Origin of the sequence: Actinoplanes sp. NBRC 103695 (genome assembly GCF_030269485.1) — a bacterium.
Classification (GTDB): domain Bacteria; phylum Actinomycetota; class Actinomycetes; order Mycobacteriales; family Micromonosporaceae; genus Actinoplanes.
On record NZ_BSTL01000021.1, the window covers coordinates 1 to 55991 of the forward strand.

The following is a 55991-nucleotide window of genomic DNA, read 5'->3' on the forward strand; positions in this document are numbered from 1 at the left end:
CACCATCCGCCGCCACTCCCACCTCGGACAGCAATCCCCGATCAACTACGAAAACAACATTCAAACCACGCCAGCTACGCTGGCGACAGCCGCATAAACCCGTGTCCAAGAACAGGGGTCAAGGCCCGGGTTCGGGCCCCGGATACCGCTCCTCGCTACCACGGTCCGCGGGAGTGGTAGACCCGGACGGTGTCCAGGCCCCGGATTCCGCTTCTGACTACCACTGCCGGCGAGCTCGGTCCGTCCGATGCCCCCGCTTCCGGCTACCACTCGCGTGCGCGGCCACCACCCACGAGCGCGGCCACCACCCACGAGCGCGGCCACCACCCACGAGCGCGGCCACCACCGTGAGTGGGCACCTCGGCCGCATGGCAACGCGGCTCGACCCCACGCTGGGGCACGAGCGGCGGCAACACAGTGGGGGCACCACGGGCGCCTGGCAGCCCGGCGAAAGTGGCGGCAGCGCGGCAGGCACCGAAAGCTCGGCAACGCGAACCCTCACCAGACCTCCACCGCGAACGAATCTCTATCCGCGTTGCTGGCTGATCCGTCGTTCCGGGTTGGGCGCGGCTTCGGCGAGGGTCTTGGTGTACTCGTGCCGCGGGTAGAGGATGACCTCGTCGGCCGGGCCTCGTTCGACCACCTGCCCGCGGTACATCACCAGGATCTCGTCGGAGAAGTGCCGGGCGGTGGCCAGGTCGTGGGTGATGTAGAGGACGCCCAGCCGCTCCTCGCGCTGCAGGCCGGCCAGCAGGTTCAGCACACCGAGGCGGATGGAGACGTCGAGCATCGACACCGGCTCGTCGGCGACCAGGATGCCCGGCTCGGGCGCGAGCGCGCGGGCGATGGCGACCCGCTGGCGCTGACCGCCGGACAGCTCGTGCGGACGGCGGCGGGCGATGGTCTCCGCGGGTGTCAGCCGGACCCGTTCGAGCAGCCCCAGCACCCGCCGGTGGATCTCGGCGTCGGTCAGGCCACGATGGTGCAGCCGCAGGGGGCGTTCGAGGTGGTGCTCGACCGTGTGGAAGGGATTGAGCGAGGCGAAAGGATCCTGGAAGACCATCTGGACGGTACGCCGACAGCGCGCCAGCCCGGCCCCACGCCGTTCCACCGGCCGCCCGTCCAGCAGGATCCGGCCCGAGGTGGGCCGTTCCAGTTGCATGAGCAGCTTGGCGATCGTCGACTTGCCGCTGCCGCTCTGCCCCACCAGCGCGACGGTGCGCCCGGGGTCGAGCGTGAAGCTCACCCGATCGACCGCCCGGAGTGTCTCCGACCGGAAGCCGTTGCGCAGGCGGTATTTCTTGACGAGGTCTTCGACCTCCAATGTGGTCACAGCGCACTCCCCCGCACGAACGAACCACGCTCGCCGGTGAGGTTGGGAAAGGAGGCGAGCAGCTGCCGGGTGTATGCATGCCGAGGCTCGGTGTAGAGGTGCAGCGCGTCGGACAGCTCCACGATCTCGCCCTCGCGCATGACCGCGATGCGATCGCTGATCTCCAGCAGCAGCGGCAGGTCGTGGGTGATGAAGATGACCGCGAAACCGAGCTCCTCGCGCAGCCGGGTGATCTCCCCCAGGATCTCCCGCTGCACCACCACATCGAGGGCGGTGGTCGGCTCGTCCATGATCATGACCTGCGGTTCCAGCGCCATGGCCATCGCGATCATCACCCGCTGCCGCATGCCGCCGGACAGCTCGTGCGGATAGGCCCGCAGCCGGCCGGCGTCCACGCCGACGCGTTCGAGCAGCTGAGCGCAGCGCTCCCGGCGTTCCCGCCGGCTCATCTCCGGGCGGTGGGTGGTGAAGACGTCCTCCAGCTGGGCGCGGATCGAGAGGACCGGGTTGAGCGAGTTCATCGCGCCCTGGAACACCATGGAGATCTTGTCCCAGCGGACCGCCCGCAGGTCCTCGGCGCCGAGCTCGTTCCAGTCGATGTCGAAACCCTCGCGGGAGTGGAACACCGCCCGGCCCGACGTGACCGCGGCCGGCGGTTTCAGGAGCCGGACGATGCCGTACGCCAGGGTGCTCTTGCCGCACCCGCTCTCGCCGGCCAGACCGAGCACCTCGCCGCGGCGCAGGCTGAACGAGACGTCCCGCACGGCGTGCACGACCGGCTCGACGAGGTAGTCGATGCTCAGGTTCTCGACGGTCAGCACCGGGGCGGTCATCGCGTGGCCTCCCGCGCCTTGTCGAGCTGCTGCCGCGACATCCGCCAGCCTCGGCGGGCGGCGCGGGTCTGGTTGCGCAGCTTCGGGTTGATGATCTCGTCGATCGAAAAGTTGATCATCGAGAGGGCCGCGCCGAAGAGGGCCAGCAGCAGGCCCGGCGGCACGAACCACCACCACGCGCCGAGCCGCAGGGCGAGCCCGTTCTGGGCGTAGTAGAGCATGGTCCCCCAGGTGAACGAGCCGGTGGCGCCGAGGCCGAGATAGGACAGCCCGGCCTCACCGAGGATCGCGAAGATGACCGCGAAGACCACCTGCGAGGCGAGCAGCGGGATCAGGTTGGGCAGGATCTCGACGGCCAGCACCCGCCAGCGTTTCTCGCCGGCCACCCGGGACGCCAGGACATAGTCGCGGTTGCGCAGGCTGAGCATGTAGCCGCGCAGCACCAGGGCGGACGCAGCCCACCCGGTGAGCGACAGCACCAGGGAGACCAGCCAGATGCTCTTGTCCGGCACGTAGCTGGAGATCACGATGACCAGCGGCAGGCCGGGGATCACCAGCCACACGTTGGTGAACACCGAGAACACCTCGTCGACCCATCCCCCCGCGTACGCGCCGACCACCCCGAAGAACGCCGACAGCAGCAGCGTGAGAACCCCGACCACCGCGCCCACCAGCAACGAGCCGCGGGTGGCGTGGGCGAGCTGGGCCAGCACGTCCTGACCGGTCTGCGTGGTGCCCAGCCAGTGCGCGCCGCTCGGCCCGGCCAGGCCGATGTCGTCGACCTCCGACGGATCCGTCACCAGGAGCGGGCCGAGCAGCCCGAACAGCAGGATCGCCCCGGCCAGGCCCAGCCCGACGACGAGCTTGCCGGTCAGCGGCACGCCCCTCATGCCCGCGCCCGGGTGCGAGTGCGGGGGTCGATCACCGAGTAGAGCAGGTCCATCAGCAGGTTGGCGCCCAGCACGGACAGCGTGATGACCAGGAAGATGCCCTGCATCAGCGCGTAGTCGTTGGACCCGACGGCCTGCAGCAGCGCCGATCCGATGCCCGGGTAGGAGAACACCGCCTCGGTCACGATCGACCCGGCCACCACGAAGCCCAGCGAGATGGCGAACCCGGAGACCGACGGCAGGATCGCGTTGCGCGCCGCGTACGCACGCATCATCCGCCCGGTCCGCAGACCCTTCGCCTCGGCGGTGAGCAGGTAGTCCTCGGACATCGTGGACACCATCATGTTGCGCATGCCGAGCATCCAGCCGCCCACCGAGGACAGGATGATGGTCAGCGCCGGCAGCGTCCCGTACCAGAGCACCGAGGTGATGAACCCCGCGGTGAACCCGGGGCTCACCGTGTAGACGTCGTAGCCGCCGTTGAGCGGGAAGACCGGCACCACACTGCCGAGCAGGAAGAGCAGGACCAGGGCGAGCCAGAAGTACGGCACCGACTGGAACATCGTGGTGACCGGGATCAGGGTGTCCAGCCGCGAGCCGCGTTTCCAGCCGGCCAGCGTGCCGAGCAGGATCCCGACGGCGAACGAGATGACCGTGGCCAGCCCGATCAGCCCGATCGTCCACGGCAGCGTCTGGCCGATGATTGAGCTGACCGTCGCCGGGAAGTAGGTGACTGACACACCGAGGTCACCGGTCGCCAGGTTGCCCAGGTAGTCGGCGTACTGACCGATGACGGGCTGATCGCCGCCGGTGCCGAGCAGCGCCTCGATCGACCGGCGGGTCTCCGGGCTGACCGGGCCGCGCTGACCCAGCTTGGCGATCAGCAGGTCCACCGGGTCGCCCGGCATCAGCCTCGGGATCACGAAGTTCACGGTGAGCGCGGCCCACAACGCGATCGCGTAGAACCCGAGCTTCCGCAGCAGATACCGCACGCGTGCCTTACCCGGCCGGCTTGAGGTTGGCCAGCACGACGCCGTTGTCCCAGCTCTTCCAGGTCGCCGGGAACGCGTACTTGTTGTCGTTGGTGGGCCAGCCGGTGGCGCGGCTGGTGTTGAACTCGGTCAGCGTGGAGTTCACGTAGATCGGGATGTACGGCAGGTCCTTGACGATCTGTTCCTGGATCAGCGCGTACTGCTGCTTCTGGACGTTCTCGTCGTTGGTCTCGGCCGCCTTGGCCAGCGCGGCGTCCACCGCCGGATTCGCGTACCGGGCGTAGTTGCCCGAGTTGGCGGCGGCCGTGCCCACCTTCTTGGTGAGCCTGGACGAGTAGCGCGGGTTGTAGGTGAAGTACGGGTTGGCCGACGGGCCCAGCCCGATCGAGTCCAGCGAGAGCTGGAACTTGCCCTGCACCTGGTTGTTGTTCCACTCGTTGTAGGACAGCTGGCCCGGCTTCAGCTCGATGCCGACGGCCTTGAGCTGCTGGGTCATCGAGTCGTTCAGCGAGATGTAGTCGCTCCAGCCGGTCACCGTCTGGATCGTCATCGACAGCCGCCGGCCGCCCTTGGCCCGGATGCCGTCCGCGCCCTTCGCCCAGCCGGCCGCGTCGAGGATCTGATTGGCCTTGTCCACGTCCGGTGTGCCCGGGATCGTCTTCAGCGCCGGATCGGCGATCCACTTCTGGTCGCGGTCGGGCAGCAGCAGGGTCGGCGACCCGGGCGCGGCGAACCCGCCGCCGGCCAGCTTGTTCAGCTGATCGCGGTTGAGTGCCTCGAAGACGGCCTGGCGCACCGCCACGTCGGTCTGCGGTCCCGAGCAGCCGAGCGCCACGTTGCTACAGGTGAAGATCGAGGTGGTGAGCACCGGCGTGTTCACGTACGTGAGGTTCTCCTGGTTCTTCAGCAGCTGGTCGAGGCCGGGCAGGAAGGAGCTCATCCAGTCCACCTGGCCGGCGGTGAGCGCGGCGCTGGCGGCGTCCGCGGTGGCCAGCGCGATGTAGCGCAGCGTCTGGATCTGCGGCTTGCCCGGCTGCCAGTACGCCGGGTTCTTCTCCAGCACGTAGCTCTGCGCGGAGAACTCCTTGAGCTTGTACGGCCCGGTGCCGACCGGCTTCGGGTTGGTGGTCTTCGCCGGGTCGGGGATCTTGCTCCAGACGTGCTCGGCCACGATGGCGGTGTTGCCGAGGATGCTGGGCTCGGCGGTGAACGAGGTGACCGGGAAGGTCAGCACCACGGTCTTGTCGTCGGTCGCCTTCGCCGAGGTGAACGCCAGTCCGGCGCTGTTGATCGCCTCGTTCTTGCGGATCAGCTCGAAGGTGAAGGCGACGTCCTTGGCGGAGAACGGCTGCCCGTCGGTCCACTTCACCCCCTCGCGGGTGGTGATGGTGAGCTGCTTGCCGGACGCGTCCCACTTGAAGGCGGTGGCCAGCATCGGGGCGGGCGGGACGTCGCTGGCGAGGTTCAGGTAGAAGAGCGGCTCGTAGATGACCCCGGCGGTGGGCTGCAGGAACGCTGGGATGAACGGGTTCCAGTTCTCGGTGATCGTCCCGGTGGAGCCGTTGAAGATCGTGATCGAGCTGTTCGCGGCGCCGGCGGTCTTGCCGGGCGACGAGCTGTCGGAGCAGCCGCCGGCGGCGAGCGCGACAGTGGCCACGACCGCGACGACGGGCACGAAACGCACATGCATCGGCGGACCCCTAACTTGGATCGCCGCGGTGGCGCGGCGATGCTGCTGCGCGCCATTATTAAGCCGCTTAAGTTTGGGTTGTCAAGCCCCAGGTCAATCACAACGCTCGATCAAGATCGCGCTTGACCTGCCTACTTAAGCGAATTCAGATTCTTGACGCCGCAGCCGTCGGCGTAACCGCGTGGCGCCTGGCCGACGGCGTGGCGATACTGCCCCGATGACTTCCGGCGTACCGCCTCAGCTGTTGCGACCGCGCGCCCTGAAACCCGGGGACCTCGTCGTCATCGCCTCGCTGTCGGGGCCGGTCCACGCCGTCTGGGAGCACCACCTCGATCAGGCGGCCACCGTGCTCGAACGGATGGGATTCCGGGTACGCCGGGGGCCGCTGCTCGAAGCCGGACGACAGCACTGGTGGAGCGCGGCCACGCCGGCCGAGATCGCCGAGGAGTTCAACGCCCTGCTACGCGATCCCGAGGTGCGCGCCATCGTCGCGCATGACGGCGGCCAGACAGCGTTCGGCTACCTCGACCTGATCGACGTCGAGGCGATCAGGGCCGACCCCAAGCCGATCCTCGGCTACAGCGACATCTCGCTGCTGCATCTGGTGCTCTACCGGCAGACGGGTCTCGTCGGATTCCATACCGACCTCGCCACGCCCGGGCTCGGCGGGGCGTGGCAGACCGCGCCCGCGGCTCGCAGGGCGGAGCTGGAGAGGCTCTACGCGACACTGCTGACCGGTACGGAGCCGCTCGGCGCGCTGCCCACCACCCCGTCGTGGGAATGCTGGCGCCCCGGTCGTGCCGAGGGCCGCCTGATCGGCGGGGTGATCAATCGCATCGTGCTGAACCAGGCGACGCCGTACGCGCTGCCGCTCGAGTGGTTCGACGGCGCCGTCCTGTTCTGGGAGGAGAAAGGCGGCCTGGCGGCGTACGTGTGGAGCTATCTGCAGGTCATGCGGCACGCCGGCATCCTCGACCGGATCGCCGGCATGGTCGTGGGCGTCCCGCACGAGATCGACGGACTCGATGGACCCGGCGCGTCACCGACCCTGGCCGAGATCGTGCTCGACGTCCTCGGCGACCGCGACATCCCGGTGCTGGGCAACGTCGAGTTCGGACACGCCGGCCCGAACCTGCCGATGCCGGTCGGCCTGCGCGTCACCCTCGACGCGGAGCAGAGGAGCTTGTCGCTGCTCGAACCGGCGGTACGCCCGCTTCCGTGAACCGAGGCGGCGACCGGCCACTGAGACACCGAACGCGGGACCGTCGACGCATCCGTACGCTGAAGGCTTGTGAAGCTGAAGGTGAACAACCGCATCCTCGCCGTCGTGGCCGTCATCGCCCTGATCGCCGTAGCACTGCTGGTCAGAGGCTCGATGGCCGGCAACGGCGACGGCGAGGCCCCGCCGAAGGCGCCGCTGGACGCCGCCGCGGTCAAGGCCTGTGACGACTTCGCCTCGGGCTACCCGAAAGCAAAGTCGCAGGCCGCCCGGCTGCGGCTGGCCGACGTGGTCCTGCAGTCGACGATGGACACCGAGAACGACCCCGTCGCCGATCGGGCGTCGGAGCTCGGCCAGAACGCCGACGACGACAAGCAGTGGCGGGCCCACGCGTCCGCCCTCACCGAGGCCTGCAAATCCAGCGGGTGGACCAGGTAACCCCTGGTCAGCTGACGGAGGTTAGGCAGCCTAACCTAACTTGCCCGTCTCCTCGGGGAGAGGCTCAGATACGCCCCTTACGCCCGGCCCTGGCCGCCGCGACCCTGGCACTCGCTGTCGCCGCCGCCGGTTGCGAAACGGAGGCCGGCGGGGCCACCGACCTCGTCGACGACCAGTGACGAATCCGAACAGACGTTGATCCGTTTCGGCTTGTGCCTCGTATCACCGGGAGGTTGGGCGTGTCGATGCGCCGCGACACCGGGAGGTTGGTATGCGTGGCGAAGGCCAGGCAGTCTGGTGGGGTCGTCTATGGGGTCCGGCGCTCGCCGCCGTAGCGCTGATCCTGCTCGAACCTGGGCGCGCCGCCCTGGCAGCCGAACCGGGCGTGCCGGTGCCGCCCGGTGAGCTGCAGGACGACCGCAACCGGGGCACGGTGTCCCCCGCCGACATCGACCTCGTCGTCAAGGTGCGGCTCGCCGGGCTGTGGGAGATCCCGGCCGGCGAGATGGCCGAGGAGAAATCCGACAACCCGCGCATCCAGCAGATCGGCCGCTCCATCGCCGACCAGCACATCCAGCTGGACAAGTTCGCTCGCGACGCGGCCAAGAAGCTGAAGATCAAGCTGCCCAGCAAGCCCAACGCGGACCAGCAGGGCTGGCTCTCCGAGATGCGCGAGGCCCCCGAGGGCGAGGAGTTCGACCAGATCTACGTCGACCGCCTGCGCGCCGCCCACGGCAAGATCTTCCCGGCGATCGCCACCATCCGTACGAGCACCCGCAACGACACCGTCCGCAAGCTGGCCCAGCAGGCGAACCAGTTCGTCATGACCCACCTGACCCTGCTGGAGAGCAGCGGCCTGGTCGACTACACCGGCCTGCCCGCCGCACCCAACCCGTCGGCCACGTCCAGCGCCCCCGCGACAGCGCTCAATCCCGTCTCGCAGAACCAGAAATCGGTGGGCCTCCCCTGGATCGTCGGCGGGCTGGCCGCGATCCTGCTGCTGGCGGGCTTCTTCCTGATCCGCCGGGACCTGATGAACCGCCGCCCGTCCTACCGATCACGTCGCCCCAGCTACCGCTACGACTATTGACCCGAGCCCGCCGCCGCTTTCGCCGGGCGTCGGGTCGGGCCGGGTTTGCCAGGCGGGCCGGGATGCCCGCTCGCGGTGATCGCCGCCGCACTCGCCGGGCGTCGGGTCGGGCCGAGTTTGCCAGGCGGGCCGGGAGTCTGCTCGCGGTGATCGCCGCCGTTTTTGCCGGGCGTCGGATCGGGCCGAGTTTGCCAGGCGGGCCGGGAGTCTGCTCGCGGTGATCGCCGCCGTTTTTGCCGGGCGTCGGATCGGGCCGAGTTTGCCAGGCGGGCCGGGAGTCTGCTCGCGGTGATCGCCGCCGCTTTCGCCGGGCGTCGGATCGGGCCGGGGTTGCCATGCGCCCGGGTGCCCACTCGCCGTCGCTGCCGCCGCTCGCGGCTCGGGCCGGGCGCGCGCTTGAGACCCAACGCAAGTGGTAGGACCACGCGCGAGCGGTAGAACCAAGCGCAAGTGGTAGGACCACGCGCGAGCGGTAGAACCAAGCGCAAGTGGTAGGACCGGGCGGTATCCGGCCGCGAATGCCGTCCTGAGCCACCACGGTCTGCAGAAGTGGTAGCCGAGGGCGGTGCGCCGCCCACGGATAGCGCCCGGTCCTACCACCGGCCGTGCCGTGGCCGGCCAGGACGAGTCAGGGTGGCCGGGCGCTCGGCCACCGGGCGCCCCGTGGCCGGGGGCCGGGGGCCGGGGGCCGAAGGGCCGGGAGCCGGAGCCGGCGATGCCGCCCTGGGCTACCACTTGCGTGCCCGGCTACCACCGGGAGCGGCGGCAGCGACGGCGACACGACGCGCCTGCCGCCTGGCGACCCGACCCGACCCCACGCCCAGCAAAAACGGCGGCAACCACCGCGAGCAGACACCCAGCCCGCCTGGCAACCCGACCCGACCCCACTCGACCACGCCGTCGCGAAAGCAAGGGCACGCACCCCACAAAACCTGCGGCGCAGGGCAATGCATTGATATCCGACAAGGGGCTCGGCTTGTCAAGCGGCGTAGACCTCCAGGGCGGAGAGCTGTCCGGCCGGCCAGCCGGTGTTGGCGGTGACGCTGACGCGTACGAAACGGGTCTGGGCCGGGGTGAAGGTCAGCGTGACCGTGTTGCCCGAGGCCGGGTCGAAGGTGCGGCCCGTCGACGCGCTGAGGGTCGTGAACGCCGTACCGTTGGTGCTGCCCGTGATCGCCAGCGTCTGCGTGCGGGCACCCCACGACGGCGGCAGTTTGAGCACCAGGCGGCCGACCGTCGCGGCCGTGCCCAGGTCGACCTGGATCCACTGCGGGAACGCGTTGTTGACGCTCTCCAAGTAGCTCCCGCCGTCGCCGTCGACCGCGTTGCCCGCCACATAATTCTGCACGTGGCCACTCGCTGAGGTTGCGCGTCCGCGCGCCAGATCCAGGACCGGCGGCGGCTGGGTGCCGTTGTTCGGCTGGGTCGGGCGTACGGGACTGAGCGGGATCTGGCCCTTGAGCATGCGGCCACCGTCCGTGGTGATCCGCAGGTAGTAGTCGGCGGAGCAGAACGTGCCGTCCTCGTCCAGCGCACGGATGCCCGTTCCGGCCGGCACCGAGGCGGCCGTCTCCGCGGTCTTGGCGATCTGGTTGCCCTCGTTGTATTCGTCGAACATGGACACGTAGAGGCCCTGCGCGCCGAGCCGGACCATGTTGTAGATGCTGCGCCAGTAGAAGTCGCCGTGCCGGCGGTGGCCGCTGGACAGGTCGCCGGGCAGCACGCAGGGCTGGTAGTCGATGCCGCGCGCGTTGCAGTCGGCCTGGTCGGCGGTGTTCACGTTGGCGTAGAACCAGTCGAGCCCGTCGAGGTCGCCGGTGCGTCCGACCATCCACGGCGAGATCATTTGGAAGGCGTGGTAGACGTCGAGGAAGCCGGCCCGGCTGTCGTTCCTGCCTTCACGCCAGTAGGTGGGCACGCCGCCGATCACGTAGAGGCCCTGCGCCTTGAGCCGGTTGATGACGTCGAGGCAGGCGGCGGGGGCGAACGGGCGGCCGTCGTCGTTGAAGCCGAAGCCCCACACGCAGACGACCGGTTTGCCGTTCTGCCGGGCGTACGCCGGGGACGAGGCGTGCGCCGACATCTTGGTCACCCAGTCGTTGACGAGCTCGGACTGCATGTTGGTCCAGCCGGTCACGTCGTACATCACATAGAACTTGCGACCGGTGGCCTCGGCCGCCGCACGCACCTTGAGTGTCATGGCGTCGCGCGTCGGGCCCTCATCACCGACCGGGTTGAACCGCTGCAGCGCGGCCGTGTCGATGCCGTAGGTCTGCATCCAGCGGAAGTGGGTGTCGACGGTCTGCTGGTCGTAGGAGGAGAACAGGGTCGCGGGCCGGCCGTCGCCGAGATTCGGGTACGCCGTGGGGTAGACGTGCGCGTAGTCGCGGTTGTCCGGCCAGGACACGATCGTGGTGTTGCTCGGTGAGGGCGGCTGGAAGCGGTCGCGGCTCCAGTGCCACCAGCCGCCGATCGGCGCGTTGTCGCCGGGGCAGGAGAACCAGCCCTGGTAGCCGACGGAGATCTTGCCCACGACATCGCCGGGCGGGGAGGCGGCGTGCGCGGGGGTGAGATCGGTGAGGAGGGTCGCGGCGGGTGCGAGGGCGGCAGCGGTGAGGACAGTACGTCGGGGGACGGCCATGGCGCCATATTGACAGGCGTCGTCATCTGCTCGCAATAGTTGGACCGTTCCTTGTAACAATCCGCGTCTTGCCCTGGAAAAATGCGGATACCGCGTCGTGGCCCGAGACTGGGATCATGCGATGTGCGATCTGGGGTGCCCTGGCCGCCGCTGTCGCCGTGGCGGCCGTACCGCGCGCGGCACCACCCGAGGTCGCGCTCGTCCACCAGCTCCAGACGCCCGCCGCCGTGTTCCTCCGGCACGGGCCGGACGCCCCCGTCATGGTCGCCGCGCACCGCGGGGACTGGCGCGACGCGCCGGAGAACTCGCTCGCGGCGATCACCCAGGCCGTCGCGCGGGGCGCCGACGTCGTCGAGATCGACGTCAAGCGGACCCGCGACGGCGAGCTGGTCCTGATGCACGACCGGACCGTCGACCGGACCACGAACGGCGCCGGCCGGGTAGATGAGCTGACCTTCACCCAGGTCGAGGCCCTTCGGCTGCGGTCGGGCCCGGGCGGCGAGGCGGCGGCCGTCACCGACGCGACCGTCCCCACGCTTCGCGAGGCCATGCGGGCCGTCGGCGGTACCGGCACGGTGATCAACCTGGACAAGGCGTGGGACTACCGGGATCAGGTCTACGACCTGCTGGCCGAGCTGGGCCAGCTGGAGCAGGGCCTGTTCAAGAGCGACGCCCCGGTCGCGGAGGTGGCCACGTTCCTCGGCCGCGACCCGCGGATCCGCTACAGCCACATCGTCGACGACGCCAACGCGGGCGACATCGGCGCCTTCCCCGAGCGGCAGCCCCACGCGTATGAGCTGCTCTTCGACCGTCCCACCGACCCGCAGATCCAGCCCGACGTGGTGGCCCGGGCCCGCGCCACCAGCCGCATCTGGATCAACACCCTGCAGCGCGACGAGGCCTTCACCTGGGCCACGGCCATCGAGCGGCACGGCGCCGACGTGATCCAGACCGACGACCACAGCGGCCTCAGCGCATGGCTGGGTGACCGGCCCGGCGAGGAGCCGGAGGACCGCCGGCAGCCGTCGTCAGACGCGGAATGAGGTGACCAGGGCGCGGAGCTGCTCGGCGGTGCGGGCGACCTCGGTGCTGGTCTGGTTCGTCTGGTTGACGCCGTCGCTGCTGGCGCTGCTGGCCCGGGCGACGTCGGCGATGCTGGCCGCGATGCGGTCGGCGCCGGAGGCCACCTCGGCGATGCTGCGGGACATCTCCGAGGTCGTGGCGCTCTGCTCCTCGACCGCGCTGGCGATGGTCGTCTGGTACTCGTTGATCTTGCCGATGACGTGGCCGATCCGGGTGATGACCTCGACCGCGCCGCCGGTGTCGGCCTGGATGGCGGCGACGCGACGGCTGATGTCCTCGGTGGCCCGGGCGGTCTCCTGGGCCAGATCCTTGACCTCGGAGGCGACCACGGCGAATCCCTTGCCCGCGTCGCCGGCCCGGGCGGCCTCGATGGTGGCGTTCAGGGCCAGCAGGTTGGTCTGCGCGGCGATCGAGGTGATCAGCTTGATCACGTTGCCGATCTCGGCGGACGACTCGCCGAGGCGTTCGATGCGCTCGTTGGCCAGCGCGGCCTCGGCAACGGCCTGACCGGCGACCTCGACGGCCCGGCTGGTGTTCTCGGCGATCTCCCGGATCGACGCGCCCATCTCCTCGCCACCGGCGGCCACGGTCTGCACGCTGCGCGAGATGTTCTGGGCGTCCTGCGACGCCGAGGAGGTCTCGGTGCTGGTCCGGCCGGTCGCCCCGGCGATCTCCGCGCTGGTGGCGGCCAGTTCGGTGGCGGCGCCGGCGAGCGAGTCGGCGTTCGCCGCGATGTCGTACATGGTCTGGCGCATGTTGTCCATCGCGCGGTCCAGCGAGGCGGCCATCACGCCGATCTCGTCGCGGGACGCGATGCCGGTGCGCTCGGTGAGGTCGCCGTCGGCCAGCGCGGAGGCGACCAGGCCGACGCGCCGGACCGGTCGCAGGATGGACAGCGCCAGCGGCACCGACAGGCTCAGCAGGAGCAGCAGGCCGAGGCCGGAGACCAGCACCATCCACAGCCGGGCGCCGCTGGTCACGTCGGCCATGACCGTCTGCTGATCGGCGACGGCGGCGTCCAGTTCCTCGTGCACGGCGCTGATCTTGTCGTCGACCGCGTGGTTCTTCTCCTGGACGCTGTCGTACCGGCCCTTGATGCTCGCCGGGTCCGCCTTGGCGTCGGCTACGAAGAGGGTGATGAAGGCACTGAACGCCTGTACGTCGGTGGCGAGCGCGTCGATCTGGGTGTCGATGTTCCCCGGCAGCACGTACGCGGAGGCAGCGTCCAGGGCCTCCTTGGCCGAGGTGACGTCGTCGGCGGCGTCGGAGGTGGTGTCCTCGCCGCTGACGGCCCGGTAGGCGTCGACCTTGAGTTCGCTCTCGCGGGTGTCCAGGTGGTTGAGGGCGCCCTTGGTCGCCGTGTACGCCCGCAGCGTCTCCGCGTGGCTGGACAACTGCGCCTGTGACCAGGCTCCGATGCCGGTCACCGCGCCGGCGACCAGCACACCGGTCACCACGATGGCGGACAGCCGCTTGGCGACACTGATGTCGGCGAAACGGGGCACGGAGTCCTCCCGGGGACATTGGGGGCGCGGCGGTCCGTCGCGCTTCTCGCCCCCAATGTCGTCCCGGTCACACCATTTCTGAGGAATCCGCCCCTACGAAGGAGCAAAGTCGTGTTTCAACACCCGGCCTAGTGACGGGCGGCCACGATCGCCGGCCACGAGCGCGGCCGGACCGGCGCGGTCAGCGTGCTGACGCCCAGGTCGGGGCGCTCGGGGGTGTAGAGCCAGGTCTGGAAGAAGCCGTCCAGCTCCTGGCCGGAGATCCGCTCCGCCAGCGCCACGAACTCGGGCGTGGTGCCGTCGCCGTACCGCTGGGTCTCGGCCCAGGTGCGCAAGATCGCGAAGAAGGTCTCGTCACCGACGCGTTCCCGCAGGTAGTGCAGGGTGAGAGCACCACGGTCGTAGACCGCGCCGTCGAACAGCCGGGTGGCGCCGGGGTCGCCGGGCAGCACCTGCCAGAACGGGTCGTCGGCCGGATAGACCTCGGAGTAGACGTACGCGGCGATCTCGGCGGCCGTCCCCTCCCCCTGCTCCTCCGACCAGAGCCACTGCGCGTACGACGCGAAGCCCTCGTTGAGCCAGATGTCCTTCCACTGCCCGACCGACACCGAGTCGCCGAACCACTGGTGGGCCAGCTCGTGCACGATCAGCGAGTTGTTCGAGCCGCGGGCGAAACTCTGCCCGTCGTACACCGGCCGGGTCTGGTTCTCCAGGGCGAAGCCCTGATCGCCGGCGCCGGTGACCACACCACCGCGGGCGCCGAACGGGTACGGCCCGAACAGCCCGGCCTCCCAGTCGAGGATCTCGTCGGTGCGCTCCACGCTGCTCCGCGCGGCCGCGGCGGTGGCCGGGGCCAGACGCCTGCTGTACGCGGAGACGATCGGGCTGCCGTCCGCCGAGGTGTCCTGGTAGGTGTCGAAGTCACCGATGGCCAGGAACGCCAGATAGGGGGCCTGCGGCTTGTCCTGCCGCCACGACCAGCGGTCCCACCCGCCGATCACCGGCTGCGCCCAGCGCGTCGGCACGCCGTTGGAGATCGCCTCCACGCCGTCCGGCACGAGCACCGACACGTCGAAGCCGGCCTTGTCCGTCGGGTGGTCGTTGCTCGGGTACCACCACCAGGCGATCTCCGGCTCGTTGACGGCGAGCGCGCCGTCCGGCGTCCGGTTCCACGAGGTGAAGCCGGAGGCGACCACTTCGGAGGGCACGTCGTCGTACTGCACCACGATGGTCAGCTGCTCACCCTTCGCGACCGGGCGGGCAGGCGTCACGACGAGCTCGTGGTCGCCGCGGCGCGCGTACCCGGCGGGTCGGTTGTTGACCCTGACGGACTGGGTGGCGAGCACGAAGTCGAGGTTGAACGCCGAGAGGTCCTGGGTGGCGGTCGCCAGGATCGTGGTGGTGCCGGTCAGCCGGTCGGTGTCCGGGTAGTAGCGCAGGCGGATGTCGTAGTTCGCGACGTCGTATCCCCCGTTGCCGTACTTCGGGTAGTAGACGTCGCCGGCGCCCGCGCTGCCAGGCGCCGGAGCGGCCTGGGCGCCGGTCTGGACGCCGAGGACGGCGGCGAGAACGGCCGCCGTCACGATGACGGATCTGCGGAGCACTGATGTCCCCCTTCGTCGCGGCCCGGTGGTCAGGCCGACCCGGAGGAACGTATCAATGCATTTAAAAGGATCAGTGAAGTTTTCCGCCACAATCCGCCATACGCACGGCGTAGGCGACCGCGTGCGCGCGGTTGCGGAGCTTGAGGCGGCCGACGACCTGCCGCTCGATCGTGCTGATCCGGCCGGGGCGCAACCCGAGCTCACGGCCCACATCGGCGACGGTCAGCCCGTCCGCGAACAGGCGGAGCACCGCCGCCTCCTGCGCGCTCAGAACCCTGGTCCCCTGGTCCTCCCGGAACCGGCTGACCAGGGTGGAGACGACCGAGCCGGGCAGCACCGGCCGCACCGACCGGCTCACCTCGATGAGGTCGCGGACCTGCCTGGCGTCGGCGGTGGACCGGTGCAGCAGGCCGATCAGGCCGAGCCGGGCGGCCGCCGCCACCTGCTGCTCGGTGATCTCGTCCGCGATCACGATGCAGCTGATCTCCCCGCCGCCGGCCCGATGAGCGCCGCGCATCACCTCGAGCATCGCGTCGTCGAGGGTGTCGCCGAGCAGGACCAGCACGTCGCAGCGGTCCGCGTCGGTCAACGTCAGCCAGGGCGTCCGCGTGAGCATCGAGGCGAGCCCGAAGCCGCGTACCGGGTCGGTCGACTCGACGCGCACGGTCACATCCACGGTCATCACATCCTCCCCGGGTCAACGACGGCCCGGAGGTCCCCAGGTTCAGCCGGGGAATCATTAGTCTTCGGGTATGGCACAAAGACTCGTCAGTGTGTGGCAGCCGTTCTTCCTCCGGGAGGACAACGCGGTCCTCGACGCCGCGGTCCAACTCGAGGAGCTCGGCTACTCCCGGATCTGGTTCTCGGCCGGATTCGGGCACGGCGTTCCGGCCCGCTTCCGCGAGATCCTGGACGGGACCGAGCGCATCGGGGTCGCCCCGGGGATCGTGTCCATCTGGCACTCGACGCCGGCCGAGGCGGCGGCGTTCACCGAGGACGCCGAGCGGGCCCACCCGGGCCGGTTCCTGCTCGGTCTCGGCGCCAGCCACGCCCCGGTGGTCGAGAAGGACGGCGCCGCCTACCGGAAGCCGTACTCGAAGATGGTGGAGTACCTGGACGGCCTGGACGCGGCCGGGCTCGCCCCCGAGCGGCGGATCCTGGCCGCGCTCGGGCCCAAGATGCTGGAGCTGTCCCGGGACCGGTCGGCCGGCGCGCACCCGTACTTCACCACCGCCGAGCACACCGCCGAGGCGCGGACCGCCCTCGGACCCGGCAGGCTGCTGGCGCCCGAGGTCGCGGTGGTCGTCGAGGCGGACCCGACGACCGCGCGGGCGATCGCCCGGCAGTACACGGCCGGGTACCTGCAGCTGCCCAACTACACCAACAACCTGCGCCGGTTCGGCTGGACCGACGAGGATCTCGCCGGCGGCGGCAGCGACCGCCTCGTCGACGCGGTCATCCCGTGGGGCACGGCCGAGCAGGTCGCGGCCGGCATCGAGAAGCACTACCGGGCGGGTGCGGACGAGGTCGCGATCCAGGTGCTCAACGGCGGCGACACCGCGTCGTTCCCGGCCGAGGCGTTCCACGCGCTGGCCAAGATCCTGATCTGATCCGGCGCGGCAGGCGGTTCATCTCCTGGACTCCGCCTCCTCCGCGGCGAAGTAGCGGACCGTACCTGTCCTCTACTCCTGCGATCGTTCCCTCCGTCGGCAACCAAGGAGGAAACATCATGAGCATCACCACCGTCGCCCACCTCAACCTGCGCGGCAACGCCCGGGAGGCCCTCGAGTTCTACCGTTCCGCGTTCGGCGGTGACCTGGTCGCGATCAGCTACCGCGACGCCGGCGCCGTCACGGACGAGGCCGAGGCCGACCAGCTCACCTGGGGCCAGGTCACGTCGCCCGAGGGCTTCCAGATCATGGCGTACGACGTGCCGTCGGCGCGGCCGTGGAGCCAGGGCGAGAACCCGTTCTTCGTCTCGGTCCGCGGCTCCGGCACGGAGGAGATCGCCGGGTACTGGAAGCGGCTCAGCGAAGGCTCCACCGTCGTGCAGGATCTGGCGCCGGCGCAGTGGGCGCCCCTCTACGGGATGCTCACCGACCGCTTCGGCATCACCTGGGTCCTCGACGTCGCGGCCGCCTGGTAAATCGCAAGATATCGACACCCGGGTGCGGGTCAACCCCGCGCCCGGGCGGGAACGAGCCGCCGTCGCCCTCGCCGAGGAGCAGGCCGCCGACCGGATCGCCGCCACCGAGGCCGAAGCCGCACGGATCGTGGCGGAGGCCCGGCGGCGGTCCGAATAGCACCTACTCCCCGTCCGGCTCCCCGTCGAGGACCACCGGGGTCAAGGTTTCACCGGCGCTCACTGCCGCGGCCAACCGCTGCTTCCCGCGTACGGCGACCAAGTCCCGCACCACGATCTCGCCGTCGTCTTCGGTCGCCGCGCTCACCCGCACCCGCTTCGGATCGAGGTAGCACGCCGTCGAGCCGGCCGGACGATCGAGCATCTCCACGATCCGGGCGGCCACCTGCTCCGGCGCGGCACTCGTGGTGTCGCAGACCAGGTCGTAGTTGCGCAGCCGGGTCTTGTCCACGCCGTACCGGGCCAGGAACCGCTGCCGCTCGCTCTCGCTCCGATCGGCCAGCTGCCGCCCGGCTTCTTCCACGCTGCGGTAGTTCTCCACCGAATCACCGGGCCGCCCGAGCACCCGCCGGGCCGCGACCAGCGGGTCGGTGACGAGGTGCACCTTCAGCGCGTCGGTGAAGAAGTGCCAGGCGAGCCGGCTGTCGACCACCAGGCGCTCGCCGGAGGCCGCGATGTCATGTTGCAGCTGGTCGATGTGGTGGTCGACCTTGTCGTCCAGCTCCGAGTGCAGGTTGAACTGCAGCGCGGTCATGCCGTGCTCGGCGGCCATCCGCCGGTAGAGATCGCCGATGCTGACCCGGCGCACCCCCAGCCGCTGCGCCAGCAGCACGGACACGGTCGTCTTCCCGCTCCCGAGATCCCCGTTGAACACAACCGTCCGAGCCTGCGTCATCGGCCAACGATAGTCGGCTCACCAGCGGAGATCGAGGGCGAGTGGTCCAGAGGCTAGACCGCAGACGCCGTCGACTGTCGAGATTGGAGGTCGTGGGCGACGGCGGTGCAGATTGGCCGGACCAGGGCGAACTCGGCGTGGATCGCGGCCATCGCCGGCTCGGGGTCGGGCAGCCGGCCGGCGCGCGCCTCGTCCTCGACGGTCGCGAACAGCCGGGACAGGGCCGTGACGCCGAGGTTGGTGGCGGAGCCCTTCAGGGCGTGCGCCAGCTGGCGCACGCCGGTGACGTCGCCGTCGTGGATCAGCGCCTCCAGTTGCTCGATGCCCACCGGGGTTTTCGAGGTGTACGAGACGAGCAGCCGCCCGAGCAGGTCACGCTCCGGGCCGGCGGGTGGTTCGCCGCCGGTGATCTCGGTCAGCCGTGCTCGGATGTCGCTCTCGCGGTCGCCGGAAGTCACGCCACCCCCATCGGCCCGCCGGGCCACGGCATGAGGTGCATGACGGTTGCGTCTTTCCGCTCTGCCCGAATCTCGGCAGTCCGGGGCGCTCGCTGCCAAAATGGAGAACGTCACCGGCGCACGCCACCCGCGCTCCGGCCGATAACAGCGATAACGGGGGATGACCCATGAACCAGCCGATGATCCTGGTCGTCGACGACGACCACGACGTCCTGCAGACCACCGCGCTGATGCTGCGGGCACGCGACTTCGAGGTGCTCACCGCGCTCAGCGGCGCCGAGGCGGTGGAGATCTGCAACCGGTACCCGGACCAGATCGACGCCGTCGTCGCGGACCTCTCCATCCCCGGGGACACCAGTAACTACACCCAGGCGATCGCCGAGGCCTTCCCGGACATCAAGCTGATCTACGCGACCGGCATCCCCCGGCACATCGCGCTGTCGACCGGCCTGGTCCAGCCCGGCGTGCCGTACCTGGAGAAGCCGGTCAGCCCCGACATGCTGGAGAGCCTGATCCGCGGCGGGGTCAGGCGGTTCGTGAAGGCTCGCGACCTCTGGTAGAGAAAATGTCCGATATGCGAGCATTTTGGGCATGCCTCTGACTCGCCGGTCCCTGCTGAAAGCCACCGGGGCCCTGAGTGTTCCGGCCCTGATCAAGGACGACTGGGCCGCGCTCGACGCCTCCCTGGACGGCACGGTGGAACGGCCCGGCACCGGCGGGTACGACGCCGCGCGCCGGCTGTACGACCCGCGGTTCGACGTGGTACGCCCGCCCGCGGTGGCCCGATGCGCGCACGCGGGGGACGTCGCCGAGGCGATCCGGTTCGCCCGGCGCTCCGGCGTGCCGGTGGTGACGCGCGGCGGCGGGCACTCCTACGTCGGGGCCTCGACCAGCGGGTCGGCGCTGGTGCTGGACGTGCGGCGACTCGCCGGCGTGGGCTACGACGCCGCTTCGCGGACCGCCACGGTGGGTGGTGGGGCACGGCTTCTCGACGTGTACGAACGGCTGGGCGCGCGCGGCGTCTCCATCCCGTCCGGGTCCTGCGGCACCGTCGGCATCAGTGGCATCACCTCGGGCGGCGGGATCGGCATGGCGGCCTCCGCGTACGGGCTCACCTGCGACGCCGTCACCGCGGCCCGGCTGGTCACCGCGGACGGGCGGGAACGCACGGTGGACGCCGCCCGCGAGCCGGACCTGTTCTGGGCGTTGCGCGGCGGCGGGGGCGGCCAGTTCGGCGTGGTCACCCAGTGGCGGATGCGCACGTTCCCGGCCGCGGCGACGGGACAGTTCACCCTCGCCTACCGGTGGGCGGACGCGGTCGCGGCGGCGGCCGGCTGGCAGGCCGCGATCACGGGACGGGACGGCTCCTGGTCGACCTGCCAGTTCGTGGCCGAGGCGGACGGCGCTCTGGGCGTACGCATCAACGGTTTTGTGATCGGGGCCGCGCCCGACGCCGAAGCCCGCGCGATCGAACGGGCCGTGGGCCGCACGCCGTTGTCCGTCAAGCTGAGCCGGCGGCCCTATCTGGACGTCGTGCACGACCGGACGAACTCCGACGCCGGCCGCACGGAGATCGTCGGCAGTGACGTCTTCCGCGGCCGGCTGCCGGACCGGGCGATCGCCGCGATCCTGGCCGCGGTGCAGGACCGGGCCCGCGCGAAACGGCCCGGCGTGGCCAAGCTCAAGCAGCTCACGGGTGCCCCGGCCCGCGTACGGACCGAGACGACGGCGTTCCCGTGGCGCGGGGCGCACACGATGATGCAGTGGCTGATCATGCCGGCGGCCGGCGACGCGGCGACGGTCCGCGACGCGTACGCCTGGATCGATCGTGGTCATCGCGCCGTAGCCACCTGGTCGTCCGGGCGCTACGTCAACTACCTGGAGCCGGACCCGGCGCTGCTGTCGCGGTGCCACGGCCCGCATCTGGCCCGCCTGCGTCAGGTCCGGGCGAAGGCCGATCCGCGGCGGCTGTTCCGCACGCCCTACGTGCTGTGAGAAAGGTTGTAACCTGACGCCGCTACCACGAGTCGTACGGGTGACACCTACCTGGCAGGGAGCGCCTGAGTGGACCCCGACATCGATCTCCGCGACCTGTACGCCGCCTCGGCGGGCCGGCTGGTCGCCCAGCTCTACGGCATGATCGGCGACTTCGCGGAAGCGCAGGACGCCGTGCAGGAGGCCTTCGCCCGCGCCCTGGCCCGGCCGCACGGCGTACGCGGCGTGGCCAACCCGGAAGCCTGGCTGGTCCGCGTCGCGATGAACGTCGCCCGGTCCCGGCACCGCCGCCACATGCTGTTCGACAGGATCGTCCGATCCGGCAGGCTCCGCGCCGCCGAATCCACCCCCGGCCTCTCCCCCGACCACGTCGCCCTGGTCGCCGCGCTGCAGAAACTGCCGCGGGCGATCCGGGAGACGATAGTTCTGCACCACATCGCCGACCTGCCGATCGCCGAGGTCGCGGCGATCGTGGGCTGCACCGAGGTGGCCGCTCGGACCCGCCTGCACCGCGGGCGCCGCACCCTGGCCGAGATCCTCGGGGCGGACATGGAGGACAGCAATGCCTGAGCCGACGATCGACTTCCGTGGCCTGGCCGCCGCCGCGGCCGCCGCCGCCAAGCCCGACTACGCCGATGTCCTCGCCCGCGCCGAGCGCCGCCGGCACCGCAGGGGCTGGTTCGGCACCACCTTCGTCGTCCTGGCCGTGGCGATCGGTGGCGGGACGACGTTCGCGCTGACCGCCGACCGTGTGCCCAGGCCGGCGCCGGTCGCCGAGGTGCGGCCGTGGAAGACGGTGGTCCCGCCCGGCGCGACCGCCCCGAAACCGCAGATCAGCTACATCGAGATCAAGCCCGGTCTCTGGGATCCCAAGTATCCGGACAAGCCGCTGACCGGCATCTTCCCCGAGATCAAGGCCGGCGACCTCAACCACCTCTACATGAACTACCAGGACTGCCGCGCCAAGCCCTGCAAGGCGATGCTGGCTGCCAGCTCGGACCGGGGACGTACGTGGCGCAAGCTGCCGCTGCCTCGGCAGGACCGCCCGCAGTTCGCGCAGCCGGGTGTCATGCAGGCTTCCGGAAGCACGCTCGTGGCGGCGTCGGGCTTCGCACCGAGAAGTAGTGAGGGCATCGACAGCACCGAGCGGTTCGAAACGGAGTACTGGGTGAGCGCCGATGCCGGGGTCACCTGGCGAAAGGCGAAGGCGCGCGACGCCGACGCCCTGCCGATCGGCCAGCCGGTGCACCAGCGCATCGACGGCGACACCGCCTTCGATCCGGCCACCGGGGATGTCGTGCGGGTGAGGCGCGACCGCCTCGCCCACCTGGACTACGTCGAAACCCTTACCGGCAACGAGCTCTGGGCGCTCGTCCCCGCGGATCGCAGTCACATGGCTGCCTCGATCAGCGTGGACGGAGGGCGCACCTGGGAGAAGCGGCTCCTGCCGGCGTTGCCCCCGGTCGCCCATGGCGCGCCGATGAGGTCCAGTCTGTTCACGACCGACGGCCGGACGGTGTATTTCGCGGAGCGGCTCCGGGACAGCATCAAGCTGTACGCGAGCGGCGACGGCGCCCGCACCTGGTCCGAGCCTGTGCCGATCGACCTGAACGGCCCGCTGCTGGGCGTGCTTCCGGTCGGCGACCGCACCGTGATCGTGCAGAGCGCGCACGACGTCCTCCGGAGCACCGACGGGGGCCGCACCTTCACCCGGGTGGGTCCGTCGATCGGCGGCTTCCCCCGCCCGATCCCGGGCGGCGGCTACATCATCAATACCAACAACAACGAGTACAGCGCCTGGATCTCCGAGGACGGCGCGGAGTGGACGTACGTCAACCATCCGCCGGTCCCCTGAAGCACCGGGGAGGCGCTCCACATCAGATGTAACCTCACGCCTCCCCGGTGAGTCGTACGGGTGACACCTACGTGGCAGGAGTGCCTTGTGGACCCCGACATCGATCTCCGCGACCTGTACGCCGCCTCGGCGGGCCGGCTGGTCGCCCAGCTCTACGGCATGATCGGCGACTTCGCGGAAGCGCAGGACGCCGTGCAGGAGGCCTTCGCGCGCGCCCTGGCCCGGCCCCAGGGCGTGCGCGGCGTGGCCAACCCGGAAGCCTGGCTGGTCCGGGTCGCCATGAACGTCGCCCGGTCCCGGCACCGCCGCCACATGCTGTTCGACAGGATCGTCCGATCCGGCAGGCTCCGTGCCGCCGAGTCCGCCCCGGCGCTTTCCCCCGACCACGTCGCCCTGGTCGCCGCGCTGCAGAAACTGCCGCGAGCCGTCCGGGAGACGATAGTTCTGCACCACATCGCCGACCTCCCGATCGCCGAGGTCGCGGCGATCGTCGGCGCCAGCGAGGTGGCTGTGCGTACCCGCCTGCATCGGGGGCGCCGCACCCTGGCCGAGATCCTCGGGGCGGACAAGGAGGACAGCAATGCCTGAGCCGACGATCGACTTCCGCGGCTTCGCCCATGCTGCCGCGGCCGCCGCCAAGCCCGACTACGCCGATGTCCTCGCCCGCGCCGAGCGCCGCCGTCGCCGCCGGGGCTGGTTCGGCGCGTCGTTCGTCGCCCTCGCGGTGGCGATCGGTGGCGGTACGTTCGCGCTGACCGCAGACCGTGCGCCGAAGCCGGTCAGGCCCGCGCCCATCGCCGAGGTGCAGCCGTGGCGGACCGTGGTCCCGCCCGGCGCGACCGCCCCGAAACCGCAGCCCGAGTACATCGAGATCAAGCCCGGTTTCTGGGATGTCAGCGAGCGGGACGTGCCGCTGACCGGGATGTACCCCGAGATCAAGGCCGGCGACCTCGACCACCTTTACATGAACTACCAGGACTGCCGCGCCAAGCCCTGCAAGCCGATGCTGGCCGCCAGCTCCGACCGGGGACGCACCTGGCGCAAGCTGTCGCTGCCGGAACAGGACCGCCCCCGGTTCCGGCAGCCGAGCGTGGTGCAGATCTTCGGAACCATGGTTCTGGCGATGTCGGGCTGGGAGCCGAAGGACGGCGAGACCTACAACCCGGACCTGATCCCCGACCCGGACTACTGGGTCAGCACCGACACCGGCGCCACCTGGCGGCAGGCGAAGGTCCGCGAGGCCGACGCCCTGCCGCTCGGCCGCCCGGTCTTCCAGGGCTACTACGGCGACGCGGCCGTCGATCCGGCCACCGGCGACGTCGTGCATCTGAAGGGCGACAACCGCGGCCAGCCGATGTTCATCGACACCCTGCCGAGCAACGGGCTCTGGCGGATCGTCGCCGCGGACCGTCGCCGCGTCGCCGCCTCGGTCAGCATGGACGGCGGGCGGACCTGGGAGAATCGGCTGCTGCCCGAACTGCCCCCGGCCGCGAAGGACGCGCCGTCCGACCGGTACGAGCTGTACACCACCGACGGCCGGGCGGTGTATTTCGTGGAGAGACTCCGGGCCGGCATCCGCCTGTACGCCAGCGGCGACAGCGCCCGTACCTGGTCCGGGCCGGTCGAGATCGGTCTGAAGGGCAGGGTGCTGTCCGTACTGCCGATCGACGACCGCACGGTGATCGTCGAGGGCGTGATGGACACCTTCCGCAGCACCGACCGGGGCCGCACCTTCACCCGGGTGGGTCCGTCGCTCGGCGCCCGCGGTCACGCGATCCCGGGCGGCGGCTTCATCATCCCCACCAACAACAACGAGTACAGCGCCTGGATCTCGGAGGACGGCGCGGAGTGGACGTACGTCAACCACCCGGAGGTCCCCTGATAGGCTGACCTAAGCGGAAAGCTTTTCCGCTTAGGGAGGCGAGCAGATGGTCCGCGCCGACGCGCAGCGCAACATCGACGCCCTCCTCGATGCGGCGATGACGGTGTTCACCACCTCGGGGGTCGACGCCCCGGCCAAACAGATCGCCGATCTGGCCGGCCTGGGCGTCGGCACGGTGTACCGGCACTTCCCGCAGCGGTCGGACCTGATCGTGGCGGTTCTCCGCCACGAGATCGACGCCTGCGCCGAGTCGGCGCAGGCGTCGACGCTCGACGAGTGGTTCCGCGGCTACGTCGCCCTGCTCCGGACCAAGCCGGGGTTCGCGTCCGCGCTGCACTCCGGCGATCCGGCGTTCGCGGCCCTGCCCGGCTACTTCATGCAGACCCTCGGGCCGGCCCTCGCGTCGCTGCTCGACGCCGCCGCGGCGGCCGGTGAGATCCGGGCCGGCACCGACCCCGAGGATCTCCTGTACGCCGTCGCCCTGCTGTGCCAGGGCAAGCACCCCGAGCGCATGGTCGCGCTGCTGCTCGACGGCCTGCGCTACCGGGCCGGCACACCGTGACCGCCAGCCTCGGCGAGCGGATCCGCAAGCTGCGCCACCGCTCCTTCGTCGGCCGCGACGCCGAGATCGCGCGGTTCCGGGCCCTCCTGTCCGGCCCCGGCGTGTTCTTCGTCCACGGCCCGGGCGGGGTCGGCAAGACCGCCCTGCTGGACGTGCTGGCCGACATCGCCTCCGACCGTGTCCTCTTCCTCGACGACTACGAGCAACCGGCGGAGATCGACGATTGGGTACGCGACGAGTACCTGCCCTCGCTGCCCGACGACGCTTTCGTGGTGATCGCCGGACGCCACCCGCCCGGGCCGCGGTGGCGGGCCGACCCCGCGTGGCGCGAACTGCTGCACGTGGTCCCGCTGGGCAACCTGCCACCCGCCGACGCCCGGGAATACCTCGCGATCCAGCAGGTGCCGCCCGAGCGGCACGACCGCCTCCTGGCGATCAGCCGCGGCCACCCGCTGACGCTGTCGATGCTGGTCGACGCGGTCCGCCGGGGCGCCGACCCGCATTCGCTCGCCGACGTCCCGGACGTCGTCGGCGCCCTGCTCGCCCAGATCCTCGACGAGGCGCCCAGCCCCCGGCACCGCCACGCCCTCGACCTGTGCGCGCACGCCCCCGTGACCACCGAGGACCTGGTCGGCGAGGACCTGTTCGCCTGGCTACGCACGCTCCCGATCATCGTCGAGGGCCCGCACGGCCTCTTCCCGCACGACGTGGTCCGCGACGCCCTCGACGCGGACCTGCGCTGGCGTGACCCGGCGCGCTGGGCCGACCTGCATCGCCGCCTGCACGCCGGGCTGGTGTCGCGGATCCACGCGGCGCCGGGCGAGCAGGAGCGGCTGCGAATCCTGGCCGGCTCGATCGTCGTGGCCGGCCCCCGCCTGGGACTCCTGACCTATCCGGCGCCGCCACCGGACACCGTCGTCGACCGGCTCCGGGACGCCGACCGGCCCGCGATCGTGGCGATGACGGCCGCCTGGCAGGGCGAGGAGCAGGCCGCGCTGGTCGCGCACTGGCTGGACGCGCAGCCCACGGCCTTCCGGATCTTTCGCTCCGCCTCCGGCGATCCGGACGGCTACGCCGCGTGTCTCGATCTGAGCGAGCCGGTCGCGGCCGCCGACCCCGAGGCGAGGGCGATGCTCCGGTACGCCGATCAGCACGGCGCGCCGAGGCCCGGTGAACGGGTGCGGGCGTGGCGCTTCTTCCTCGACCGCCACCACGGGCAGCGGCCGTCGCCGTCGATGACGCTGGCCACCGCCTGCCAGATGCTCGACATCCTCACCCACGACGACACGGCCTGGACGTTCCTGGCGGCCTACGCCGACGCCGACATGTGGGGTCCGACAATGGCGTTCCTGGACTTCTGGCGCGCCACCGACACCGGCGGCACGACCTTCCCGGTGTACGCGCACGACTGGCGCCGCACCGGCGTCGCCGAGTGGCTGGAACTGGTCGCGGCCCGTGGGGCGGGCGTGCCGGCGCGGCCCGCCGAGGAGCCGTCGGGTGATCCGGTCCTGTCGCGGCCGGAGTTCGCCGAGGCCGTCCGCTCCGCCCTGCGCGACCTGCACGATCCGCGGAAGCTGCGGGAGAGTCCACTGATGCGCTCCCGCGCGGTCGGAACCGCCGCGTTGAAGGGCCTTCTGACGGAGGCGGCCGGGACGCTGCCGCCCGCCCTCCGCGCCGTCACCGACCGCACATTCCTGCGCCCGGCAACCACCCAGGAGCGGGTGGCCGAGGAGTTGCACCTGTCGTTCAGCACCTACCGCCGGCACCGGGACCGGGCGGTCGCCCAGATCACCGCGTGGCTGTGGGACCGCGAGATTGGACACCGGACGACCAGCCGATGACCTGTCCGGGGCGCCCCTCCCGCCCGACGATCGAGTGGAGAACTCATTCAGGAGGGCACATGGAATACCGCACGCTCGGCCGCACCGGCATCCGGGTCAGCCCGTACGCGCTCGGGGCGATGATGTTCGGCAGCGCCCTCGGCGTCGGCAACCCCGACCACGACGACGCGATCCGGATCATCCGCCGGGCCCTGGACGCCGGCATCAACCTCATCGACACCGCCGACGTCTACTCGTACGGCGAATCGGAGGAGATCGTCGGCAAGGCGATCAAGGGCCGCCGCGACAGCGTCGTCATCGCCACCAAGTTCGGCCGGCCGATGAGCACCGAGGACCCCAACCAGCAGGGCACGTCGCGGCGCTGGATCACGGCCGCGGTCGAGGGCTCGCTGCGCCGGCTGGGCACCGACCACATCGACCTCTACCAGATCCACCGCCTGGATCCCGGCACCGACATCGAGGAGACCCTGTCCGCGCTCACCGACCTGGTCCGCAGCGGCAAAGTCCGGGCGATCGGCTCCTCCGGCACGCCCGCCTCCGAGATCGTCGAGGCCCAGTGGCTCGCCGAACGCCGCGGCCTGGAACGGTTCCGCTGCGAGCAGCCGCCGTACTCGATCCTCAACCGCGGCATCGAGGGCGAGGTCCTGCCGCTCGCCCAGCGCTACGGCATGGGCGCCATCGTCTGGGGCCCGCTCGCCCAGGGCACGCTCACCGGCCGCATCCGCAAGGACCAGCAGTCCGACCTGCGCCGGCAGAAGTTCTTCAAGCACATCTCGGACGAACGCCGGGTCGCCGCCGTCGAGAAGCTCGTCCCGCTCGCCGCCGAGGCGGGCCTGCCGCTGACCCACCTCGCCGTCGCGTTCGCGGTCGCCCACCCCGGCGTGACCAGCGCCCTGCTCGGCGCACGCACCATGGAGCAGCTCGACGACCTGCTGGCCGCCGCCGAGGTGACGCTGACCGGCGATGTCCTCGACCGGATCGACGAGATCGTCCCGCCCGGCTCCGACGTGGGCGCGCTCGACCAGGCGTACGTGCCCCCGGCGCTGACGGATCCGCGGCTGCGCCGGCGCGGGTAGGGTCGAGTCCGAAGGGGGCCCAGATGACTGAGCTGACCGCCGAGGACCTCGAGTTCCTCGCCCGCCCGTTGCACGGATTCCTGACCGTGGCGGCCGGGCCGCAACCACCACAGCCCCGGCCGGTGTGGTTCGAGGCCACCGCAGAGGGGACGATCCAGCTCTTCACCGGCCCCGAGACGCTGAAGGTGCGGCGCCTGACGGAGGACCCGCGGGCGTCGATCGTCGTCGCCGCCCCGGTCGCCGAGCGCGAACGCTGGGTGTCGGTCGCCGGCCGCACCACGATCGAGACCGACGGCGCGCACGACCTCGCCGCCCGTCTCGCCGCCCGCTACTGGGACCTGGACGACCCGCGCCGGGCCGCCGAACTCCAGGAGCTCCTGGACGCCGACCAGGTCCGCATCGTGATCCACCCGGAGAAAGTGCACCGCTACTCGTACTGACGCCGGTTGCGGCCGGCGGTCTCGGGGCGGCGCGTCTCCCGGGCGACGCCTCTCCCGGGCGACGCCTCTCCCGGGCGACGCCTCTCCCGGGCGACGCCTCTCCCGGGCGACGCCTCTCCCGGGCGACGCCTCTCCCGGGCGACGCCTCTCCGGGGCGACGCTGCCGGCGTTTCCATAGCGTGCCGTCGCTGCCGGCGTTTCCATAGCGTGGCGTTGCTGCCGGCGTTTCCGCTGGTTGTGGGGTCGGGCCGGGTATGCCAGGCCCCCGGGTGCCCGCTCACCCTCGCTGCCGCCGCTCGAGGCCGGCGTGGGGTTTCGCTCGGTATGCCAGGCCCCCGGGTGCCCGCTCACCCTGGCTGCCGCCGCTCGCGGTGGTAGCCGGGCGCGGGAGTGGTAGTTCATGGCGGCATCTCCGGCATCTTCGGCGTTGTCGGCTGCCCTCGACCTTGCGCGCGCCTACGCCCGCGGCCGGTGGTAGGACCGGGCGCAATCTGGCCCCGAATTCCGCGCCTGCCCACCACCCGTGCGGACCGTGGTGGCTCAGAGCGCTATTTCGGCCCGGATGCCGCTCTGTCCCACCACTCGCGCCTGCTCCTACCACTCGCGCCTGCTCCTACCACCAGACCGCGCCCGGCCACGGCCTCGAGCGGCGGCAGCGACGGTGAGCGGGCACCCGGCCGCCTGGCATACCGAGCGGAACCCCACGCGGGGCGCGAGCGGCGGCAGCAACAGTGAGCAGGCACCCGGCCGCCTGGCATACCGAGCAGAACCCCACGCGGGGCGCAAGCGACGCCAGCAACAGTGAGCAGGCACCCGGCCGCCTGGCACACCGAGCAGAACCCCACACGAGGCCGCAAGCGACGCCAGCAACAGTAAGCAGACACCCGGCCACCTGGCACACCGAGCAGAACCCCACACGAGGCCGCAAGCGACGGCAGGGACCGTTCCCCGCTTCCGAGGCGCCCCGCCCGTGCCCCTGGGCCGCATGGCAATCGGGAGGGTCACTCGTATCTGAGCTCCTCGGTCCGGGTGACGCGGCGGGCCGCCGGCAGCAGCACCGCGACCGTGGTGGCCAGGACCAGCACCAGGCCGGCGGCCACCGGGGTGAGGACGGTCGGCGCGTCGAACAGGATCGGGACCTGGGACATGCGCATCAGTACCGCGCCGAGGGCGACGCCCGCGCCGACCGCGAGGAGCAGGCCGGCCAGGACCGGGACGACGGCCTGCAACAGCACCGACCAGATCACCGTGGAGCGGCGCGCGCCGACCGCGGTGAGCACGCCGAGCAACCTCCGGCGGTCGTGCAGCCGGGCCGCCACGTCGAGCAGCAGGCCGGTGCCCATCATCAGCAGGATGATCGTGGAGCCGATGTCGAGGGCGGTGCGCAGGGTGGCGTACTTGTCGTGCTCGGGGGCGAACGCGGTGAACATGGCCAGCGGGTCGATCGCGGCCGCGACGCCGCGCAGCTCGCCGGCTACCGTGGCGGGCGCGTCGCCGGTGGCGAACATGCGCGTCTCCACGAACCACGGGTCCACGCCGGACAGCGCCGCGGGCATGGCGCCCGAGGTCAGCAGGATGCTTTCCGACGCGTATTCCGCATCGGAACCGATCAGGGTGGCGTGGCGGAGGTTGCGCGGGACGGGCAGCCGATCGCCGGGTGCGGGTTCGTCGCCGGAGTCGTCCAACAGGGTGACGGCGGCGGGGACCTCGCCCGAGGTGAAGGCGTCGCCGTCCGCGCACCGGTCCAGTGTGGCGATCTGGCTCAGTGCGGCACAGTCCCCGACGACGAGGTAGCCGGGGAGGTGAGTGGTCCCGCTCGTGCTGTACAGCGGGTACCGCGCGACCGTGCCCGCCCGTACCCCAGGGACCTGCTCGAACAACGCCGTGCGCGCACGCATGGCGGCCGGGGCCTGGTAGGCGGCGGTCTGCAGCATGTAGCCGGGGTCGGCCGGGTCGTCCGGGGTCGCGCGCCGGACCGTGGCCGCGCCGAAGAACGTGTGCAGGGCGATCGCGCCGGTGACCGCGACGACGATGCCGGTGACCGCGCGGGTCGACGAGACCGGGTTCTGACGCAGCTGCTGGGCCGCCAGCTGCCAGGACACCGGGCCGCCGGTGAGCGCGCGGGCGACCACCGGGACCAGGTACGGCAGCAGGGGGATGAGCGCGACGAGCAGCAGCACGACTCCGGCGCCGGTGCGGTCCTCGCCGACCTCGCCCGGCAGAACCACCGGGTAGAGCAGGGCGAGGCCGGCCGCTAGCGGGAGGAGCCGCCACCACAGCCGGCCGCGCCACACGGTCGAGCGGCGGAGGACACCGAGCGGTTCGACGGCGACGCCGCGGAAGCCGAGCAGGGCCATGCCGGCCGACAGCGCCAGAACGATCAGGACGACGAGCACGGCAAGAACCGGCACCGGGCGGATGTCGGCCGGGTAGACGCTGACGTTGAACAGCTGCACGTCGGCCGCCCGGCTGCGGGCCAGCAGGTAGAGCGCTGTGCCGCCGGTCAGGCCGAGCACCGCCGGCACCAGGCTCTCGCCGAGGGCGATCCGCAGCACCGCGCGGCGGTCGGCGCCGACCAGCCGGATCGCGGCCAGGCGGCGTTCCCGGGTGTCCGAGCCGAACCGCAGCGCGGCGCCGATGAAGATCGCGATCGGCAGCAGCAGGGTGGCCAGCATGGCGGCCACGACCACGTAGGTGCCTGTGCCCGACTCCACGTCGCCGGGAATGGTGTACCCGAAGTGGTCCACCCGCCAGGAGCCCTCGCGGACCAGCTTCTCGACGCGCTGGTAGCCGGCGTAGTAGGCGAACTCGTGCGGGCCGGACAGCCCCTCCGGCCCGATCGTGCCGATCACCTCGTACGGCATCTGCTTGCGCAGCACGTCGCCGTCCGGGCCCCGCAACGCCTGCTGCAGGGCGGGCGAGGCGTACATCCGGTGCTCGCCGGGGAACGCGGGCACGCCCGGCGGCAGCGGGGCGCGGGTCGACTCCGGCCAGATCAGACGCCCGCGTACGGCGTTGGCGCCCCACTGCGATTCCACGGCGGCGACGAGCAGGGTGTCACCGGCCGGCACCTCGATCGCCCCGGTGCTGTCGGCCCGCGCGAGCGCCCGGTCCTGCCGGGCGTCGAGCAGCGCCGGGACCGACGCCCCGAGCAGCAGCGCCACGGCGCCGACCGCCACCCCGGCGGCGGTCAGCGCGGTGCGGATCCAGCCGGTGCGGCCACCCGCGAACGCCAGCCGGACACCCAGCGCGAGCTCGGCCGCGGTGCGCCTCATCGGACACCCGCCCGCTCGGAGCTGCGCCCGTCGCGGACGACGATCGAGCGGTCCGCGTACGCGGCGACCCTCGCGTCGTGCGTGACCAGCACGACCGCCGCGCCCGTCTCCCGGGCCGCGCTGGTCAGCATTTCCATCACCCGCTCACCGGCGATCGAGTCGAGCGCTCCGGTCGGCTCGTCCGTGAAGATCACCTTCGGGTCGGCGACCAGGGCCCGCGCCACCGCCACCCGCTGCTGCTGCCCGCCGGACAACTCCCCCGGCCGGGCCCGCGCCTTGTCGGCCAGGCCGAGCCGGTCCAGCCAGCCGGTGGCCCGGCGTTCGGCGGTACGCCGGGAGACGCCGTCCAGGCGCAGCGGCAACGCCACGTTCTGCAGTGCGGTCAGCTCCGGCACCAGCTGCCCGAACTGGAAGACGAACCCGAACTCCCGGCGCCGCAACGCGCTGCGCTCGACGTCGCTCATCCGGGACAGCTCCCGCCCCGCGTAGGCGACCCGGCCCGCATCCGGCACGGTCAGACCCGCGGCGCAGTGCAGCAGCGTGGATTTGCCCGACCCGGAGGGGCCCATCACGGACACGATCTCGCCCGCGTGCACGATCAGGTCGGCTCCGCCCAGCGCGACGGTCGGCCCGTACGCCTTGTGCAGCCCCTCGGCCGCGATCAGCGCGCTCACTCCTTGGTCCCGCGCAGCTCGGCGGCCAGTTCGTCGAGCAGCGTGGCGGTGTGCTCCAGCCAGCGCAGGTCGGCGTCGAGGTGGAACAGGGCACGGTCGCAGATGATCCGGTCGGCCAGGTCACCGCCCTGCTTGCGGCGGGTCAGCTCGCGCATGGCCACCAGGTGCTCCTCGCGCTGCACGTCCAGCACGGCGGCGGCGGACCGGCCGGTGAGCAGCGCGCCGACCACCTTGGCGTACAGCGTGCTCTGCAGGTATTGATCCGGCTTCTCGGGTTCGTCGAGCCAGCGTTGGATGTCGGTGACCCCGGCGTCGGTGATCGTGTAGCGCTTCCGGTCCGGCCCGCCCGCGCCCTCGACCCCGTCCACGCTCACCAGTCCGTTGCGCAGAAGCTTGGCGAGCGTGGTGTAGACCTGCCCGTAATGCAGCGGCCGGTCGAGCCCGAAGTGCTGGTCGTAGGCGCGCTTGAGGTCGTACCCGTGCTGGGGCCGTTCTTCAAGCAGCGCCAGAAACGCCGTGGCGATCGTCATGGCGGGCCACTATACACATGGATGCATAGTCGGGAAGGCGGGTCACTTCTTGCTCATCCGCAGGACCGCGCGGCGGCCGTCCACGGCCACGATGACGAAGACCTGGTCGTTGAGCTGCTGGATGGTGCCCTGGTTGCCGCGCAGGGTGGTGGAGAAGCCGTCCGACGTGGTCTTGGAGATCGTGACGTAGCCGCCCTTGATGGTGACGTTCACGGCGCCGAAGCCGCTGTCGTTCGGCAGCTTGTCGCCGGACTCGACGATGACCTCGCAGACCCCGTCGGCGCAGGCCTTGAGACGCCTGCCGTTCGCGGCCGCGAAAGCCGGCTTCGTGGGCGACGGCTCCGCGGACGGGGCGGCGCTCGTCGGGGCATCGCTGGACGGCGCGGCGCTCGCCGGGGCGGCGCTCGACGGGGCATCGCTGGACGGCGCGGCGCTCGCCGGGGCGGCGCTCGACGGGGCATCGCTGGACGGTGCCGGGCCGGACGTGGTGACGCCGGGGGCCGGGGCGGCGCTCGGGCCACCGCATCCCGCGGCGAACAGGACGAGCAAGATTGCGGTCAGGGCGGCGCGCGAATGAGCCTTCATGCGGCCATGGTCTGGTGGCGGGGCGTCGGCGGACGGGCCGGTGACCGGTAGTGGCCAGGTAACGTGTGGCCGCATGAAATCCTTCCGTGAGGCCGCCGAGAGCCGGGACGGCGCCGCGCTCGAGGCGCTGCTGGCCGACGACGTCGTCTTCAGCAGCCCGGTCGCCCACAAGCCCTACCCCGGCAAGGCGATCACCGCCGCCATCCTGCGCGGCGTGCTGCGGGTCTTCGAGGATTTCCGGTACGAGCGGGAGATCGTCAGCGCCGACGGCCGCGACCACGCCCTGATGTTCCGGGCGGCCGTGGCCGGCAGGGAGGTCCACGGCTGCGACTTCCTGCACCTGAACGACGACGGCCTGGTCGACGACCTCACCGTGATGGTCCGCCCCCTGTCCGCGGCCAACGCCCTGGCCGCCGCGATGGCCGCTCAGTTCGAGCGGATCGAGCGCGAGGCGTCGGAAGCCGGCCGGCCGAGCTGAGGCATCAGGCCCGGTTCAGGTCCGCCATGAGGTTCTCCCAGTGCGGCTGCCGGCCGTCGAGGTCGGTGAAGCCGTACTTCTCCATCAGGTGCCAGGAGCTGAGGGCCTTGCCGGACATCTCGGCCACGGCGGGGTCGGCGGCGACCGCGGCCACCGCACGGCCGACGTAGTGCGGTGTCTCCGAGCCCCCGAAGTATTTGTCCCGGGCCACGCCGTCGCGCCAGTTCTCCTCGGTGACCCCGAAGCCGTCCAGCATCGCCTCCGAACGCAGGAAGCCCGGCGTGATGGCGAGGGCTGTGACACCGCGGTCGCGGAGTTCGTGGGACATGGCCAGAGCCAGCCGGATGACCGACGACTTGGCGAGGTCGTAGAAGAGATTGCCCCGGTAGTCCGGCTTGTAGCCGTCGGTGATCTCGATGACCAGGCCTGACCCGCGGGCGACCATCAGCGGGACGCCGTGACGCGACGTGATGATGTGCGAGTGCACGGCACGCTGCTGCATGAGCAGCCCCTGGTCGAGATCCAGCTCCCAGAACGGCGTGCCCCACGACGTCAGCTCGTCACCGCCCCACACGTCGTTGACCAGGATGTCGAGGCGGCCGTCCTGTTCCTCGGCCACCCGGTCGAACAGCCGCTCGACCTGTTCGGGCACGGTGTGGTCGACCTGGACGGCGATGCCTTCCCCGCCGTCCTCGGTCACCAGCGCCGCGGTCTCCTGGATCGTCTCCGGCCGGCTGCCGGTCGCGGGACTGCCGGTGACGCTGCGACCGGTGCAGTAGACGGTTGCGCCCGCCGCGCCGAGCTCACGAGCGATGCCACGGCCGGCACCCCGCGTCGCCCCGGCCACGACCGCGACTTTCCCCTCCAGCACATTGGACAACTGAACGCTCCCCCCGATCCGCGACACTTCCGGGTCCGGGTGTCAACGTATCGGTAACGCCGCCGCTATCGGGACCGGCGGCGTAGCTGCGGGACGAGCAGCAGGGTGCACAGGGCGGCCGCGACGATCAGCAGGACGGGCACGAGCCACACCCAGACGCTCGCGTCCTCCGGCTGGGCCTGCGCCACGGCGGCGGGGGGCGACGAGGGAGCCGGAGCAGCCGCGGCCGACGGGCGGGCGACGCCCTCGGCGGCCAGGAGCTCGGGCTTGGGCTGGTCGGTGGGGGCCTGCCAGCCGGGCGGGGCGGGCGAGACGGCGCCCTCGTAGATGAAGCGCAGCTCGCCCTTCACCTTGTCGCCGTCGGAGGCGACGTTGTAGTAGGTCGCCACGTACGTCCCGGGCGCCGGCCAGTGCGACACCTTCACGGAGACCGGGAAGCCGGTGGTGTAGAGCAACGGCTCCCACTGGCCGTCCTTGAGCTGGTACTCGCGGACCGGCTCGGCCAGCTTGGCTGGCTCGCCGTGCGACCAGCCGCCGTCGACGCGGACGCCGGTGGGTGCGGTGACGGTGAAGTACGCGTACGCCGCGGGTTTCTCGGTGAAGGTCATCGAGACGGCCTCGAGCCGCTCCGTCACGGTGCTGCCCTGGGCGGGTGTGCTGGCGGCGAGGGTGCCGTGGGCGAGTGCCGGCGAGGGCACCGCGATCGCACCGGCGAGCACGCCGACGAGCACCATCACCACAGATCGACGCACGTAAGCAGGTTAGTGGCCCGGGAGAGTTCCCCCCGGGCCACGTGATCAGATCGAGATCTTCCCGGCGCCCGCGCCCTATTCGCGTGCGAAGACGAGCCGGCGCAACGCCACTTTGGCGAACTTCCCGGTCGCGGTCTTCGGGATCTCCGCCAGGAAGCGGAAGTCGTCCGGCACCCACCACGAGGCCACCCGGCCGGCGAGGTAGGCGCGCAGATCCTCGGCGGCGAGCGTCCGCCCCGGCGCGAGCACCACGCACGCCAGCGGCCGCTCACCCCACCGGTCGTCGGGCACGGCGACGACCGCGGCCTCGGCCACGTCGGGGTGCGCCATGATCTCGTTCTCCAGCGTCACCGACGAGATCCACTCGCCGCCGGACTTCACCAGATCCTTGGTCCGGTCGACGATCCGCAGGTAGCCGTCCCGGTCGATGGTGCCCACGTCCCCGGTCCGCAGCCAGCCGTCGGCGCTGAGATCGGCCGGCGTGGAACCGAAGTATCCGGAGGCGACGGTCGGGCCGCTGACCTGCACCTCCCCCGGCGTGGTCCCGTCGTGCGCCACCACCGAGCCGTCCTCGCCGACGAGCCGCACCTCGGTCAGCGGCACCGGGCGTCCCGGGGTGCAGAGGACCTCGCGCCGGGCGGCCGCGTCCAGACCGTCGTGGGTGGACGCCAGCCGCGCGCAGGTGACCAGCGGGCTGGTCTCGGTCATCCCCCACGAGCTGCTGAGGGTGACACCGGCGACCTCCTCGTACGCCTGGGAGAGCGCCTGTGGCAGCGCGCTGCCGCCGCTGACCGTCATCCGCAGCGCGGTCAGGTCGAGCCCCGGCAGCAGCGGTTCCAGGCTGCGCCAGATCGCCGGGACGGCCGCCGTGAACGTGACCTTGTGCCTGGTCAGCTGCAAGGCGAGAGCGTCCGGGCTCATCCTCGGGCCGGGCAGCACCAGGTCGGCGCCGGCCATCGCGGCGGCGTACGGCAGGCCCCAGGCGTTGACGTGGAACATCGGGACGATCGGCATGACCACGTCGCGTTCGCTGATGGCCAGGCTGTCGGCGCCGAGCAGGACCAGGGTGTGCAGCACGATCGAGCGGTGGCTGTAGAGGACGCCCTTCGGCCGCCCGGTCGTGCCGGACGTGTAGCAGAGGCTGGCGGCGTCGGTCTCGGCGACGACGGCCGGGGCGGTCGCGGGCGCCCGGGCGAGCAGGTCCTCGTAGTCGTGCACCCGAGGGTCGTCCGGGATCGGTTCGTCCCCTTCGTCGTCCATGACGACGATGTGACGGGCCTCGGCCAGCACCGGCCACACCGTCGGCAGCAGCGACCGGTCGACGAAGATCACGTCGTCGGCCGCGTCGGCCAGGATGAAGCGCAGGTCGGCGGCGAACAGCCGGTGGTTGAGCGTGTGCAGCACCCGGCCCGCGCTCGGCACCGCCAGGTAGAGCTCCACATGCCGCTGCGAGTTCCAGCCGAAGGTGCCGACCCGCGCTCCGGCCGGCACCTCGAGCAGGTCGAGGACGCCCGTCAGCCGGCGCGCCCGCTCGACCACCTCACCCCAGGTCGCCGCCGTCTCCCCGGCCGCCGTGGCCGTGATGACCCGCTTGCCCGCGAACAGGCCGGACGCGCGCCGCATCAGCGAGGCGACGTCGAGCGGCCGGTCCTGCATCAGGCCGAGCACGGCCTACGCGCCCGGGACGTCGAGGACGCCCGGGACGTCGACGCGGAACGCGATCAGGCGGGCCTCGGTGGCGGCCTTGCGTGCCTCGTCGTGGAAGTCCGGCGCGGCGCAGGCGTACAGGGTCCGGCCGTCGGCGCCGCCCAGCCCGCAGGCGTAGACCGGTGTGCCGGGGCGGATCTCGTCGGTGATCGTGCCGCCCTCGACGACGCGGATGAGGCGGTCGCCGGTGGCGTCGGCGATCCACAGCCCGCCCTCGGCGTCGAGGCAGGCGCCGTCGCCGGCCACGGTCACCGAGGCCAGCGCCTGCTCCACCGACCTCTCGGGCAGCGGGCCGAACCGGGCCCACGTCCGGCGGTTGACGAGCCGCCCGTCGCCGGTCAGGTCGAAGGCGCTGACCCGGTCGCCGAAGGTCTCCACCACCAGCAGGACGCCGTCCGGGGTGATCACGCTGCCGTTGGGGAACCACAGGTCGTCGGCGACCTCGGTGACCGTGCCGTCCGGGTCCACCCGGTGCAGCGAAGTGGGCTCGATCGGGTCGCCGGCCATCAGGTCGAACCCGAAGTCGCCGACGTAGGCGCGGCCCTGGGCGTCGACGCACATGTCGTTCGGGGGGCCCGCGACGTGCCCGGACAGGTCGGCGTGGGTGACCAGCGTGCCGTCGTCCTCGCGGCGCAGCACCCGGCGGTCGGTCATCGAGACGATCAGCAGCCGGCCGTCGGGCAGCCAGCCGAGCCCGGACGGCTGCCCCGGCACCTCGGCCTCGACGCGCAGGTCCGAGCCGTCCTCGCGGGCCGACGAGACGCGGTAGCCGTAGAAGTCGGAGAACCAGATCCGGTCGTCGTGCCAGCGCGGCGCCTCCAGGAAGTGTGCGTCCGCCACCACGGTGGTGTGCTGGTCACTCATGTTTCCCCCTTCATAGCGAGATTCCGCCGTCGACCGGGAGGACGACGCCGGTGATGTAGGCCGCCTCGTCGGAGGCGAGGAACGCGACCGCCGCCGCCATCTCCGAGGCTTCGGCGAAACGCCCCATCGGGATGGCCGCGGTGAGTTCGGCGAGCTTGCCGGGTGGGACAGACGAGATCATCCGGGTACGCGCGTTCGGCGAGATCGCGTTGACGGTGGTGCCGAACCGCGCCAGTTCCTTGGCCGTGGTCTTGGTGAACCCGATGATCCCGGCCTTCGCCATCGCGTAGTTCGACTGCCCCGGATTCCCCCTCAGCCCGGTGTACGACGTCACGTTGATGACCCGCCCCGACCCCTGCCGGCGGAAGTGCGGCACCGCCGCCCGGGTGAACCGGAACGTCCCGCCCGCGTGCACCGCCATCACGGTCTCGTAGTCGTCGTCGCTGAGCTTCCACACCACGCCGTCGCGCAGGATCCCGGCGTTGTTGACCAGCACGTCGATCCGGCCGGTCTCGGCAACCACGCGGGCGACCACGCCGTCGACCTGCGCGCTGTCGGTCACGTCCGCGCCCAGCCCCACGGCGCCGATCTCGCGGGCGGTGTCCTCGACCACGTCGGCCTCCACGTCGACCAGGTACACGCTCGCACCGGCCGCGCGGAAGTGCTCGCCGACCGCCCGTCCGACGCCCCGGGCCGCCCCGGTGACCAGGACGGTACGCCCGGAGAAGTCGAAGCTCAGGTTCGCCATCAGGCCTCCGCCGTCCTGGTTCGTGCCCGGATCCGGTCGATGCCCCGGCGCAGGCCCGGCGAGTCGATCGCCACGATCACCGCGAGCAGCGCGGCGTAGAACAGCTGCGTCGACCAGTCCGGCAGGTAGGCGACGGCCACGATCTGGGCGAGCAGCGCCACCGCCAGCGCGCCCGCGAGCAGCCCCCACGGGTTGCCTCGCCCACCGGCCAGGGACACGCCACCGAGCAGCGCGGCGACCGCGGCGATGAGCAGCGGCCGCAGCCCGGGATCGGGGTTGGCCGAGGCGAAGCTGAAGCAGAGCAGTCCCCCGCCCAGCGCCGCCAGTGTCCCCGAGGTGGTGAACAGCAGCACCAGCCGGCGGTCCACGCGGACACCGGCGACTCGACTGGCCCGCCGGTCGCCGCCGATCGCCCGCAGTTCCGCCCCGAGCCGCGTTCCGCCGAGCACGAGCGCCGCGAGCCCGAACGCCGCGAGGGTGATCAGGCTGCGCGGAGAGAAGACGCCGGCGACGGTCTGGTCGACCCACAAGGTCGCGTCACGGTTGGTGAAGGTCACGCTCAGACCACCCGAGATGGCGTACGCGAGCCCGAGAAGCGCGATGTACGCCGCAAGGGTGACCGGCACCGACGGGACGCGAAGCCACGCGATCAGTCCACCCTGGACGGCCCCGATCACCGCGCCCGCGACGACCGCCGCCAGCAGCCCGAGCACCGCCGACGACTGGCCGGCCTGCACGGCGATCATCCCGCCGACGGCGTAGGTGCCCACCACGGACAGGTCGAACTCCCCGGCGATCATCGTCAGCCCGATCGCGAGCGCCAGCAGCCCGATCTGCGCGAACCCCTGCAGGGCGTTGTAGATGTCGAAGGTCGCCAGCGGGACGCCCGTGCCCAGTGGCGTCAGCGCGAAGGCGACCACCACGAGCAGCAGAGCCGCGGCCGGGACGAGCCTCTCCTGCCTCATCTGCGCCCCCGGACATGGACCAGGACCACGACTGCGAGCACGAGGACCCCCTTCACCAGGATCTGGATCCCGGTCGAGTAACCGCGGAGGAGCAGGACGTCGGTGATCACCGAGATCAGCAGGGCGCCGCCGAGCGTCCGCAGCGCGGAGCCCTTCCCGCCGGCGATCGCGGTGCCGCCGACCAGGACTGCGGCGATCGCGTCGAGGGTGAGCGTGCCGGCCAGGTTGGTGGTGGCGCTGGTGTTGAAGGCCGCCAGGAAGATCCCGGTGATCGCCAGGCACAGCCCGAAGAACGCCCATGCCACGCCCGTCACCCGGCCCACCGGCAGGCCGGCCGCGCGGGCGGCGGCCCGGTTCTCGCCGACGAGGTACATCTGCCGTCCCGCGGTCGTCCGCCGCAGGATCCACTCGGCCACCACGGCGAGCAGCAGCAGGACGTAGACGGCCAGCGGCAGCCCGAGCGGCGTCGCGTTGAGGATCTGGTAGCCGCCGGTCGCGGCGTTCACCGGTGTGCCGCCGCTGAACCAGACCGATCCGCCGCCGATCGCGAAGCCCGCGGCGATCGTCAGGACGATCGGGTTGGCCTCCCAGTAGCCGACCGCCAGGCCCTGGATCGCGGTGACCACGACCCCGCCCAGCAGGGCGAGCACGATGGCGACGGCCAGGCCGAGATCCAGCGTCGCGAGGAACACCATGGCGACGACGGTGGCGGTCTGCGAGGCCGCCATCGAGACCGCCGAGCCGGCGATCATCACGAGCGTCGCGCCGATCGCGGTGATGCCGACCAGCGCCGTCGATGCCAGGATCGCCCGGGCGTTGCCGAGGCTCAGGAAACGGTCCGTGGTGACGGCTATCGGCACCAGGGCCAGCACGACGACGGCCAGCGCGATCGTCAGCAGTCCTGGTCGCGTACGCGAAGCCCGGGTTGTCTTGGTCGGTGGGGTCGCGGTCAGGCTCATCACGCCGCGTCCTTCCCCTCGGTCATGTCCCGCATCAGCGCCGCGCCGTCCGTGCCGCCCTGGTAAGTCTCGACGACCCGGCCGTCGCGCATGGTGAGGATGACGTCGCCGAGTTCCAGGAGTTCCTCGAGCTCGGTGGAGGCGAAGACGACCACCAGGCCCGCGTCGGCTGCGTCGCGCAGCAGCCGGTGGATCGCCGCCCGGCCGCCGACGTCGACGCCCCGGGTCGGCTCGTCCAGCAGCAGCGCGTGCACATCCGGCCGGTCCAGCGACCGCCCGACGAACACCTTCTGCTGGTTGCCGCCGCTGAGGGCCCGGACCGGATCGGCCAGCCGGTCCTCCGGCAGCCCGGCCCGCGCGGCGAGGGACCGGGCGGTGCGGGCCTTGTGCAGCCGGGTGGCCGTGAGATTCCGCGCGACGGACTGGTCCAGGAAGAGCCCCTCGCCCTTGCGGTCGTTGGAGACGAAGGCGATCCCCGCCCGCGCCGCGCCGACCGGGCTCCGGAACGGGACGGCCCGGTCGCGCAGTTCCACGCTGCCGTCCGCGGTCGGATGCAGCCCGGCGACCGCCCGCAGCACGTCCGACGCGCCGCTGCCGAGCTGCCCGGCCAGGGCGTAGATCCGGCCGGCTCGCGCGGTCAACGTGAAGTCCGCGAGCCGGCCCGGCACCCGCAGGTGCTCGATCCGCAGCGCGTGGGTCAGATCCGGGTCGGGCTGCCGGGACGCCTCCAGGCGGTGCGGGGTCTCGCCGAGCATGTGCACGATGAGCCGCTCGACGGTCAGCTCGGCCGCCGGGGCGGTGGTGACCCGGCGGCCGTCGCGCAGCACCGTGACCGTGTCGCAGAGTTCCAGCACCTCGGGCAGCCGATGTGACACGAAGATGACGGCGCACCCGCGGGCGGCGACCCGGCGTACGGCTGCGAAGACTGTTTGGCTCTCCGCCTCGCTGAGGGTGGCCGTCGGCTCGTCCAGGATGACCACGCGCGCCCGCTGGCTGAGCGCCTTCGCGATCTCGACGAGCTGACGTTCGCCCAGGCTCAGCGTCGACACGAGCTGGCCCGGCCGCAGCCGCTCCAGCCCGATGTCGCGCAGGATCTCGCGGCAACGCTCGGCCGCGGCCCGCCGCCGCTTGATCAGCGGGGCGTCGATGTCGCCGAGCATCATGTTCTCCAGCACGGTCAGCGCCGGGACCACGCTCAGCTCCTGGTCGACCAGGGCCACGCCGAGCTGCTGCGCGACCTGCCGGCTGCGCAGGTCGACCTCCTCCCCGGCGAGCAGCACCCGGCCGGCGTCGGGCGTCAGCTGCCCCGACAGCATCTTGACGACCGTGCTCTTGCCCGCGCCGTTGTGCCCGCAGAGAGCGTGGATCTCGCCGGCCCCGACGGTGAGGGAGACCTCCCGCACCGCCGGGACACCGGCGAAGCTGCGCGCGAGCGCGTCGATGACGACCAGGGGCTGCGTCATGCCTGGCTGCACTGCTCCTCGAACTGCGCGATGGTGGCCTTGGTGACCCGGTCCTCCTTGACCAGCTCGCTCTTCGGCGGGTTCGCGCCCTCGAAGTACCGCTTGATGTAGTCGGCGGTCTGCTTGGCGATCGTGATCGGGTCCTCGGTCGCGGTGCCGTACATCTCGCCGCTCTTGATCGCCGTGATGCCGGCCTTGAAGCAGTTGCCGCCGGTGACGACCAGCCCGTCGGTCCCGCCGACCTTGCAGCCGGCCTGCTTCGCCGCCTGGACGATCGGCAGCGCCATGTAGTCGGCCATGCCGTAGGCGGCCTGGATGCCGTCGCAGCCGTGCTTGGCGAACAGCTGCTGGGCCACCTTGCCGGACGCCGTCGGATCCCAGTTGGTGTCCTGGTCCTCGATCACCTGGTACTGCGGCGAGGCCGCCATCACCTTGCCGAAGCCCTTCATCCGGTCCTGGGTGACGAGCATCGCCTTGGTGCCGGACAGCACGATGACCTTGCCGGACTCGCGGCCCTGCGCCTTGAGGCCCTCGACGATGTTCTGCGCCGCGAACTCGCCCAGCTTCTCGTTGTCGGAGAGCACGGACATGACGTCGGCCTCGACCGAGGGGTCGGGCCGGCCGTCCACCACGAGTACGGGCACTCCGGCCTGCTTGGCCTTCTGGATCGGCACCACGGTCGCCGTGGTGTCCCACAGCGCCGCGACGATCAGGCCGGGCTTCTGCGAGACGGCCTGGTTGAAGTTCTGCACCTGGGTGCCGGCGTCCATGCTCGTCAGGTCGTTGATCTTGATGCCGGACGAGGCGAGCTCGGCCTTGAAGGTCTTGTTGTACGCGGCGCCCCACGGGCTGGCGTCGCCGTAGCCGACGAAGGCGATCGTCTTGCCCTGCGTTCCGGTCTTGGTGGCGGTCGCGCCGGTTGACCCGCCGCCGCCGCAACCGGCGACCGTGAGGGCTATGCCCAGGGCGCCGGTGACAAGTCCAGCGCGCAGTGATCGGAACCCGAACATCGGCTCTCCTTCGAGCTCAGAAGCGGTTGCTGTGTGACTTACTAAGCGCATAGTCACCTGGTAATCTGCGTGTGTCAACCGTCACACTCACGTGACGCTCACGAAATGGGAGATTCGGGCGATGGCGAAGAAGCGGCAGGCCCGGTTCACCACCGAGGACCTCGAAGGGCTCCCCGAGCTGGAAGACGAGTCACCCATGCTCTGGGACGAGTCACGCGGCGAGGTGCAGCGCAGACTCCTCACCGCGGCGGTCCGCTGCTTCGCCTCCAACGGCTTCCACGCCACCACCACCCGGGACATCTCCGGCGCCGTCGGCCTCAGCCCCGCGGCGCTGTACGTGCACTTCCCCTCGAAGGAGGACGTGCTCTTCGAGATCATCCGCACCGCGCACGCCCGGGCGCTGGCCGCCGTCACCGACCCGGCCCTGACCGGCATCGAGGACCCGGTCCGCCACCTGTGGGCGCTCGTCGCCCGCTATACCGAGTGGCACGCCCGCTACCACGTGGCCGCCCGCGTCAGCCAGTACGAGCTGGCCGGCCTCTCCCCCGAGCACTACGAGCAGATCCTCGAGACCCGCCACCGGACCAATGTGGTCTTCCGCAGCGCCGTCGAGCGCGGCGTCACCACTGGCGCGTTCGCCGAGGTGGACGTCAAGCGGGTCGCCCGCGCGATCCTGTCGCTCGGCATCGACCTGGTCCGGTGGTACCGCCGCGACGGCTCCGACTCCCCCGAGCAACTGGGCGAGTTCACCGCCCAGCTCGCCCTCAAGATGGCCATGACACCCGACCTCGACCTCGGCCCGGCACCCCGCCCCGAGTCCACCCTGGCCTCCTAAGTCCCGTCTCGTGGATCACCCCAGTGCGAGGCGGGGTCCACGAGACAGGACTCAGCCGGATTGGCCAAGGCGCATACGCCTACCTGGTCATGCCGTTCGATCAGTACGCCGGCCGGTTCCAGTACCTTGATGCGTCGCACCGAATACGCGAGGGGGGTACGCATCGTGGCCGGGGTTTCGGTGCCGCTGGTTCTGGTCACGGCGGCCGTCCTGCTCGCGGGATGCACGTCGGACCACGAGGGCAGCGGCGGGGACTACACACCGACGGTCGAGCAGAGCACGGCGGAACGTCAGACCCGCGAGCATGCGGACAAGGTCGTCGCCGCGGTCGGAGTCACCGGGTACGCCGGAACCGGTCAGGTGGATCGGCTGACCTGTCCCGGCCAGATCAGTGACTATCCGGACGACGAGCTCTACCGGATCCGGGGTGCCTACCAACTGCCCATCCCTGCCGAGAAGCAGCAGGCGGCGTACGCCCGGCTGACCGAGCGATGGGCAGCCGACGGGCTGATGGCCCGCGAAGGAGGCGCCGGCGACCCGTGGGTCGGCGAAGCTGATCTGAAGGTCGACACGATGGACGGCTTCGAGATCAGCCTCACCGGAGGCACCACCGTTCAGCTGCTCGTCGTCTCGAAATGCCTGCACGACGGCTGACGCCGCGCCCCGAGGTTCAGCGGCTCGCCATCGCGCCGCCGGAGGGCTGGACCCGCTCGAAGCGCACCCGGTTCAGCCACCCCGGGAGGTCGCTGAGCACGTACAGCTCGCCGCGCACGTCGGTGCCGATCGCGGTCGGCTGGGTGGGGAAGTTGCCGATCGTGGCGGACTCGTAGCCGCCCTCGGGCTGGGGACGCACCGCGTACACGAGGGTCGAGCAGTAGTCGCTCGCGACGTAGGTGCCCCGCGCCTCGGGGGTCTGTGAGCCTCGGTAGACCACGCCGCCGATCACCGAGCAGCCCTCCGTCATGAAATGTTCGTACTCGAAGACCGGGTCGGTGTAGCGCCCGCCCCGGCACTGCTGCGGGTCGAACACCGGGGTGCCCTCCTTGCAGGACCAGCCGAGGTTCGCTCCGCCCTGCCACGGGCGGATGTGGTTGACCTCCTCGACCAGGCCCTGGCCGACGTCCCCGATCCAGAGTGAACCGTCGACCGGGTCGACGGAGAACTTCCACGGGTTGCGCAGGCCGTAGAGCCAGATCTCCGGCCGCGCACCCGGCGCGCGGACGAACGGGTTGTCGGAGGGCACGCAGTAGGGCTTCGCCCCGCAGGCGCGGTTCACGTCGATCCGCACGATCTTGCCGAGCAGGGTGCCGAGGTTCTGCCCGGCCTTGAACGGATCGTCGGCGTGGCCGCCGTCGCCGGTGGACCAGTAGAGGTAGCCGTCGCGGCCGAACGCGACCTGTCCACCGTTGTGGTTGCCGTACTCGGCGTGCTCCTGGGTGAGCAGCACCTGCAGCCGCTCGGGAGCGCCGAGGGGCACCCGCGCCAGGGTCAGCGCACCGGCCGGCAGGCTCGTGTAGGCCACGTAGAGGATCCCGGTCCGTGCGAAGTTCGGCGCGGGCGTGATGCCGAGGAGGCCGCGCTCGTTGTCCGACGTGTCGATCCGGGCGGTCAGGTCGAGCACCGGCTCGGCCGCCAAGCCGGTGCCGGGGTGGTAGGCGCGGACGGTGCCGTCCTTCTCCGCGATCAACATCCGGCCGTCCGGCAGCCCGGTGATCGCGATCGGACGCCGCAGGCCGGAGGCGACCTGTTCGGATACCACGGTCAGCTCGGTGAGTGGCACGGCGCGGTTGTGGGTGCCCACCGTGGCGGCGCCGGCCACCGACGCCGAGGGCAACAGCAGTCCGGACAGGACCAGGGTGAGCAGGCCGGCCAGCGTGGCCGCGGGGAAAGAACGCCGTCGTGTCATGGGTCGGCTCCTCGAACAGAGTGGAGGACGCAGGCTGGGAGCGCTCCCATGTTACATCGGATTTCGTCAATGTCTAAGAATCACCGGGCGCCGGCGATCCGGGTGACGAGGAAGTCGAGCCGGTCCTCCTGCCTGTCCGGGGGGATGCGGCCGCTTTCCGACAGGACGGTGATGCCGTGCAACGCGCTCCAGAGGACCTCGGCGAACAGCTCGCGCCGCTCGTTGTCCGGGGGGAAGCAGCTGACGAACTCGTCGAAGCCGGCCCGCAGCGCGGGCGGCGTCTCGGTGCTCGCGAACGTCAGGTCGGTGGGCAGGATGAACATGGCCTGGTACAGGGCCGGTCGCTCGGTCGCGAACTCGAGGTAGGCGAGGCAGACGGCCCGCAGTGCCTCCTCGGGCGCGGCGGCCTGCCGGGCGCGGCGCAGGTGGGCGGCGAGCTCGCCGAAGCCGTCCAGGGCGACGGCGCTGACGATGGCCTCCTTGCCGTTGAAGTGGCTGTAGAGCACCGGCTGGCTGTACTCGACCCGGTCGGCCAGACGTCGGGTGGTGACCGCCTCCCAGCCCTCGGTCTCCGCGAGCTCCCGCGCGGCCGTGATGATCAGCTGATGGCGGTGGGCACGTTCCCGTTCGCGGCGCTCGCTGATGGCGGACATGACGACATCCTAGCAACGCTAGACGTTCTGTCGCGGACAAGCTATCGGCGACCACCTCGAACGGTCAGCCGACGAGGCCCTCGAACGGTCAGTCGACGAGGGCGGAGTACACCAGCTGGCGGAGCTGGGCGCCGAGCGGGTAGGTGCTCGACGGCATCAGCTGGGTGAAGAACATGGCCGTCACGCGGTCGGCCGGGTCGACCCAGAAGGTGGTACTCGCCATGCCGCCCCAATAGAACTCGCCCGCGTTGCCCGGGGACCGGCCGGGGATCGGGTCGACGGTGACCGCGAAGCCCAGGCCGAAGCCGACGCCGTCCAAGGTCGTCTCGGCGAAGCCGCCCGTGGACAACACGCCCAGATCCCGACCACCAGGCAGGTGGTTACGGGTCATCAAGCGCACCGTCCGGCTGCCGAGCACCCGGCGGCCGTCGAGCTCGCCGCCGTTGAGCAACATCTGGGTGAACCGGTGGTAGTCGTCGGCGGCGCAGATCAGGCCGTGGCCGCCGGCTCGGATGGGGGGCGGCCGCAGCCCGGAGCGGGCCAGTTCAGGGGTCTGCACGGGGCGGGCGGTGGCGGGGTGGGCGGCGTACAGGGCGGCCAGGCGGGCGGCGTCGGGCTCGTCCACCCAGCGCCGGACGCCGGTCATGCCCAGCGGGTCGAAGATCCGTTCCTGGAGTACGGCGTCGAAGTCCTGGCCGGCGATGACCTCGACCAGACGCGCGAGCACGTCGGTGGCCACCGAGTAACCCCACGCGCTGCCGGGCTGGAAGAGCAGCGGCAGTTCCGCGTACCGGTCGACGGTCGTGGCGAGGTCCAGCTCGCCCTCGTCCAGGTCGAAGCCGGCGTCCCGGTACAGCTGGTCGACCACCGACGTGCGCATGAAACCGTAGGTCAGGCCGGCCGTGTGGGTCAGCAGGTGCCAGATGCGGATCGGTTCCGTGGCGGGCACCGTGAACGGCTTCAGCGCCGAGCCCTTGTCGTACACCCGCATGTTCTTGAAAGCGGGCAACCAGCGGCTGATCTCGTCGGTGAGCTGGAACCGGCCCTCCTCCCACAGGCTCATCGCGGCCACGGAGGTGATCGGCTTGGTCATCGAGTAGATCCGCCACAGCGTGTCGCTCTCCACCGGCGCGCCGGTGGACAGGTCGCGGACGCCGTAGACGCTCTCGTGCGCCACCTTGCCGTCGCGGGTCACGAGGATCTGCCAGCCGGGTAGCAGCCCGTCGTCGACGTACCGCTGGAAGTGCCTGTCGAGCGTACGCAAACGATCGGGGTCGAAACCGGAAGTCATCGCCGCAGCGTAATCGCCGGGACGCACGTGCGCCGGAACGCTCAGCCGAGCAGGGCCGCGACAGCGACCAGCGTGATCGCCGAGACGGCCGTGGACAGCACGACGGCATCCCGCGCGAACGACTCGCCCCGGCCGTAGCGGGCCGCGAAGACGTAGACGTTCTGGGCCGTGGGCAGCGCCGACGTGACGACCGCGGCGAGCAGCATCGCGCCCTCCAGCCCGAACAGGAAACGGCCGATCAGGAACGCCAGCAGCGGCTGCACCACGGACTTGAGCAGGACCGCCGTCCACCGCTCGGCGGCGCCGTCCCCGCCGCGCAGCGGTCTGCTCCCCCGCAGCGACATGCCGAGCGCCAGCAGCGTCATCGGCACGGCCGCCCCGCCGAGCAGCGCGAACGGCTCCAGCACCGGCGCCGGCGGGTCGACGCCGCTGAGCATCACCGCGATGCCCACGACCGAGGCGATCATCAGCGGGTTCCGCAGCGGCAGCGCGGCCAGCCGGCGCCAGGACGGCCGGCCCTCCCCGGTCGCCACGTCGAGCACGGCGAGGGCGGCCGGGCTGGCCAGCAGCACCTGGAACATCAGCACCGGCGCGATGAAGGAGACGTCGCCCAGGATGTACGCGGCGATCGGGATCCCCAGATTGCCCGCGTTGACGTAGCCGGCCGCGAGCGCGCCGACGGTGAGCTCGGCGACGTCCCGGCGCCACCACAGCCGGGCCAGCGCGACGTGCAGCCCGGCGACGGCGAGCGTGCTGAGCACGAAGGCGGCCAGCGCCCCGGTGAAGATCCGCCCGGGCGACGAGGTGGCGAGCGTGCTGACCATCAGGGCGGGCGCCAGCACGAAGAACGCGAGCCGGGTCAGCGTCGGCGAGCCGTAGTCACCCAGCAGCCGGTACCGGGCGACCAGATAGCCGGCCAGCACGAGCACCCAGATGACGGCGAAGCCGGTGATGACCTCCAGCACGTCAGCGGACGCGGTACCGGACTCGGCGCATTCCCGCAGCCTAGCCCGCGGCGGATTGCCTGGCCCACGGTGATGATCTGGCCCGCGGTGATGATCCGGCCGCCGGAAGAGGGATGATCAGGCCGTGCTGAAACAGGTCGCGGACGGTGCGCTGGTCCATCAGAGCGAGTTCATTCTGAGCAACGCCGTCGTCGTGCGGGGCCGCGACGGCGTTCTGCTGATCGACCCCGGGGTGCGGGCCCAGGAGATGGACTGCCTCGCGAACGATCTGTCCGAGGCGGGCCGGACCGTCGTGGCGGGCTTCTCGACGCATTCGCACTGGGATCATCTGCTCTGGCACGCCCGGTTCGGCGAGGCCCCCCGGTACGGCACGGCCGTCTGCGCGGCCGCGGTCCGCGACGAGCTGGCCGACCCCGGCGCGAAGGCGGACATCACCGCCCACCTGGAGCCGACGGGCATCGCCGATCAGGTGCCACTGGACCTGTACGGCCTGATCACCGCCCTGCCCGCCGGGGCGGCGCGGGTTCCCTGGGACGGCCCTGACGTCCGGATCGTCGAGCATCAGGCGCATGTGCCGGGCCACGCGGCGCTGTTCGTCGAGGAACTCGGGGTTCTCGTCGCCGGGGACATGCTCTCCGACGTCCTGATTCCGATGCTCGACCTGAACGGCGCCGCCGACCCGGTCGAGGAGTACCTCGCGGCGCTGCGGCTGCTGGAGGACGTGGCGGGTGACGTCGAGGTCGTCGTTCCCGGCCACGGATCGGTCGGCGGCGCCGACGAGATGCTCGCGCGGATCGAGCGGGATCGGGCGTACGTGCTCGCCCTGGGTGCGGGCGAGGTGCCCAGCGACCCCCGGATCGGCCCCTCGGCCCCGCCCGGCTGGGAATGGGTGAGCGACATGCACGAGGGGCAGGTCCAGCGCCTGGCCGGACGAAGCTGAGCAGACGAGGCTGAGCAGACGAGGCTGGGAACCGGCTACAGCTCGACGACGTCGAGGAGGGCGGCCGCGCGGCGCTTGCCCTTGAACCAGCCGGGGGCCTCGAGCATCGTGCCGGCCGCGCCGCCGGCCACCGCGCCGGCCCCGGCGAGCACGATCTGCAGGCTCGCCGGCAGGGACCACAGGGTGGTGGCCGCGATCGTGCCGCCCTCGACGGCGACCGCGATGGCGGCTTCGGAGGCGCGCAGGCCGAAGGTCGGCGCCCTGAGGTCGCGCAGCAGGGATTCGACGTGCTTGACGTGGTCGTTCAGCGCCTTGCGCGCCGCCTTGGCGTTGCCGTCCTGCTGTGCCGCCCGGAGAGCCTTCAGACCCTGGTGGAACCGTGACCGTGGGCGGCCCATCTGCTCGAACAGCTGGGGCAGGGCGTTGTCCGCCGAGGCGTACAGCTCCCGGATGTGTCGTCTGACCGCGGTCTTGGTGGTGACCGCGCCGGGGCGGGCCACCCGGACCTCGAACCGGGGGCCGGGAACCGCCGACGCGGCGAGCCGGTGCCGGTAATGGCCGATGGCGACCTGCTGGGCCGTCTGCCGGGCCGCGAGGCTGTCGTTGTCCAGGGCCGTGCTGAACGACGTCGTCGCCACGCCGAACGATCCGGCCACCACGGCGTTGTACAGCGTGTCGACGAACTCGATCGTCTCGTCGAGGCGGTCCTGGCCACCGACGAGGTCGACGGCGGTCCGCCCGTCGGGGTCGGCGGGCCACGGGGCCGCGGCGCGCAGGCTGCTGCGGACGTCGAGGCCCGGGTGTCCGGTGCCCAGCGCCCGGATGGACCGCACCAGCTGGTTCCGCACCTCGTCGCCGGGCTGAGCGTCCAAGCCGGGCTGGGCGTCCAAACCCCGCTGGGCGTCCCAACCCGGCTGGGCGTCCGACGCCGCGAAGTCCGTCAGCAACGCGCTGAGCCCCGGCGACGGCGGTCCGGGCCGGCTCTCCGGCGGCTCCGCCCGGGTGAACTCGCGGCGCACCGCCAGCAGCGCCGCGTGGCGCTCGTCGCCGAGCCAGTCCCGCTCCAGCAGCCAGTCCACCGACGCGTCGCCGGCCGGCTCGCCGCCGAGCTCCGGGAACGCCGAGCTGACGAACGGCCGGTCCGCCAGGCCGACCCGGCCGAGCATCCGCGCGACGGCGTCGTCGAAGCTGTCGGCTCCGAACAGGTGCAGCCGGAACGGGCTCACCTGGACGCCGGCCTCGTCGCGGGCCGCGAGGAAGGTCGCCGCGACCTGCTGGAAGCCCCACGAGTCGAACGCGTACGACTGCGGCACGACGATCTCGCGGCCGAGGACGAGGCTCATCAGCACCTCGGAGAAGATCTGCAGCCGCGCCAGCTCGCGGGTCTCGCCGGCGGCGTCGTCCGAGCTGGTGAACGGCGTGCGCACCGAGTCGAGCGACTCCAGATACTGGTACCGCGCGCCTATGCTGGCCAGTGCGTTCACAGGCAGAAATCCTAAGGGGTCAGATGGGTCCGGAGGGCAGTCCGCGATCGGCGTACGAACGGTTGCGAGCCGAACGGCCACACCTGTTCGTCAATCCGCCGGACTGCCCGATCGAGATCGTGGCCGACGACGCCACCGGGGACGAGGTCGTCGGCGTCCTGTACGAGGATCCGTACATCAAGCTGGTCAAGGACCCGGTGCGGTTCCGGTCCGGCCGCATCGGCACCTATATTCGCATCGTCCCGGCGACGGTCGACGAACCGGTCGTGGTGCTGGCGACGGTCCCGGACGGGCGGATCGTGCTGGTCCGGCATTTCCGGCACGGTTGCCGCGAGTGGCACTGGGAGTTCCCGCGAGGCTTCGGGGAGGCCGGTCTCGACAGCGTGGCGAACGTCCACAAGGAGCTGACCGAGGAGCTCGGTGCGGCGCCGAAGGACGTGACCCTGCTGGGACGTCTGGACGATGAGGAGTCGGACGGCCGGACCGGTGTCTATCACGCCGTGGTCGACCTGACCGGCGGGAGCCCGCTGACCGGCGACGCGATCGAGGAGGGCATCGACCAGGTTCGCCTGGTCACCGCCGAGCAGCTCCGGTCGATGATCACGGCCGGCGAGATCGACGACATGTTCACCCTGGGCGTCTATGCGCTGGCGCGGGCGGCGGGCGTCCTCGACCGGTGAGCAGGGTCCGGGTCCGCTCGAGGTGAGCCCGCATGGCCGATTCGGCGGCGGCGCCGTCGCGGGCCAGGACGGCGGCGACCACCGGCTCGTGCTCGGCGTGGATCTCGGCCAGGGTGCGCCCGCTCGCGGTGGTCGGCGGCCCGAGCAGCGCCGTCGTGGTCCGCAGCCGGTCGACGATCGCGGCCGTGCGCGGCTTCCCGGCGGTCCGCAGCAGCACATCGTGCAGTGAACGGTCGGCGGCCCAGAAGGAGTCCTCGTGGCCGGTCGCCGCCATGGCCTCGAGGGCGGCCCGGATGGCCGCGTGCTGCTCGTCGGAGCCGAGCTCGGCGGCCAGCCGGGCGGCGGGCGGCTCGAGGGCGAGGCGGACGCCGATGATCTCCTCGATGTCGTCGGCCCTCGGCGGCAGGACCTGGAACCCGCGGTTGCGCCGGATCTCGACCAGGCCGGCCTCGGCGAGGCGCAGCAGACCCTCCCGGACCGGGCTGCGGGACACCCCGAGCAGGTCGGCCAGCTGGTAGACCGAGTAGGTGGTGTCCGGCACGAGCTCACCGGCGGCGACGCCGTCGCGGACGGCCTGGGCGACCGCGTCGGCGAGGGACGACGGCTCGGGCGGCAGCTGGAGCGAGGGCATGAGTAACATGTTACTCATGAACGATGTGGTGGAGGCGCTGGAGAAGGCCGGTCTCGAGGTGCGGGCCGACCCGGGCACGCGGGGCATGTACGCCTCCGACGCCTCGCTCTACCGCATCCCGCCGCTGGCCGTGGTCCGCCCCCGCGACGTCGGCGAGGTGGCCGCCGCGCTGGCCGTCGCCCGCGCGACCGGGGTGCCGCTGACCTCCCGCGGCGCGGGCACCTCGGTGGCGGGCAACGCCGTCGGGCGCGGCATCGTGCTGGACTTCTCCCGGCACCTCAACCGGGTGCTGGAGCTCGACCCGGAGGCCCGGACGGCCGTGGTGGAACCGGGCACCGTGCACGCCGTCCTGCAGCGGGCGGCGACCCCGCACGGCGTCCGGTTCGGGCCCGACCCGTCGACCCACCCGCGCTGCACGATCGGCGGGATGATCGGCAACAACGCCTGCGGATCACGATCTCTGGCGTACGGGCGGACCTCGGACAACGTGGCCGGTCTGGAGATCCTGACCGCCGCGGGCGACAAGCTCAGCACCGCGGCCGACCCGCAAGGCACGGTCGTCGACGGCGTGCGCGCGGCCGTCGGGCGGCACCTGGCCACCGCCCGCACCGAGTTCGACCGGTTCGGCCGGCAGGTCTCCGGCTACGCCGTGCAGCACCTGCTCCCGGAGCGTTTCGACCTCACCCGCGCGCTCGTCGGCTCGGAGGGCACGCTCGCGGTCATCACCCGGGCGACCGTCAAGCTGGTCGTGGACGCGCCGGTCCGGGTGGTGGTCGTGCTCGGCTTCCGGGACATCGTCGCGGCCGGTGAGGCGTCACCGGCCGTGGTGGCGCACGGCCCGACCTCGTGCGAGGGTCTCGACTCGCGGCTGCTCGACGTGCTGCGCGCCCGGCGCGGCGCCGACGCGGTCCCGCCACTCCCCCGCGGCGCCGCCTGGCTCTTCGTCGAGCTGGCCGGCGACGACGCCGCCGAGGTGACCTCGCGGGCGCGGCGGCTCGCGGCCGACGGCATCGGCGAGGACGCGCTGGTCGTCACCGATCCCGCCGTCCAGGCCCGGCTGTGGCGCATCCGCGAGGACGGCGCCGGTCTGGCCGGGCGGGCACCCTCCGACAAGCCGGCCTGGCCCGGCTGGGAGGACGCGGCCGTCCCGCCGGCGAAACTGGGCGCCTACCTGGCCCGGTTCGACGAGCTCGTCGCCTCGTACGGGATGACCTCCGCCCCCTTCGGCCACTTCGGCGACGGATGCATGCACGTGCGCCTCGATCTGCCGCTGGACCAGCCCGGCGGCACGAAGATCATGCGCGAGTTCCTCACCGACGCGGCGCGGCTGGTGGGCGAGTTCGGCGGTTCGCTGTCCGGTGAGCACGGCGACGGCCGGGCCCGCTCGGAGCTGCTGCCGCACATGTACTCCGCCGACGCGATCGCCCTCTTCGCGGCCGTCAAGCACGCCTTCGACCCGGGCAACCTGCTCAACCCCGGCGTCCTGGTGGACCCGGACCCGATCGACGCCGACGTACGACCGGCCGGCCGGTTCCCGTTGAAGCAGCTGGCGATGGCCTACCCGCACGACGACGGCGACCTGGGCCAGGCGGTGCACCGCTGCACCGGCGTCGGCAAGTGCCGCGCCGACAACTCAGCGGCCGGCGGCGTGATGTGCCCGTCCTACCTGGCCACCCGCGAGGAGCAGGACTCCACCCGCGGCCGCGCCCGGGTGCTGCAGGAGGTGGTCCGCGGCGAGCTTCCGTGGTCACATCCGTCGGTGCACGACGCGATGGACCTCTGCCTGTCCTGCAAGGGGTGCGCCTCCGACTGCCCGACCGGCATCGACATGGCCACCTACAAGTCCGAGGTGCTGCACCAGACCTATCGGGGAAAACTGCGGCCTCGTTCGCACTACACGCTGGGCAAGCTGCCGTTCTGGGCCCGCATCGCCGGATGGGTTCCGGGCCTGGCCAACCTCGGCACCCGGTTGCCCGGCATCAAGAACGCGGCGCTGTGGCTGGCCGGCGTCGACAAGCGCCGCTCGGTCCCGGCCTTCGCACGCCGCCCGTTCCGCGGCACCTTCCAGGCTTCCGCCACCGGGGGAAAGCCGGTCGTGCTCTTCGCGGACTCCTTCTCCGACTCGTTCTCCCCCGAGGTCGCCGAGGCCACGGTGCGGGTGCTGCGCAACGCCGGCTACGAGCCGCGCCTGCCGTCCGGTTCGGTGTGCTGCGGCCTGACCTGGATCACGACCGGCCAGCTCGACAAGGCCAAGACCATTCTTCTGCGTACGGTCGGAGCGCTCGCCGCCGACGCCCGCGACGGCATCCCGATCGTCGGTGTCGAGCCGTCCTGCACAGCCGTGCTGCGGTCGGACATCCACGAGCTCCTGCCCAGAAACCCGGACGCCGCCGCGGTGGCCGGCGCCGTGCGCACCCTGGCCGAGCTCCTCGCCGAGACCCCCGGCTGGACGCCGCCCGACCTGTCCGGCACCGACGTGGTCGCCCAGCCGCACTGCCACCACCACGCCGTCCTGGGCTGGAAGGCCGACGCCGACCTGCTCGCCGACACCGGCGCCACGGTCCGCCGCCTGGCCGGCTGCTGCGGCCTGGCCGGCAACTTCGGTGTCGAGATCGGACACTACGAGGTGTCCGTGGCCGTCGCGGAACAGAACCTGTTGCCCGCCCTGGACGCGGCGCCCGACGCGGTGGTCCTGGCGGACGGCTTCTCCTGCCGAACGCAGATCTCGGATCTGCGAAACCGCCCTTCGGTGCACCTCGCCCAGCTGCTGGACCCCTTGACACACGACGGTGATCGCTAGAAAGGTGAGTGACCCGATCGAGGAGCTTCCATGGCGATCACCGACGCCTTTCCGACTCGATACCTACCGGGCCCGCAAGTCCGTGAGCTGCCGGACGAGCCCAGCAACTACCGGCGGCTGATCGGCCCCGGCATCATCGCCGCCGGGGTGGGCCTGGCCTCCGGCGAGTTCGTGCTGTTCCCCTACATCGCCTCGCAGGTGGGGCTGGTGTTCGTGTGGGCCGCGCTGGTCGGCCTGATCACGCAGTACTTCATCAACATGGAGATCGAGCGGTACACCCTCGCGACCGGCGAGACAGCCCTCACCGGGTTCAGCCGATACTGGCGGCACTGGGGGCTGGTGTTCGCGATCCTCACCTACTTCGCCAACCTGTGGCCCGGGTGGGCGACCAGCTCGGCGACCCTGACGACGTACATCTTCGGCGGCAACAAGACCGTCATCGCGGTCGTCA

At 71.5% G+C, this 55991-nt stretch carries 55 protein-coding genes (1 of these 55 running past the window's edge); 25 read left to right on the plus strand and 30 right to left on the minus strand.

The window, feature by feature from the left end:
- Nucleotides 1-526 precede the first annotated feature (526 nt).
- The 5 genes from QSK31_RS32785 to QSK31_RS32805 are packed head-to-tail and all read right to left on the minus strand — an operon-like array spanning nucleotide 527 to nucleotide 5738.
- Nucleotides 527-1333, minus strand: a complete 807-nt coding sequence (locus QSK31_RS32785; RefSeq protein WP_285688456.1) for an ABC transporter ATP-binding protein — start codon at nucleotides 1331-1333, stop codon at nucleotides 527-529.
- Nucleotides 1330-2166 carry an ABC transporter ATP-binding protein gene (locus QSK31_RS32790; RefSeq protein ID WP_285688457.1) on the minus strand — a complete coding sequence of 279 codons (837 nt, stop codon included), beginning with the start codon at nucleotides 2164-2166 and terminating at the stop codon, nucleotides 1330-1332. Before QSK31_RS32790 ends, QSK31_RS32785 begins: the two co-directional genes overlap by 4 nt.
- On the minus strand, nucleotides 2163-3056 hold the full coding sequence (locus tag QSK31_RS32795; RefSeq protein ID WP_285688458.1) for an ABC transporter permease: 894 nt from the start codon (nucleotides 3054-3056) through the stop codon (nucleotides 2163-2165). Before QSK31_RS32795 ends, QSK31_RS32790 begins: the two co-directional genes overlap by 4 nt.
- On the minus strand, nucleotides 3053-4048 hold the full coding sequence (locus QSK31_RS32800; RefSeq protein WP_285688459.1) for an ABC transporter permease: 996 nt from the start codon (nucleotides 4046-4048) through the stop codon (nucleotides 3053-3055). Before QSK31_RS32800 ends, QSK31_RS32795 begins: the two co-directional genes overlap by 4 nt.
- A gap of 7 nt (nucleotides 4049-4055) precedes the next feature.
- Entirely contained in the window at nucleotides 4056-5738 is a 1683-nt protein-coding gene (locus tag QSK31_RS32805) for an ABC transporter substrate-binding protein (RefSeq protein ID WP_285688460.1), read from the minus strand.
- A gap of 217 nt (nucleotides 5739-5955) precedes the next feature.
- Here QSK31_RS32805 and QSK31_RS32810 point away from each other — a divergent pair, with 217 nt between their 5' ends.
- From QSK31_RS32810 to QSK31_RS32820, 3 genes are all read left to right on the plus strand, one after another.
- Nucleotides 5956-6960, plus strand: coding sequence for a S66 peptidase family protein (locus QSK31_RS32810; RefSeq protein ID WP_285688461.1), 1005 nt, complete (start codon nucleotides 5956-5958; stop codon nucleotides 6958-6960).
- Nucleotides 6961-7029: 69 nt separating this feature from the next.
- Nucleotides 7030-7395: a hypothetical protein gene (locus tag QSK31_RS32815; RefSeq protein ID WP_285688462.1), complete on the plus strand. Its 366-nt coding sequence runs from the start codon at nucleotides 7030-7032 to the stop codon at nucleotides 7393-7395.
- Nucleotides 7396-7666: 271 nt separating this feature from the next.
- A complete protein-coding gene (locus QSK31_RS32820; protein ID WP_285688463.1) occupies nucleotides 7667-8485 on the plus strand; it encodes a DUF4142 domain-containing protein in 819 nt (272 codons plus the stop codon).
- A 979-nt stretch (nucleotides 8486-9464) separates the two neighbouring features.
- Here QSK31_RS32820 and QSK31_RS32825 read toward each other — a convergent pair.
- Entirely contained in the window at nucleotides 9465-11126 is a 1662-nt protein-coding gene (locus tag QSK31_RS32825) for a glycoside hydrolase family 99 protein (RefSeq protein WP_285688464.1), read from the minus strand.
- 116 nt (nucleotides 11127-11242) lie between these two features.
- Between QSK31_RS32825 and QSK31_RS32830 the strand changes: the two genes are divergently transcribed.
- Nucleotides 11243-12169: a glycerophosphodiester phosphodiesterase family protein gene (locus tag QSK31_RS32830; protein ID WP_285688465.1), complete on the plus strand. Its 927-nt coding sequence runs from the start codon at nucleotides 11243-11245 to the stop codon at nucleotides 12167-12169.
- Here QSK31_RS32830 and QSK31_RS32835 read toward each other — a convergent pair.
- The 3 genes from QSK31_RS32835 to QSK31_RS32845 all read right to left on the minus strand — a co-directional run bounded on the left by QSK31_RS32835 (nucleotide 12155) and on the right by QSK31_RS32845 (nucleotide 16000).
- Nucleotides 12155-13714: a methyl-accepting chemotaxis protein gene (locus QSK31_RS32835; RefSeq protein WP_285688466.1), complete on the minus strand. Its 1560-nt coding sequence runs from the start codon at nucleotides 13712-13714 to the stop codon at nucleotides 12155-12157. The two genes, QSK31_RS32830 and QSK31_RS32835, sit on opposite strands and share 15 nt — an antisense overlap.
- Nucleotides 13715-13842: 128 nt before the next feature.
- Nucleotides 13843-15318, minus strand: a complete 1476-nt coding sequence (locus tag QSK31_RS32840) for a M1 family metallopeptidase (protein WP_352244523.1) — start codon at nucleotides 15316-15318, stop codon at nucleotides 13843-13845.
- 70 nt (nucleotides 15319-15388) lie between these two features.
- Nucleotides 15389-16000: a helix-turn-helix transcriptional regulator gene (locus QSK31_RS32845; protein WP_285688467.1), complete on the minus strand. Its 612-nt coding sequence runs from the start codon at nucleotides 15998-16000 to the stop codon at nucleotides 15389-15391.
- Between the two features lie 70 nt (nucleotides 16001-16070).
- Here QSK31_RS32845 and QSK31_RS32850 point away from each other — a divergent pair, with 70 nt between their 5' ends.
- The 3 genes from QSK31_RS32850 to QSK31_RS32860 all read left to right on the plus strand — a co-directional run bounded on the left by QSK31_RS32850 (nucleotide 16071) and on the right by QSK31_RS32860 (nucleotide 17621).
- Nucleotides 16071-16928, plus strand: coding sequence for an LLM class F420-dependent oxidoreductase (locus tag QSK31_RS32850; RefSeq protein ID WP_285688468.1), 858 nt, complete (start codon nucleotides 16071-16073; stop codon nucleotides 16926-16928).
- A 119-nt stretch (nucleotides 16929-17047) separates the two neighbouring features.
- Nucleotides 17048-17464, plus strand: a complete 417-nt coding sequence (locus QSK31_RS32855) for a VOC family protein (protein WP_285688469.1) — start codon at nucleotides 17048-17050, stop codon at nucleotides 17462-17464.
- A 22-nt stretch (nucleotides 17465-17486) separates the two neighbouring features.
- On the plus strand, nucleotides 17487-17621 hold the full coding sequence (locus QSK31_RS32860) for a hypothetical protein (protein ID WP_285688470.1): 135 nt from the start codon (nucleotides 17487-17489) through the stop codon (nucleotides 17619-17621).
- 3 nt (nucleotides 17622-17624) lie between these two features.
- Here the strand turns inward: QSK31_RS32860 and QSK31_RS32865 are convergent, their stop codons facing one another.
- The gene (locus QSK31_RS32865) at nucleotides 17625-18356 is read right to left on the minus strand and encodes an AAA family ATPase (RefSeq protein ID WP_502873045.1); all 732 of its coding nucleotides are present in this window, start codon (nucleotides 18354-18356) and stop codon (nucleotides 17625-17627) included.
- Between the two features lie 53 nt (nucleotides 18357-18409).
- Nucleotides 18410-18814, minus strand: coding sequence for an Hpt domain-containing protein (locus QSK31_RS32870; protein ID WP_285688471.1), 405 nt, complete (start codon nucleotides 18812-18814; stop codon nucleotides 18410-18412).
- A 167-nt stretch (nucleotides 18815-18981) separates the two neighbouring features.
- On the opposite strand from QSK31_RS32870, the gene QSK31_RS32875 reads away from it, so the two are divergent.
- The 10 genes from QSK31_RS32875 to QSK31_RS32920 all read left to right on the plus strand — a co-directional run bounded on the left by QSK31_RS32875 (nucleotide 18982) and on the right by QSK31_RS32920 (nucleotide 28465).
- Nucleotides 18982-19374 (plus strand): response regulator, encoded by a 393-nt coding sequence (locus tag QSK31_RS32875; protein WP_285688472.1) that lies wholly within the window; start codon nucleotides 18982-18984, stop codon nucleotides 19372-19374.
- Between the two features lie 31 nt (nucleotides 19375-19405).
- Entirely contained in the window at nucleotides 19406-20809 is a 1404-nt protein-coding gene (locus QSK31_RS32880; RefSeq protein ID WP_285688473.1) for an FAD-binding oxidoreductase, read from the plus strand.
- 69 nt (nucleotides 20810-20878) lie between these two features.
- Nucleotides 20879-21379 carry an RNA polymerase sigma factor gene (locus QSK31_RS32885; RefSeq protein ID WP_285688474.1) on the plus strand — a complete coding sequence of 167 codons (501 nt, stop codon included), beginning with the start codon at nucleotides 20879-20881 and terminating at the stop codon, nucleotides 21377-21379.
- Nucleotides 21372-22664: an exo-alpha-sialidase gene (locus tag QSK31_RS32890; RefSeq protein ID WP_285688475.1), complete on the plus strand. Its 1293-nt coding sequence runs from the start codon at nucleotides 21372-21374 to the stop codon at nucleotides 22662-22664. Before QSK31_RS32885 ends, QSK31_RS32890 begins: the two co-directional genes overlap by 8 nt.
- Before the next feature lie 87 nt (nucleotides 22665-22751).
- Entirely contained in the window at nucleotides 22752-23252 is a 501-nt protein-coding gene (locus tag QSK31_RS32895) for an RNA polymerase sigma factor (RefSeq protein ID WP_285688476.1), read from the plus strand.
- Nucleotides 23245-24546, plus strand: coding sequence for a sialidase family protein (locus QSK31_RS32900; protein WP_285688477.1), 1302 nt, complete (start codon nucleotides 23245-23247; stop codon nucleotides 24544-24546). The genes QSK31_RS32895 and QSK31_RS32900 overlap by 8 nt, the downstream gene beginning before the upstream one ends.
- A 46-nt stretch (nucleotides 24547-24592) precedes the next feature.
- Nucleotides 24593-25108 carry a TetR/AcrR family transcriptional regulator gene (locus tag QSK31_RS32905; RefSeq protein WP_285688478.1) on the plus strand — a complete coding sequence of 172 codons (516 nt, stop codon included), beginning with the start codon at nucleotides 24593-24595 and terminating at the stop codon, nucleotides 25106-25108.
- On the plus strand, nucleotides 25105-26949 hold the full coding sequence (locus QSK31_RS32910; RefSeq protein ID WP_285688479.1) for an ATP-binding protein: 1845 nt from the start codon (nucleotides 25105-25107) through the stop codon (nucleotides 26947-26949). The genes QSK31_RS32905 and QSK31_RS32910 overlap by 4 nt, the downstream gene beginning before the upstream one ends.
- 59 nt (nucleotides 26950-27008) lie before the next feature.
- Entirely contained in the window at nucleotides 27009-28025 is a 1017-nt protein-coding gene (locus QSK31_RS32915; RefSeq protein ID WP_285688480.1) for an aldo/keto reductase, read from the plus strand.
- Between the two features lie 23 nt (nucleotides 28026-28048).
- A complete protein-coding gene (locus tag QSK31_RS32920; protein ID WP_285688481.1) occupies nucleotides 28049-28465 on the plus strand; it encodes a pyridoxamine 5'-phosphate oxidase family protein in 417 nt (138 codons plus the stop codon).
- 1001 nt (nucleotides 28466-29466) lie between these two features.
- Here the strand turns inward: QSK31_RS32920 and QSK31_RS32925 are convergent.
- From QSK31_RS32925 to QSK31_RS32940, 4 genes are read right to left on the minus strand one after another with little or no spacing between them, the layout of a single operon-like run.
- The gene (locus QSK31_RS32925) at nucleotides 29467-31740 is read right to left on the minus strand and encodes an ABC transporter permease (protein ID WP_285688482.1); all 2274 of its coding nucleotides are present in this window, start codon (nucleotides 31738-31740) and stop codon (nucleotides 29467-29469) included.
- On the minus strand, nucleotides 31737-32414 hold the full coding sequence (locus QSK31_RS32930; protein ID WP_285688483.1) for an ABC transporter ATP-binding protein: 678 nt from the start codon (nucleotides 32412-32414) through the stop codon (nucleotides 31737-31739). The genes QSK31_RS32925 and QSK31_RS32930 overlap by 4 nt, the downstream gene beginning before the upstream one ends.
- Nucleotides 32411-32944: a PadR family transcriptional regulator gene (locus tag QSK31_RS32935; protein WP_285688484.1), complete on the minus strand. Its 534-nt coding sequence runs from the start codon at nucleotides 32942-32944 to the stop codon at nucleotides 32411-32413. Before QSK31_RS32935 ends, QSK31_RS32930 begins: the two co-directional genes overlap by 4 nt.
- Nucleotides 32945-32986: 42 nt before the next feature.
- Nucleotides 32987-33157, minus strand: a complete 171-nt coding sequence (locus QSK31_RS32940; protein WP_285688485.1) for a hypothetical protein — start codon at nucleotides 33155-33157, stop codon at nucleotides 32987-32989.
- Here QSK31_RS32940 and QSK31_RS32945 point away from each other — a divergent pair.
- Together QSK31_RS32945 and QSK31_RS32950 are read left to right on the plus strand one after the other, a co-directional pair.
- Nucleotides 33144-33521 (plus strand): pentapeptide repeat-containing protein, encoded by a 378-nt coding sequence (locus QSK31_RS32945; RefSeq protein ID WP_285688486.1) that lies wholly within the window; start codon nucleotides 33144-33146, stop codon nucleotides 33519-33521. The two genes, QSK31_RS32940 and QSK31_RS32945, sit on opposite strands and share 14 nt — an antisense overlap.
- 81 nt (nucleotides 33522-33602) lie before the next feature.
- A complete protein-coding gene (locus tag QSK31_RS32950; RefSeq protein WP_285688487.1) occupies nucleotides 33603-34007 on the plus strand; it encodes a nuclear transport factor 2 family protein in 405 nt (134 codons plus the stop codon).
- Between the two features lie 4 nt (nucleotides 34008-34011).
- Here the strand turns inward: QSK31_RS32950 and QSK31_RS32955 are convergent, their stop codons facing one another.
- From QSK31_RS32955 to QSK31_RS32995, 9 genes are all read right to left on the minus strand, one after another.
- The gene (locus QSK31_RS32955) at nucleotides 34012-34887 is read right to left on the minus strand and encodes an SDR family oxidoreductase (RefSeq protein WP_285688489.1); all 876 of its coding nucleotides are present in this window, start codon (nucleotides 34885-34887) and stop codon (nucleotides 34012-34014) included.
- 65 nt (nucleotides 34888-34952) lie between these two features.
- The gene (locus QSK31_RS32960; protein ID WP_285688490.1) at nucleotides 34953-35639 is read right to left on the minus strand and encodes a copper resistance CopC family protein; all 687 of its coding nucleotides are present in this window, start codon (nucleotides 35637-35639) and stop codon (nucleotides 34953-34955) included.
- Nucleotides 35640-35714: 75 nt separating this feature from the next.
- Nucleotides 35715-37295 carry a long-chain fatty acid--CoA ligase gene (locus tag QSK31_RS32965; RefSeq protein WP_285688491.1) on the minus strand — a complete coding sequence of 527 codons (1581 nt, stop codon included), beginning with the start codon at nucleotides 37293-37295 and terminating at the stop codon, nucleotides 35715-35717.
- 15 nt (nucleotides 37296-37310) lie between these two features.
- On the minus strand, nucleotides 37311-38210 hold the full coding sequence (locus QSK31_RS32970; RefSeq protein WP_285688492.1) for an SMP-30/gluconolactonase/LRE family protein: 900 nt from the start codon (nucleotides 38208-38210) through the stop codon (nucleotides 37311-37313).
- A gap of 10 nt (nucleotides 38211-38220) precedes the next feature.
- A complete protein-coding gene (locus QSK31_RS32975) occupies nucleotides 38221-38958 on the minus strand; it encodes an SDR family NAD(P)-dependent oxidoreductase (RefSeq protein WP_285688493.1) in 738 nt (245 codons plus the stop codon).
- On the minus strand, nucleotides 38958-39923 hold the full coding sequence (locus QSK31_RS32980) for an ABC transporter permease (protein WP_285688494.1): 966 nt from the start codon (nucleotides 39921-39923) through the stop codon (nucleotides 38958-38960). Before QSK31_RS32980 ends, QSK31_RS32975 begins: the two co-directional genes overlap by 1 nt.
- Nucleotides 39920-40882 carry an ABC transporter permease gene (locus QSK31_RS32985; protein WP_285688495.1) on the minus strand — a complete coding sequence of 321 codons (963 nt, stop codon included), beginning with the start codon at nucleotides 40880-40882 and terminating at the stop codon, nucleotides 39920-39922. Before QSK31_RS32985 ends, QSK31_RS32980 begins: the two co-directional genes overlap by 4 nt.
- A complete protein-coding gene (locus QSK31_RS32990; protein WP_285688496.1) occupies nucleotides 40882-42345 on the minus strand; it encodes a sugar ABC transporter ATP-binding protein in 1464 nt (487 codons plus the stop codon). The genes QSK31_RS32985 and QSK31_RS32990 overlap by 1 nt, the downstream gene beginning before the upstream one ends.
- A complete protein-coding gene (locus QSK31_RS32995) occupies nucleotides 42342-43355 on the minus strand; it encodes a sugar ABC transporter substrate-binding protein (protein ID WP_285688497.1) in 1014 nt (337 codons plus the stop codon). The genes QSK31_RS32990 and QSK31_RS32995 overlap by 4 nt, the downstream gene beginning before the upstream one ends.
- 121 nt (nucleotides 43356-43476) lie before the next feature.
- Here QSK31_RS32995 and QSK31_RS33000 point away from each other — a divergent pair, with 121 nt between their 5' ends.
- On the plus strand, nucleotides 43477-44190 hold the full coding sequence (locus tag QSK31_RS33000; protein ID WP_285688498.1) for a TetR/AcrR family transcriptional regulator: 714 nt from the start codon (nucleotides 43477-43479) through the stop codon (nucleotides 44188-44190).
- Nucleotides 44191-44319: 129 nt separating this feature from the next.
- Entirely contained in the window at nucleotides 44320-44844 is a 525-nt protein-coding gene (locus QSK31_RS33005) for a hypothetical protein (protein WP_285688499.1), read from the plus strand.
- A 16-nt stretch (nucleotides 44845-44860) separates the two neighbouring features.
- Here the strand turns inward: QSK31_RS33005 and QSK31_RS33010 are convergent, their stop codons facing one another.
- From QSK31_RS33010 to QSK31_RS33025, 4 genes are all read right to left on the minus strand, one after another.
- Nucleotides 44861-46096, minus strand: coding sequence for a PQQ-dependent sugar dehydrogenase (locus QSK31_RS33010; protein WP_285688500.1), 1236 nt, complete (start codon nucleotides 46094-46096; stop codon nucleotides 44861-44863).
- Nucleotides 46097-46176: 80 nt separating this feature from the next.
- Nucleotides 46177-46749 carry a TetR/AcrR family transcriptional regulator gene (locus tag QSK31_RS33015; RefSeq protein WP_285688501.1) on the minus strand — a complete coding sequence of 191 codons (573 nt, stop codon included), beginning with the start codon at nucleotides 46747-46749 and terminating at the stop codon, nucleotides 46177-46179.
- Between the two features lie 88 nt (nucleotides 46750-46837).
- Nucleotides 46838-48040 (minus strand): serine hydrolase domain-containing protein, encoded by a 1203-nt coding sequence (locus QSK31_RS33020; protein ID WP_285688502.1) that lies wholly within the window; start codon nucleotides 48038-48040, stop codon nucleotides 46838-46840.
- A 41-nt stretch (nucleotides 48041-48081) separates the two neighbouring features.
- The gene (locus QSK31_RS33025; RefSeq protein ID WP_285688503.1) at nucleotides 48082-49005 is read right to left on the minus strand and encodes an AEC family transporter; all 924 of its coding nucleotides are present in this window, start codon (nucleotides 49003-49005) and stop codon (nucleotides 48082-48084) included.
- 124 nt (nucleotides 49006-49129) lie between these two features.
- On the opposite strand from QSK31_RS33025, the gene QSK31_RS33030 reads away from it, so the two are divergent.
- Complete coding sequence (locus tag QSK31_RS33030; RefSeq protein ID WP_285688504.1) at nucleotides 49130-49945, plus strand: MBL fold metallo-hydrolase; 816 nt, start codon at nucleotides 49130-49132, stop codon at nucleotides 49943-49945.
- A gap of 35 nt (nucleotides 49946-49980) precedes the next feature.
- Here QSK31_RS33030 and QSK31_RS33035 read toward each other — a convergent pair whose 3' ends face one another.
- Nucleotides 49981-51429, minus strand: a complete 1449-nt coding sequence (locus QSK31_RS33035) for a hypothetical protein (protein WP_285688505.1) — start codon at nucleotides 51427-51429, stop codon at nucleotides 49981-49983.
- 23 nt (nucleotides 51430-51452) lie between these two features.
- Here QSK31_RS33035 and QSK31_RS33040 point away from each other — a divergent pair, with 23 nt between their 5' ends.
- Complete coding sequence (locus QSK31_RS33040) at nucleotides 51453-52109, plus strand: NUDIX hydrolase (protein ID WP_285688506.1); 657 nt, start codon at nucleotides 51453-51455, stop codon at nucleotides 52107-52109.
- Here QSK31_RS33040 and QSK31_RS33045 read toward each other — a convergent pair.
- On the minus strand, nucleotides 52057-52740 hold the full coding sequence (locus QSK31_RS33045) for a GntR family transcriptional regulator (protein WP_285688507.1): 684 nt from the start codon (nucleotides 52738-52740) through the stop codon (nucleotides 52057-52059). The genes QSK31_RS33040 and QSK31_RS33045 overlap by 53 nt on opposite strands.
- 16 nt (nucleotides 52741-52756) lie before the next feature.
- Between QSK31_RS33045 and QSK31_RS33050 the strand changes: the two genes are divergently transcribed.
- Nucleotides 52757-55540 (plus strand): FAD-binding and (Fe-S)-binding domain-containing protein, encoded by a 2784-nt coding sequence (locus tag QSK31_RS33050; protein WP_285688508.1) that lies wholly within the window; start codon nucleotides 52757-52759, stop codon nucleotides 55538-55540.
- A gap of 30 nt (nucleotides 55541-55570) precedes the next feature.
- Nucleotides 55571-55991, plus strand: partial view of an Nramp family divalent metal transporter gene (locus QSK31_RS33055; RefSeq protein ID WP_285688509.1) — the 5' portion only. The gene runs 989 nt beyond the window's last position; 421 of the gene's 1410 nt are visible here — the first part of the coding sequence; its start codon is at nucleotides 55571-55573; the stop codon falls past the right edge of the window.

Excerpts from the sequence above, each read along its gene's own strand:
- QSK31_RS32790 (WP_285688457.1), bottom strand. The coding sequence starts at position 2,166 with ATGACCGCCCCGGTGCTGACCGTCGAGAACCTGAGCATCGACTACCTC.
- QSK31_RS32825 (WP_285688464.1), bottom strand. The coding sequence starts at position 11,126 with ATGGCCGTCCCCCGACGTACTGTCCTCACCGCTGCCGCCCTCGCACCC.
- QSK31_RS33045 (WP_285688507.1), bottom strand. The coding sequence starts at position 52,740 with ATGCCCTCGCTCCAGCTGCCGCCCGAGCCGTCGTCCCTCGCCGACGCG.
- QSK31_RS32995 (WP_285688497.1), bottom strand. The coding sequence starts at position 43,355 with ATGTTCGGGTTCCGATCACTGCGCGCTGGACTTGTCACCGGCGCCCTG.
- QSK31_RS32855 (WP_285688469.1), top strand. The coding sequence starts at position 17,048 with ATGAGCATCACCACCGTCGCCCACCTCAACCTGCGCGGCAACGCCCGG.
- QSK31_RS32980 (WP_285688494.1), bottom strand. The coding sequence starts at position 39,923 with ATGAGGCAGGAGAGGCTCGTCCCGGCCGCGGCTCTGCTGCTCGTGGTG.
- QSK31_RS32900 (WP_285688477.1), top strand. The coding sequence starts at position 23,245 with ATGCCTGAGCCGACGATCGACTTCCGCGGCTTCGCCCATGCTGCCGCG.
- QSK31_RS32920 (WP_285688481.1), top strand. The coding sequence starts at position 28,049 with ATGACTGAGCTGACCGCCGAGGACCTCGAGTTCCTCGCCCGCCCGTTG.
- QSK31_RS33000 (WP_285688498.1), top strand. The coding sequence starts at position 43,477 with ATGGCGAAGAAGCGGCAGGCCCGGTTCACCACCGAGGACCTCGAAGGG.
- QSK31_RS32935 (WP_285688484.1), bottom strand. The coding sequence starts at position 32,944 with ATGACGATCGCCACGGCGTTTCTGGCGCTGCTTGAAGAACGGCCCCAG.
- QSK31_RS32820 (WP_285688463.1), top strand. The coding sequence starts at position 7,667 with ATGCGTGGCGAAGGCCAGGCAGTCTGGTGGGGTCGTCTATGGGGTCCG.
- QSK31_RS33020 (WP_285688502.1), bottom strand. The coding sequence starts at position 48,040 with ATGACTTCCGGTTTCGACCCCGATCGTTTGCGTACGCTCGACAGGCAC.
- QSK31_RS32915 (WP_285688480.1), top strand. The coding sequence starts at position 27,009 with ATGGAATACCGCACGCTCGGCCGCACCGGCATCCGGGTCAGCCCGTAC.
- QSK31_RS32845 (WP_285688467.1), bottom strand. The coding sequence starts at position 16,000 with ATGACCGTGGATGTGACCGTGCGCGTCGAGTCGACCGACCCGGTACGC.
- QSK31_RS32985 (WP_285688495.1), bottom strand. The coding sequence starts at position 40,882 with ATGAGCCTGACCGCGACCCCACCGACCAAGACAACCCGGGCTTCGCGT.
- QSK31_RS32795 (WP_285688458.1), bottom strand. The coding sequence starts at position 3,056 with ATGAGGGGCGTGCCGCTGACCGGCAAGCTCGTCGTCGGGCTGGGCCTG.
- QSK31_RS32810 (WP_285688461.1), top strand. The coding sequence starts at position 5,956 with ATGACTTCCGGCGTACCGCCTCAGCTGTTGCGACCGCGCGCCCTGAAA.
- QSK31_RS32880 (WP_285688473.1), top strand. The coding sequence starts at position 19,406 with ATGCCTCTGACTCGCCGGTCCCTGCTGAAAGCCACCGGGGCCCTGAGT.
- QSK31_RS32965 (WP_285688491.1), bottom strand. The coding sequence starts at position 37,295 with ATGCAGGACCGGCCGCTCGACGTCGCCTCGCTGATGCGGCGCGCGTCC.
- QSK31_RS33005 (WP_285688499.1), top strand. The coding sequence starts at position 44,320 with ATGCGTCGCACCGAATACGCGAGGGGGGTACGCATCGTGGCCGGGGTT.
- QSK31_RS32805 (WP_285688460.1), bottom strand. The coding sequence starts at position 5,738 with ATGCATGTGCGTTTCGTGCCCGTCGTCGCGGTCGTGGCCACTGTCGCG.
- QSK31_RS32865 (WP_502873045.1), bottom strand. The coding sequence starts at position 18,356 with ATGACGCAGGCTCGGACGGTTGTGTTCAACGGGGATCTCGGGAGCGGG.
- QSK31_RS32945 (WP_285688486.1), top strand. The coding sequence starts at position 33,144 with ATGGTGACGTTCACGGCGCCGAAGCCGCTGTCGTTCGGCAGCTTGTCG.
- QSK31_RS32875 (WP_285688472.1), top strand. The coding sequence starts at position 18,982 with ATGAACCAGCCGATGATCCTGGTCGTCGACGACGACCACGACGTCCTG.
- QSK31_RS32970 (WP_285688492.1), bottom strand. The coding sequence starts at position 38,210 with ATGAGTGACCAGCACACCACCGTGGTGGCGGACGCACACTTCCTGGAG.
- QSK31_RS33010 (WP_285688500.1), bottom strand. The coding sequence starts at position 46,096 with ATGACACGACGGCGTTCTTTCCCCGCGGCCACGCTGGCCGGCCTGCTC.
- QSK31_RS33040 (WP_285688506.1), top strand. The coding sequence starts at position 51,453 with ATGGGTCCGGAGGGCAGTCCGCGATCGGCGTACGAACGGTTGCGAGCC.
- QSK31_RS32925 (WP_285688482.1), bottom strand. The coding sequence starts at position 31,740 with ATGAGGCGCACCGCGGCCGAGCTCGCGCTGGGTGTCCGGCTGGCGTTC.
- QSK31_RS33015 (WP_285688501.1), bottom strand. The coding sequence starts at position 46,749 with ATGTCCGCCATCAGCGAGCGCCGCGAACGGGAACGTGCCCACCGCCAT.
- QSK31_RS32975 (WP_285688493.1), bottom strand. The coding sequence starts at position 38,958 with ATGGCGAACCTGAGCTTCGACTTCTCCGGGCGTACCGTCCTGGTCACC.
- QSK31_RS32850 (WP_285688468.1), top strand. The coding sequence starts at position 16,071 with ATGGCACAAAGACTCGTCAGTGTGTGGCAGCCGTTCTTCCTCCGGGAG.
- QSK31_RS32990 (WP_285688496.1), bottom strand. The coding sequence starts at position 42,345 with ATGACGCAGCCCCTGGTCGTCATCGACGCGCTCGCGCGCAGCTTCGCC.
- QSK31_RS33050 (WP_285688508.1), top strand. The coding sequence starts at position 52,757 with ATGAACGATGTGGTGGAGGCGCTGGAGAAGGCCGGTCTCGAGGTGCGG.
- QSK31_RS32950 (WP_285688487.1), top strand. The coding sequence starts at position 33,603 with ATGAAATCCTTCCGTGAGGCCGCCGAGAGCCGGGACGGCGCCGCGCTC.
- QSK31_RS32830 (WP_285688465.1), top strand. The coding sequence starts at position 11,243 with ATGCGATGTGCGATCTGGGGTGCCCTGGCCGCCGCTGTCGCCGTGGCG.
- QSK31_RS32905 (WP_285688478.1), top strand. The coding sequence starts at position 24,593 with ATGGTCCGCGCCGACGCGCAGCGCAACATCGACGCCCTCCTCGATGCG.
- QSK31_RS32890 (WP_285688475.1), top strand. The coding sequence starts at position 21,372 with ATGCCTGAGCCGACGATCGACTTCCGTGGCCTGGCCGCCGCCGCGGCC.